At 36.1% G+C, this 57671-nt stretch carries 48 protein-coding genes (2 of these 48 cut by a window edge); 27 read left to right on the top strand and 21 right to left on the bottom strand.

Features of this window, described 5'->3' with window-relative positions; translation table 11 throughout:
• The 4 genes from CQ022_RS07580 to CQ022_RS07565 all read right to left on the bottom strand — a co-directional run.
• Positions 1-927, bottom strand: the 5' portion of a protein-coding gene (locus CQ022_RS07580; protein WP_105680835.1) for a Gfo/Idh/MocA family protein. It extends 471 nt beyond the left edge of the window; only the first 927 of its 1398 coding nucleotides appear in the window; its start codon is at positions 925-927; its stop codon lies beyond the left edge, outside the window.
• Positions 928-1267: 340 nt separating this feature from the next.
• Positions 1268-2803, bottom strand: a complete 1536-nt coding sequence (locus CQ022_RS07575) for a peptidase M61 (RefSeq protein ID WP_105680834.1) — start codon at positions 2801-2803, stop codon at positions 1268-1270.
• Positions 2804-2859: 56 nt separating this feature from the next.
• The gene (locus CQ022_RS07570; protein WP_105680833.1) at positions 2860-3552 is read right to left on the bottom strand and encodes an AIM24 family protein; all 693 of its coding nucleotides are present in this window, start codon (positions 3550-3552) and stop codon (positions 2860-2862) included.
• A gap of 35 nt (positions 3553-3587) precedes the next feature.
• Positions 3588-4301, bottom strand: coding sequence for a hypothetical protein (locus CQ022_RS07565; RefSeq protein WP_123864400.1), 714 nt, complete (start codon positions 4299-4301; stop codon positions 3588-3590).
• Between the two features lie 154 nt (positions 4302-4455).
• On the opposite strand from CQ022_RS07565, the gene queA reads away from it, so the two are divergent.
• From queA to CQ022_RS07540, 5 genes are all read left to right on the top strand, one after another.
• A complete protein-coding gene (gene queA, locus CQ022_RS07560; RefSeq protein WP_079242405.1) occupies positions 4456-5505 on the top strand; it encodes a tRNA preQ1(34) S-adenosylmethionine ribosyltransferase-isomerase QueA in 1050 nt (349 codons plus the stop codon).
• A gap of 70 nt (positions 5506-5575) precedes the next feature.
• Positions 5576-6610 carry a 23S rRNA (adenine(2503)-C(2))-methyltransferase RlmN gene (rlmN, locus tag CQ022_RS07555; RefSeq protein WP_105680831.1) on the top strand — a complete coding sequence of 345 codons (1035 nt, stop codon included), beginning with the start codon at positions 5576-5578 and terminating at the stop codon, positions 6608-6610.
• A gap of 74 nt (positions 6611-6684) precedes the next feature.
• Positions 6685-7635, top strand: coding sequence for a sterol desaturase family protein (locus CQ022_RS07550; RefSeq protein WP_105680830.1), 951 nt, complete (start codon positions 6685-6687; stop codon positions 7633-7635).
• A gap of 346 nt (positions 7636-7981) precedes the next feature.
• Positions 7982-8890 (top strand): hypothetical protein, encoded by a 909-nt coding sequence (locus CQ022_RS07545; protein WP_105680829.1) that lies wholly within the window; start codon positions 7982-7984, stop codon positions 8888-8890.
• A 73-nt stretch (positions 8891-8963) separates the two neighbouring features.
• Positions 8964-9941 (top strand): polyprenyl synthetase family protein, encoded by a 978-nt coding sequence (locus CQ022_RS07540; RefSeq protein WP_105680828.1) that lies wholly within the window; start codon positions 8964-8966, stop codon positions 9939-9941.
• A gap of 1 nt (position 9942) precedes the next feature.
• Here CQ022_RS07540 and CQ022_RS07535 read toward each other — a convergent pair whose 3' ends face one another.
• Positions 9943-10236, bottom strand: a complete 294-nt coding sequence (locus CQ022_RS07535) for a hypothetical protein (RefSeq protein ID WP_105681786.1) — start codon at positions 10234-10236, stop codon at positions 9943-9945.
• Between the two features lie 138 nt (positions 10237-10374).
• On the opposite strand from CQ022_RS07535, the gene CQ022_RS07530 reads away from it, so the two are divergent.
• On the top strand, positions 10375-12807 hold the full coding sequence (locus CQ022_RS07530; protein ID WP_105680827.1) for a thiamine pyrophosphate-dependent enzyme: 2433 nt from the start codon (positions 10375-10377) through the stop codon (positions 12805-12807).
• A 112-nt stretch (positions 12808-12919) separates the two neighbouring features.
• On the top strand, positions 12920-13663 hold the full coding sequence (locus CQ022_RS07525) for a methyltransferase domain-containing protein (RefSeq protein WP_105680826.1): 744 nt from the start codon (positions 12920-12922) through the stop codon (positions 13661-13663).
• A gap of 35 nt (positions 13664-13698) precedes the next feature.
• Here CQ022_RS07525 and CQ022_RS07520 read toward each other — a convergent pair whose 3' ends face one another.
• Positions 13699-14115 carry a carboxymuconolactone decarboxylase family protein gene (locus CQ022_RS07520; RefSeq protein ID WP_105680825.1) on the bottom strand — a complete coding sequence of 139 codons (417 nt, stop codon included), beginning with the start codon at positions 14113-14115 and terminating at the stop codon, positions 13699-13701.
• A gap of 115 nt (positions 14116-14230) precedes the next feature.
• On the bottom strand, positions 14231-14623 hold the full coding sequence (locus CQ022_RS07515) for a winged helix-turn-helix transcriptional regulator (RefSeq protein ID WP_079242396.1): 393 nt from the start codon (positions 14621-14623) through the stop codon (positions 14231-14233).
• Between the two features lie 166 nt (positions 14624-14789).
• Here CQ022_RS07515 and CQ022_RS07510 point away from each other — a divergent pair, with 166 nt between their 5' ends.
• The gene (locus CQ022_RS07510; protein WP_105680824.1) at positions 14790-15851 is read left to right on the top strand and encodes an NADH:flavin oxidoreductase; all 1062 of its coding nucleotides are present in this window, start codon (positions 14790-14792) and stop codon (positions 15849-15851) included.
• Between the two features lie 227 nt (positions 15852-16078).
• Here the strand turns inward: CQ022_RS07510 and CQ022_RS22940 are convergent, their stop codons facing one another.
• Both CQ022_RS22940 and CQ022_RS07505 read right to left on the bottom strand, forming a co-directional pair.
• Positions 16079-16243 (bottom strand): bacteriocin-like protein, encoded by a 165-nt coding sequence (locus CQ022_RS22940; protein ID WP_165791596.1) that lies wholly within the window; start codon positions 16241-16243, stop codon positions 16079-16081.
• A 196-nt stretch (positions 16244-16439) separates the two neighbouring features.
• A complete protein-coding gene (locus CQ022_RS07505) occupies positions 16440-17642 on the bottom strand; it encodes an aminopeptidase C (RefSeq protein ID WP_105680823.1) in 1203 nt (400 codons plus the stop codon).
• Between the two features lie 196 nt (positions 17643-17838).
• Between CQ022_RS07505 and CQ022_RS07500 the strand changes: the two genes are divergently transcribed.
• From CQ022_RS07500 to CQ022_RS07445, 12 genes are all read left to right on the top strand, one after another.
• The gene (locus CQ022_RS07500; RefSeq protein WP_105680822.1) at positions 17839-18357 is read left to right on the top strand and encodes an RNA polymerase sigma factor; all 519 of its coding nucleotides are present in this window, start codon (positions 17839-17841) and stop codon (positions 18355-18357) included.
• A gap of 12 nt (positions 18358-18369) precedes the next feature.
• Positions 18370-20679, top strand: coding sequence for a T9SS type A sorting domain-containing protein (locus CQ022_RS07495; RefSeq protein ID WP_105680821.1), 2310 nt, complete (start codon positions 18370-18372; stop codon positions 20677-20679).
• Positions 20680-20745: 66 nt separating this feature from the next.
• Positions 20746-23514, top strand: a complete 2769-nt coding sequence (locus CQ022_RS07490) for a hypothetical protein (RefSeq protein WP_105680820.1) — start codon at positions 20746-20748, stop codon at positions 23512-23514.
• Positions 23515-23517: 3 nt separating this feature from the next.
• A complete protein-coding gene (locus tag CQ022_RS07485) occupies positions 23518-28035 on the top strand; it encodes a TonB-dependent receptor plug domain-containing protein (protein ID WP_105680819.1) in 4518 nt (1505 codons plus the stop codon).
• Between the two features lie 123 nt (positions 28036-28158).
• Positions 28159-28662, top strand: coding sequence for a GbsR/MarR family transcriptional regulator (locus tag CQ022_RS07480; protein ID WP_105680818.1), 504 nt, complete (start codon positions 28159-28161; stop codon positions 28660-28662).
• A 155-nt stretch (positions 28663-28817) separates the two neighbouring features.
• Complete coding sequence (locus CQ022_RS07475) at positions 28818-29192, top strand: hypothetical protein (protein WP_105680817.1); 375 nt, start codon at positions 28818-28820, stop codon at positions 29190-29192.
• Positions 29189-30013, top strand: a complete 825-nt coding sequence (locus tag CQ022_RS07470; protein ID WP_105680816.1) for a DCC1-like thiol-disulfide oxidoreductase family protein — start codon at positions 29189-29191, stop codon at positions 30011-30013. Before CQ022_RS07475 ends, CQ022_RS07470 begins: the two co-directional genes overlap by 4 nt.
• Positions 30014-30033: 20 nt before the next feature.
• Positions 30034-30510, top strand: a complete 477-nt coding sequence (locus tag CQ022_RS07465) for an SRPBCC family protein (protein ID WP_105680815.1) — start codon at positions 30034-30036, stop codon at positions 30508-30510.
• Positions 30511-30527: 17 nt separating this feature from the next.
• The gene (locus tag CQ022_RS07460; protein ID WP_105680814.1) at positions 30528-31232 is read left to right on the top strand and encodes a YqjF family protein; all 705 of its coding nucleotides are present in this window, start codon (positions 30528-30530) and stop codon (positions 31230-31232) included.
• A gap of 262 nt (positions 31233-31494) precedes the next feature.
• The gene (locus CQ022_RS07455) at positions 31495-32394 is read left to right on the top strand and encodes a TIGR01777 family oxidoreductase (protein ID WP_105680813.1); all 900 of its coding nucleotides are present in this window, start codon (positions 31495-31497) and stop codon (positions 32392-32394) included.
• Positions 32395-32444: 50 nt separating this feature from the next.
• Positions 32445-33890, top strand: a complete 1446-nt coding sequence (locus CQ022_RS07450; RefSeq protein WP_105680812.1) for an alpha-L-fucosidase — start codon at positions 32445-32447, stop codon at positions 33888-33890.
• Between the two features lie 258 nt (positions 33891-34148).
• Positions 34149-36812, top strand: coding sequence for a beta-glucosidase (locus CQ022_RS07445; protein WP_105680811.1), 2664 nt, complete (start codon positions 34149-34151; stop codon positions 36810-36812).
• Positions 36813-36866: 54 nt separating this feature from the next.
• On the opposite strand, the gene CQ022_RS07440 is transcribed toward CQ022_RS07445, so the two are convergent.
• Both CQ022_RS07440 and CQ022_RS07435 read right to left on the bottom strand, forming a co-directional pair.
• Positions 36867-37748 (bottom strand): hypothetical protein, encoded by an 882-nt coding sequence (locus tag CQ022_RS07440; RefSeq protein ID WP_105680810.1) that lies wholly within the window; start codon positions 37746-37748, stop codon positions 36867-36869.
• Positions 37749-37874: 126 nt separating this feature from the next.
• The gene (locus tag CQ022_RS07435) at positions 37875-38249 is read right to left on the bottom strand and encodes a hypothetical protein (protein ID WP_105681785.1); all 375 of its coding nucleotides are present in this window, start codon (positions 38247-38249) and stop codon (positions 37875-37877) included.
• 199 nt (positions 38250-38448) lie between these two features.
• Here CQ022_RS07435 and CQ022_RS07430 point away from each other — a divergent pair, with 199 nt between their 5' ends.
• The 3 genes from CQ022_RS07430 to CQ022_RS07420 all read left to right on the top strand — a co-directional run bounded on the left by CQ022_RS07430 (position 38449) and on the right by CQ022_RS07420 (position 41296).
• Positions 38449-38712 carry a hypothetical protein gene (locus CQ022_RS07430; protein WP_105680809.1) on the top strand — a complete coding sequence of 88 codons (264 nt, stop codon included), beginning with the start codon at positions 38449-38451 and terminating at the stop codon, positions 38710-38712.
• Positions 38713-38940: 228 nt separating this feature from the next.
• A complete protein-coding gene (lpdA, locus tag CQ022_RS07425; RefSeq protein ID WP_105680808.1) occupies positions 38941-40329 on the top strand; it encodes a dihydrolipoyl dehydrogenase in 1389 nt (462 codons plus the stop codon).
• A 166-nt stretch (positions 40330-40495) separates the two neighbouring features.
• Complete coding sequence (locus tag CQ022_RS07420) at positions 40496-41296, top strand: patatin-like phospholipase family protein (RefSeq protein WP_105680807.1); 801 nt, start codon at positions 40496-40498, stop codon at positions 41294-41296.
• 135 nt (positions 41297-41431) lie between these two features.
• Here the strand turns inward: CQ022_RS07420 and CQ022_RS07410 are convergent, their stop codons facing one another.
• Positions 41432-41869 carry a hypothetical protein gene (locus CQ022_RS07410; protein ID WP_105680805.1) on the bottom strand — a complete coding sequence of 146 codons (438 nt, stop codon included), beginning with the start codon at positions 41867-41869 and terminating at the stop codon, positions 41432-41434.
• A gap of 445 nt (positions 41870-42314) precedes the next feature.
• Between CQ022_RS07410 and CQ022_RS07400 the strand changes: the two genes are divergently transcribed.
• Positions 42315-44252 carry an SPFH domain-containing protein gene (locus CQ022_RS07400; RefSeq protein WP_105680803.1) on the top strand — a complete coding sequence of 646 codons (1938 nt, stop codon included), beginning with the start codon at positions 42315-42317 and terminating at the stop codon, positions 44250-44252.
• Between the two features lie 37 nt (positions 44253-44289).
• The gene (locus CQ022_RS07395; RefSeq protein WP_105680802.1) at positions 44290-44724 is read left to right on the top strand and encodes a hypothetical protein; all 435 of its coding nucleotides are present in this window, start codon (positions 44290-44292) and stop codon (positions 44722-44724) included.
• 37 nt (positions 44725-44761) lie between these two features.
• Here CQ022_RS07395 and CQ022_RS07390 read toward each other — a convergent pair whose 3' ends face one another.
• From CQ022_RS07390 to CQ022_RS07375, 4 genes are all read right to left on the bottom strand, one after another.
• Positions 44762-45457 carry an ABC transporter ATP-binding protein gene (locus CQ022_RS07390; RefSeq protein WP_105680801.1) on the bottom strand — a complete coding sequence of 232 codons (696 nt, stop codon included), beginning with the start codon at positions 45455-45457 and terminating at the stop codon, positions 44762-44764.
• An 80-nt stretch (positions 45458-45537) separates the two neighbouring features.
• Entirely contained in the window at positions 45538-46098 is a 561-nt protein-coding gene (locus CQ022_RS07385; protein ID WP_105680800.1) for a hypothetical protein, read from the bottom strand.
• 343 nt (positions 46099-46441) lie between these two features.
• Positions 46442-47137: a LytR/AlgR family response regulator transcription factor gene (locus CQ022_RS07380; RefSeq protein ID WP_105680799.1), complete on the bottom strand. Its 696-nt coding sequence runs from the start codon at positions 47135-47137 to the stop codon at positions 46442-46444.
• Entirely contained in the window at positions 47130-48194 is a 1065-nt protein-coding gene (locus tag CQ022_RS07375; protein ID WP_105680798.1) for a sensor histidine kinase, read from the bottom strand. Before CQ022_RS07375 ends, CQ022_RS07380 begins: the two co-directional genes overlap by 8 nt.
• 183 nt (positions 48195-48377) lie before the next feature.
• On the opposite strand from CQ022_RS07375, the gene CQ022_RS07370 reads away from it, so the two are divergent.
• Entirely contained in the window at positions 48378-49493 is a 1116-nt protein-coding gene (locus CQ022_RS07370; RefSeq protein ID WP_105680797.1) for an acyltransferase family protein, read from the top strand.
• A 281-nt stretch (positions 49494-49774) separates the two neighbouring features.
• Here CQ022_RS07370 and CQ022_RS07365 read toward each other — a convergent pair whose 3' ends face one another.
• Positions 49775-50812, bottom strand: coding sequence for a serine hydrolase domain-containing protein (locus tag CQ022_RS07365; protein ID WP_105680796.1), 1038 nt, complete (start codon positions 50810-50812; stop codon positions 49775-49777).
• Between the two features lie 111 nt (positions 50813-50923).
• On the opposite strand from CQ022_RS07365, the gene CQ022_RS07360 reads away from it, so the two are divergent.
• Entirely contained in the window at positions 50924-51436 is a 513-nt protein-coding gene (locus CQ022_RS07360) for a hypothetical protein (RefSeq protein ID WP_105680795.1), read from the top strand.
• A gap of 328 nt (positions 51437-51764) precedes the next feature.
• On the opposite strand, the gene CQ022_RS07355 is transcribed toward CQ022_RS07360, so the two are convergent.
• The 4 genes from CQ022_RS07355 to CQ022_RS07345 form a co-directional block, all read right to left on the bottom strand.
• The gene (locus tag CQ022_RS07355) at positions 51765-53228 is read right to left on the bottom strand and encodes a RagB/SusD family nutrient uptake outer membrane protein (protein WP_105680794.1); all 1464 of its coding nucleotides are present in this window, start codon (positions 53226-53228) and stop codon (positions 51765-51767) included.
• A 9-nt stretch (positions 53229-53237) separates the two neighbouring features.
• Complete coding sequence (locus tag CQ022_RS07350) at positions 53238-56192, bottom strand: SusC/RagA family TonB-linked outer membrane protein (protein ID WP_105680793.1); 2955 nt, start codon at positions 56190-56192, stop codon at positions 53238-53240.
• Between the two features lie 195 nt (positions 56193-56387).
• Complete coding sequence (locus CQ022_RS22935) at positions 56388-56537, bottom strand: hypothetical protein (protein ID WP_165791595.1); 150 nt, start codon at positions 56535-56537, stop codon at positions 56388-56390.
• A gap of 581 nt (positions 56538-57118) precedes the next feature.
• Positions 57119-57671: the 3' portion of a TolC family protein gene (locus CQ022_RS07345; RefSeq protein WP_105680792.1), read on the bottom strand. 917 nt of this gene lie beyond the right edge of the window; only the last 553 of its 1470 coding nucleotides appear in the window; its start codon lies off the right edge, out of view; its stop codon occupies positions 57119-57121.

The raw sequence follows: 57671 nt of genomic DNA, 5'->3' as shown, positions 1-57671 counted from the left end.
GGCAATCTGTGTGGTTACCACATCTCCCTGATTGAATTTTACTTTCGCGCTAGGATGGTTTTCTCCACCTTTTGGATGTTCAACAACATATTTATGAAGTCCTATTGCTTTTGATGAGAATGATGACAGTCTTGTTAAACGGTTTCCTCTGTTGATATCCATCATCATGGCAACCGGACCTAATCCATGGGTAGGGTAAAGCTCTCCGTTACGTTTTACATAATGTTCTGTTCTCCATTTGGCCTCACTGAATCCTTTTTCTCCAAATTCAGCACCGGAATTGTATGGATTAACTCCATCATTGAAAAGAACACCTCTCAGATCATGCTGATAGCCACCTCTTCCATGTACCAGTTCCCCAAACATTCCTTTACGGACCATATTCAGAATGGCCATGATATCCCTGCGGTAACATACATTCTCCATCATGAAGATAGGAACTTTTGTTTCCTCATATACCTTTACAAATTCCCAGCAGTCCTGAAGCTTTATGGCTCCGGAAACTTCCATGCCCACAATTTTTTTAGCGCGCATAGCTTCCACACCTTGTGTAAGATGCCATTCCCAAGGCGTCGCAATAACCACAGCGTCTATTGATTTTAATTTTAAAAGATTTCGATAGTCATATTCCCCGTTGGAAAACTCCTGAGCAGCCGGTTTATTATTGTCTTTTAAGATTTTCTGAGAAGCAGCGAGCATCCTTTTTTCAGGATCTGCAAAGGCTACAATCTCTACATCGTTACGTTTTGCCAGTAATTTTACATGTTCCTGACCACGAAGACCGACACCGATAAAACCGACGCGGACTTTTTTATCTGTTTTAAAATCATTTGAATAGGCAAATAAAGAATTGGGTAAAACCAGTGCCCCAAAGCTTGCTAAAGCTGCTGTCTTAAGAAAGTTCCTGCGGGAATTGCTATTGTCCATCTATTTTTTTCTTAAATATATTAAAACTTTTGTAAATCCCGATGGCGTGAGAGATATTAAGTGGGAGGGTTTATGAGTTACGGGGTGCGGGATGCGAGTTAGAAGGTTTTAGAATAAGAGTGTTTTAGAGTAAGAGCGTTGAAATTGTAAGAGTATAGATTCCTACGGAATGGACAACCTAAGCACTTTATGTATCCGCTCACTTTGTCATTCCGTAGGAATCTATATATTATATATTTATTGTTTGGAAAAGAATTTTAGAGTTTTTGGGATGAAAAGGTTTGAGAGTAGGAGAGTATCTTCATTTATCTTTTGCCTTTTTGCCATTTTATCTAAAAATCTATTGATTGATCCAGGCTTTTCTTAGTGCAATTTGCTTTGAATCCGGATTGGGGAAAGAGGTTACTTTTCCGGTAGCTTCATCATAATTAAAACCTGCTTTTTCCAGATATTCTTTCAATGGAATAGGTTGGGTACCTTCTACAAAATCTCTGAAGAAAGTGCGTATTTCAGGATAAGTCATTTTGGTAATCTCATCAAAAAGATGATCATCATTGAAATATTTACCTTCACCATATTTTTTCATAAGCATCTGCATCAGATCCTGGGTTCCCATTTTTCCATGAGAAAGTTCTCTTAGTCTTATATCCAGACATGCTCCGAGCAATGCTCCTTTCTGATAGAAATTCATATACTGGTCCTGTCTTTCCATTGAGTTTTTACTCATTTCCGTAAAGGACAGTTTATTGTCAAACTCCTTCATGCCCTGTATTTTTTCTTCCAAACTTTTTTCAAAATCTTCCAGGCTGATCATTTTTTGTTTGATGGGCATGTGTATGGTCGCATATTCTGTCATCCCTTCATATAGCCACAAATGTTTAGACATGACAGGGTTCAGGAAGTCATAATGCTGAATTTCCCCAGAATGAATATTGAGAGGAGTAACAATATGAAAAAATTCATGAGAGGCCACTCTGTTTAAAGCATGGGGAAGAAATTTCATACTTCCGGCACGGTACAGACACAAGGTAGAATGAGAATGTTCCAGTCCGTCTCCCAAATATCCATTTTCATTTGAAGATTCATAATAGATCAGAAAAGCGTATTTATTGACCGGTAATGTTCCACCCAGATAGGCTTGCTGATTTTTCAAAATATTCTCTATTTCACGGGCTATTATTTTTGAATAATGGCGCTCTTTATTGTTATAAAATGATACGAGTACTTCGGTATGGCCTATTTTGATCCATGTAGTATCGGGAACGCAGTATAAAACAGGAGAATCTACCAATTGGCGGTAATCTTTAGCCCAAACTATATCGGTGTTTTTATTTTTCTGTTGATAATTTAAAGCAGAAGAAGCATAAAAACCCTTGTTTTTTGTAACCTTAATCTGGTAGGGATTACCTTTCATTTCTTCAAAATATCCCACCAAAGAATTATAATTGATGACAAAGACACTGTCTTTTTTAAACATCGTGCCCGGAGACTTCGCTTCCTGATTATTCTTTTCCAAAGAATCCCATCCATCAGCTACCTGATATGATATTTTCTTTACATTCTTAAGATCATGAACCATCCAGCTGTTTTTATCCAAACGCTCGGTTAAGATTTTTTTTCCGTTTTTATCGGTGGCCGTGAAATCAGAAACATACTGTCCGAAATTCATAGCCTGATAAAACCCGGGAACCAATTTGGGAATAATAAACTTACCTTGTTTAAGATTATTCTTTGGAGGTGAAAATGAAACCCGGACTTCATCATTAGACAGGTGAAGCAGATCTATATGGTATTCGTAATTTTTCTTTGTCTTTTGGGCAATCATTATATTAGGGAATATAATCATCACGAAAAATAGCTTTATAAGAGTATTCATGAGCTGTAATTTTAATGACTACGAAAATTCTAAATCACTTCTAAGGTTTGTCTGTTTTATTTTTCCATATAATACACCTCTTCATAAGGCTGAATCAGTACCCATCCGTGTCCTGAAAATTTCATCTGGAATTCTTCTCCGCTTCCTCTGCCAATAAGACTTTTGAGAGAAACGTTGGTTTTCAGTTCCGGGCTTAGATTTCCGGACCATGCAACAGTGGCATTAGGATCAGTGAAGACTGGGGTATCAGGAGTTACCAATAAAGTCAGCGGATCTCCATGAGTGGTAATGGCAATATGACCTGTTCCTGAAAGCTTTACCTGGAAAAGTCCTCCGGACATCATTCCTGCAATACTTTTCAGCATGGTGATATCACTTTTTACGCTTTGTTCGTGGGCAAGAACGTCATTTCCATTTACACAAACTGATTCATTATTCAGATAAAGAATACGGACTTTCTTTCCGGAATCGGCTACATATAATTTTCCGGTTCCTTCTGCTTTCATGAGCTTGCTTCCTTCACCACTGATTGCTTTTTTCAAAAGATTTCCAATTCCTCCAGCTAGCATTCCTTGTCTTTCAAAATTGATATTACCCACATAACTTACCATACTTCCCTTTTTTGTCCATACCGCCTGGTTATTAAGGTTGATTTCAAGAAGATGTTTTGTTTCCAGTTCAAAATAATCTCTTTGCTGCGGATTCTCTTTTGTCTCGTTGATAAATGCTTCTATTGAATATTTACTCATTATAATATTTTTAATGTGTTGTTTTTACTGTGTTATTATTTTAGTTTGTCGAGTTTATACTCCCGTTTGTTACTTTTAGGATTCAGATCTATAAATTCATAGTCTTCAAAATTGGAGAGTCTGGCTTTGAATATCTCAGTTGCTTTTTCTAATGACCAGGTTTTAGGATAATGAAAACCTTCGAACTCAACATTGAAGATTTGTACTTTGAAATCATGGGAAAACTCCTCATCACCCGCGTAGGTCAATGCTATTTTACCTGTCCATGTGATATCATACTGATGGTCACCTGTTTTTAAGAACCGGATGTGATGACCTGCACAGCTGTCATGTCCCAGCAGATACATATTGAAGGCAAGATTGTCGTCATCAAAATGTTTTTCAGACGGCAAATCATTACTGAAAAGATCATTTTTAATAACAGTATCGAAGTCCAGTTTTTCACCGGGTTTATCAATTCTGATTCCTTTCTCTTCACCCCAATAATTTGACGATAATATGCAGGCGTGATAATTTCCCCACACTATTTTGGAGTCCCAGTCAGACAAATCTTCATTTTCTTCCTCACTGTTTTCCTCATCATCGGCATAATAATTTTCAGTTTTTAGATGAAAATCAAACCAGATAGATCCATACTCATCAATCCTTCCGCTCCAGCTGAATGTTTCAATTTTATGACCATTAGGATACGGATTATCAATGAAGTATATTTTACTTACAGATTCCATATTGAATTTAAATTTTCTCAAAAATACTATTTTTAAGCCTTAAAAACCCCCGTAAAATCACGGTTTTATATTTGATTGTAAATAATACTTGACAAAGGGGTATTCAATGTCGTATATTTGCACTCCGAAAATTACACCTTGTAATTTCAATAATTTTTAAACCGTAATTTAAAAAATGAAAACATCAGATTTTAATTTTGATCTTCCTGCGGAATTATTAGCAGAACACCCATCAGAGCACAGAGACGAAGCTAGATTAATGGTACTTGATAGAAAAACACAAACTATCGAGCACAAATTATTCAAAGATGTAGTGGATTATTTTGATGAAGAAGATTTGTTCATCTTCAACAATACTAAAGTTTTCCCTGCACGTCTTTACGGAAATAAAGAAAAAACAGGTGCTAAGATTGAAGTTTTCTTATTAAGAGAACTTGATAAAGAAACCAGAGTTTGGGACGTTTTGGTAGATCCTGCAAGAAAAATCAGAATTGGTAACAAATTATTCTTCACAGAAGATGAGTCTTTGGTAGCTGAAGTTATTGATAACACGACTTCAAGAGGAAGAACGTTAAGATTCTTATTCGACGGTTCTTACGACGAATTCAGAACGAAACTGAAAGAATTGGGAGAAACTCCGCTTCCAAAATATATCAAAAGAGCAGTAGAGCCGGAAGATGCAGAAAGATATCAGACGATCTATGCAAAAGTAGAAGGAGCGGTGGCTGCACCTACAGCGGGTCTTCACTTCTCTAAACATTTGATGAAGAGATTAGAGATTAAAGGAATTAATTTTGCTGAAGTTACCCTTCACGTAGGATTAGGAACATTCAACCCAATTGAGGTAGAAGATCTTTCTAAGCACAAAATGGAGTCTGAAGAAATCATCATTGATGAGAAAAATGCTGCGATTATCAACAAAGCAGTAGAAACTCACAGAAGAGTTTGTGCAGTAGGAACTACTACCATGAGAGCATTGGAAACTTCTGTTTCTTCAAACAAAAAAATCTCTGCTTTCAATGGATGGACTAATAAATTCATTTATCCACCTCATGATTTCGGAGTTGCTAACTCAATGATCACCAACTTCCACACACCGAAGTCTACTTTGATTATGATGATTGCTGCATTTGCAGGAAGAGATTTCATCATGCATGCTTATGAAGAAGCCGTAAAAGAAAAGTATAAATTCTATTCTTACGGTGATGCAATGTTAATTCTATAAAAAAGATAATAGGGAAAAGGTTGCAGGTAATAGTATCTGCAACCTGCCACCTAAAATCTACAACCTTACAATGAAAGATATCCGTACATTATCATTAGACCAGCTTAAAGACTACTTCGTATCTTTAGGAGAGAAACCGTTTCGTGCGAAACAGGTCTATGACTGGCTATGGAGTAAAAACCTCCATTCGATTGACGAAATGACGAATCTTTCCAAATCACTGCGTGAGAGAATTTCGGAAGAATATACCATTAACCCTGTTTCCGTAGACCTTCTTCAAAAAAGCTCTGACGGAACCATCAAAAACGGAGTGAAACTTCATGACGGGCTGATGGTGGAATCTGTTCTTATTCCTACAGAAACAAGAACAACAGCCTGTGTATCTTCTCAGGTAGGATGCTCATTAAACTGCGAATTCTGCGCTACAGCAAGACTGAAAAGGATGAGAAACCTTGAAGTAGCTGAGATTGTAGATCAGGTAGCCCTGATTGACAGCCAGAGCAGAATGTATTTCGACAGACCACTTTCCAATATCGTATTTATGGGTATGGGAGAGCCTATGATGAATTACAAAAACGTAGTGGAAGCCATCAAAAAAATTACCCAGCCGGAAGGTTTGGGAATGTCTCCAAGAAGAATTACCGTTTCTACATCCGGTATTCCTAAAATGATCAAAATGCTTGCAGATGATGAATTGCGTGTGAAGCTTGCTTTATCTCTTCACTCTGCTATTGAAGCCAAGCGTAATGAGATCATGCCTTTCTCTGATAAATTCCCGTTAACGGATATTATGGAGGCGCTTCAGTACTGGTATCAAAAGACAGGTTCTGTCATTACTTTTGAATATTGTGTCTGGAAAGGAATCAATGATGGGGATGAAGATATCAAAGCTTTAATCAAATACTGCAAACAGGTGCCTTCAAAAGTAAACCTTATTCAATACAACCCGATCGGGGACGGAAAATATGATCAGTGCAACAAACAGGCAGAGGAAAATTATATCCGACAGCTTGAAAATGCAGGGGTTACTGTGATGGTCAGAAGAAGCCGTGGAGGTGATATTGATGCGGCTTGCGGACAGTTGGCCAACAAAACAACAGATTAAAATTTCCTTAAAAAAAGCCTAAGGTTTTCTTAAAACATGGGCTAAAGCCCTACCTTTGCACAAATTATTTTGTGATGATGGATTTTCTAATGAGCGAGGATGGGCTGGAAAATGTGTATGCATGGGCTATCCCGCTGCACGCTACTGTTATTTTAGCTGAAATGATTTACAGTCATGTTTCAGAAGCTAAGCTCTATAGTGGAAAAGATCTGGCTACCAATGTTTATCTGGCATTGATGAATTTTGGTCTTGACCTTATCATGAAAGCATTTGCCATGGGCGTAATGTTTTTCTTTTACAATCACAGACTTTTTTCATGGGATCTTAGTGTATGGTATCTGCTGGCATGCTTTATCATTACAGATTTTGCCTATTATGTGCTGCATTATGTGGATCACCGTTCCAGAGCATTCTGGGCAGTGCATATCACGCACCACAGTTCAGAATATTTCAATCTTACCACAGGATTCAGAAGCCCTGTACTACAGCCGCTTTACAGATATTTGTATTTTTCACCACTCGCTTTTTTAGGATTTAATCCATGGCATATTATGGTGGCATACGCTATCGGGCAGGTGTATGGGACATGGGTGCATACGCAGACCGTGAAGAAAATGGGATTTTTAGAATATATCCTGGTGACTCCTTCTCACCATCGTGTACATCATGCATGCAATGTAAAATACCTGGATAAAAATATGGGGATGTGTCTGATTATTTGGGATAAAATTTTCGGAACCTTTCAGAAAGAAGATCCCAATATTCCTGTAAAATACGGAATCTATCCTAAAATGCCTGATAACAGACCGGATACAGTTCTTTTTTATGAATGGAGAAAAATCTGGAAAGATCTGAAACAGCCGGGATTAAAATTCACAGACAGAATTAATTATATTTTCAATTCACCGGGATGGAGACATGACGGGACCGGAAAAACAGTAAAGCAATACCAGAAAGAGTATTTTGCAAAACAGGCTAAAAAGAAAGAACAACAGCTAAATCAGAAAGAGCAGAAATCTGCTTAACTTTTGATTTAAAATCAATAGAAATCTAAGGGAAAAGCGGGCTATTTTAGTCCGCTTTTCTATTTTAAGAAGTTAGAAAAAGTAAAACGGACAATAAGCAAAACAATAAATCTCTTCAAAAATCCAGAATTTTTCCATTCACTACATACAATATTTAGATTCCTACGGAATGACAAACATGACGCTTAATTTATCCATACACTATGTCATTCCATAGGAATCTACTCGCTCCCCTCAAACCCGAATCCCGAAACTTGAATCTCATCTCTCACTCAAGCTCTCCAACTCTCCAACTCAATACCCGCACCCCGCATCTCACCCAGAATAAAAATCCTATTTTTGTCCTATGAAAAAACTTCTTCTGATTGTTGCTCTTTTTGTCTTCCAGTCTGCATTTTCTCAGCAGACCGATTTTCTGAAAATTAAAAAATACAGAGTAGGTTATCTTGATGATAAAATTGAGGAAACCTCAGGACTGAATATTTTAAATGGAAAGCTGTACACATTCAATGACAGTGGAAATGCTGCTGAACTTTTTGAAATTGATAAAAAGAGTGGCGAAATTATCAGAACGCTGAAAACCAATGTAATCAATACGGACTGGGAGGCTTTGGCCAATGATGGGGAAAATTTTTATATCGGAGATTTCGGAAATAATGCAGGAACAAGGAAAGATCTGATGATCTATAAAGTTCCTTACGGACGTATTGATACAGCTAATACCATGAAAATTCCCGGTTCAGAAAGAGCTTTGGATGGAACAAGAATTCTTTTTTATTATCCGGAACAGACTGATTTTACCTCTAAAAACACAAAAAATGACTTCGATGCAGAAGCCATGATCTACTTGAATGGAAAGCTGCATATATTTACCAAAGAATGGGCTTCAAAAGCAACCTCACACTATATCGTAGATCCTGAAATTTCAGAACTGCAAAAGGCAGAAAAAATAGAAGCCTATACAACAGGTTTTGTAGTTACAGATGCCTCTTATTTTGATAAAAAGCTTTATTTAATAGGATATACCAAGAAAACAGAAGTCTTTTTAGACATCTTTACAGAGACAGAGCCCGGAATATTTTTTAAAGAAAAACCCAAACATTATTACCTTGGAACGGCACTTTCCCTTGCACAGATTGAAGGAATAAGTGTAGATGAAACGGGCATGTATATCTCCGGAGAAAAGTTCAGATCTCCGTTAGGAACTACAAAACCCTCTTTTTATTTTATTCCGAAAGATCAACTCAAAGATTAATTTTATCTTAAAATTGAGCGAAAAAAATTATCTTTGTGAGAATTAATAATTATTCACCCAGCATTCGCAGATTGTGGCAAATACCGTAGAAGAGATTAAACGACCGATCAATGATGAAATGAAACTTTTTGAACAGAAGTTTTATGAATCAATGCAGAGTAAAGTAGCTTTATTAGATAAAGTAACCCGTTTTATTGTTACCACCAAAGGAAAGCAGATGCGTCCTATGTTTGTGTTTCTTTGTGCCAAACTGGTGGGTGAAGTGACGGAAAAAACCTATCGTGGTGCTTCTATGATTGAGCTGATCCACACCGCTACTTTGGTACATGATGATGTGGTGGATGAAAGTTTTAAACGTCGTAATTTCTTTTCAATCAATGCACTTTGGAAGAATAAAATTGCGGTTTTGGTAGGGGATTATCTTTTGTCAAAATCAGTTTTACTCTCCACAGATCACAAAGATTATGACCTGCTTGGGGTAATTTCCAGAACGATCCGTGAAATGTCCGAAGGGGAACTTCTTCAGCTGGAAAAAGCCAGAAAACTGGATATCACTGAAGAGGTGTATTATGAAATTATCCGTCAGAAAACAGCGACTCTGATTGCAGCATGCTGTGAAATAGGTGTTCTTTCCAACAATGCAGATGAGGCTCTTGCCAAAAAAATGATGGATTTTGGAACCTTTACCGGGATGGCATTTCAGATCAAAGATGATCTTTTTGATTATTTAAGTTCAAACGTGATTGGTAAGCCGGTAGGAATTGATATTAAAGAACAGAAAATGACTCTTCCTTTAATTCATACTCTGAAGGCAGCCAGCGAAAAGGATAGAAAGTACTATTTCGATACCATAAAACGTTATAATAACAATCCCAAACGTGTAAAAGAGCTTATAGAATTTGTGAAAAGCTCCGGTGGATTGGAATATGCCATTACGGTCATGAAAGATTTCCAGCAGAAAGCGAAAAACATTCTGAATGAATTTCCGGATTCTGAAGCAAGAAAGTCGTTACATATTATGCTGGATTATGTAATTGAGCGAAAATTTTAAATTAAATAATTTTTAGGGTTACAATAATAACAGCTAGAACTATACAAAATAAAGCGATTAAAAATAAATAATCCGCAATATTCTCAAACGTGTATTCCCGCTTTGTATTTCTTGTTCTGATCGCCAGAAAAGAAAAGAAGCAGCTGCAGGCAAAAAGAATACAGGCAAATCCTGCAAATTCATCCAAATACGTACTCTGACTGATCTTAGAGATTTTCAATGAGGTAATAATAATCAATGAAAACCCTAAAAGATTGCTGGAAGCATTCAAAATGTGAGGTGACTTTTTTTCCATCATTTACAATTTTTTTCAAAATAAAGCACAATTTTTTTTATTATCAAATTTTTAAAAAAGATTATTAAAAATTAAAATTAATTTAAAAAGTGTATATTAGCAAAATACTTGAAGATTAAAAAACTTTTTTACTTAGCTATGCAAACAACCTATATTGAAACACAGCAAATATCCTTTCAAGATTTTAAAAATCAAATACTTGAAGACTACAGGTTAGGAAGGATCTCTCGTGAAATGTCTTATCTCGGAAGGAGAGAAGTTCTTACGGGAAAAGCTAAATTTGGAATTTTTGGGGATGGAAAAGAACTTCCTCAGCTTGCAATGGCGAAAGTTTTCAGAAATGGAGACTTCCGTTCAGGATATTACAGGGATCAGACTTTTGCATTGGCAATAGATGCCTTAACAGTAGAAAGTTTCTTTGCACAGATGTATGCAGATACAAGCGTGGAAAGAGAACCTGCTTCAGCTGGAAGACAGATGAACGGGCATTTTGCAACAAGAAGTTTAAATGAAGATGGTAGCTGGAAAGATTTAACAGCTCAGAAAAATATTTCTTCCGATATTTCTCCTACAGCCGGACAAATGCCAAGATTATTGGGATTGGCTCAGGCTTCTACAATTTATAAGAGCGTAAAATTTGAAGGTTCTGAAAAATTCTCAAGAGAAGGTAACGAAATTGCTTTCGGAACTATTGGGGATGCCTCTACAGCAGAAGGACACTTCTGGGAAACGCTGAACGCGGCATGTGCTCTTCAGGTTCCTATGATTGTTTCAATCTGGGATGACGGATACGGAATTTCGGTGCCTACTAAAAACCAGAGAGCAAAAGCTGATATCAGTGAAATGCTAAGTGGTTTCCAAAGAAAAGAAGGCGAAAATCAGGGATGTGAGATTATCCAGGTGAAAGCATGGGATTATCCTGCATTATTAGATGCTTATGCTAAGGCAGAACATTTCGCAAGAACAGAAAGTGTACCGGTAGTAGTGCATGTGATTGATGTTACGCAGCCTCAGGGACACTCTACATCCGGATCTCACGAAAGATATAAAAACGAAGAGCGTCTGGCTTGGGAAGCTGAATATGACGGTCTGGCAAAATTCAAAGAATGGATTCTGAACTATTCTATCGATATTGATGGAAAAGAAGAGGTGATTGCTACAGCTGAAGAATTAGAGGCTATTGATGATGAAGCGAAGAAAGCAGCAAAAACAGGACAGAAGGCAGCTTGGGAAAACTATCAGAAGGCGATTTCTGAACTTATCCAGTCTATCTTACCTTTAGTAGAAAACCTTAAAGGTCAGAATGCTGAAGTGGAAACATATATTGCTAACTTCAATAAGTTGGTTTCAAAAGCTAAGAAAGATATCTTCCATTTGGTAAGAAAAGCATTACTGGCAACAAGAGGGACAGACTCTGCAGAAAGAAATCAACTGATGCAGAAATACAATGAAGTAGCTGCTGTTGAAAAGGACAACTATTCTTCTCACTTATACTCTCAGTCTGAGTGGAAAGCAGAAAATATTCAGGAAATTAAGCCTGTATATTCTGACAGTTCTGAAGATGTAGACGGTAGAGTCGTAATCAGAAACAACTTTGATAAAATATTTGAAAAATATCCTGAAACTTTAATTTTTGGAGAAGATACCGGAAATATCGGTGACGTAAACCAGGGATTGGAAGGAATGCAGGAGAAATACGGTGCTTTACGTATCGCTGATACAGGAATCCGTGAAGCAACGATTCTTGGACAGGGGATTGGTATGGCGATGAGAGGATTGAGACCTATCGCAGAAATCCAGTACTTAGACTATGTTCTTTACTGTCTGCAGGGAATGAGTGATGATCTTGCTACCGTACATTACAGAACAAAAGGAGGTCAGAAAGCTCCATTGATCATCAGAACAAGAGGTCACAGACTGGAAGGAATCTGGCATTCAGGTTCTCCAATGGCGGGTATTCTTAACCTTTCAAAAGGTATTTTAGTTCTTGTACCTAGAAACCTTACTAAAGCTGCCGGATTCTACAATACAATGCTTCAGACGGACGAACCTGCAATTATAGTAGAATGTCTGAACGGATACAGGTTAAAAGAAAAACAGCCTGATAACTTAGGTGATTTCACTGTGCCTGTAGGGAAAATTGAAGTAACTAAAGAAGGAAAAGACGTTACGTTGGTAACGTACGGTTCTACATGGAGAATTGTAACTGAAGCAGCTAACGAATTGGAAAAATTAGGAATTTCTGCAGAAGTAATTGATATCCAGTCATTAATTCCTTTCGATTTATCTCACGAAATTGCTGAAAGTGTTAAGAAAACCAACAGATTAGTAGTGATTGACGAAGATGTGGAAGGAGGAACTACAGGATTTATCTTACAGCAGATCCTTGAAAAACAAAAAGCATTCAGATACCTGGATTCAGATCCGTTGACGATCTCTGCCAATGATCACAGACCTGCCTATGCAAGTGATGGTGATTATTTCAGCAAGCCGTCTACAGACGATATGGTAGAGAAAATCTACGCTATGTTTAATGAAACAAATCCTCAGAAATATCCTGCGATATTCTAATCGGGATTTTAGATACATTTAAAAACCGCTTCCTTTTGGAAGCGGTTTTAGTTTATGATGTAAGCACAAAAATTTGTAGATTTGATAGGAGAATGTCTTTTTAAACTTTTACATGAAAATAACTCAACTCGTTATCCTGTTCAATTATAAGAAAATAGTACTTGGAATTTTAATCTCATTATTTCTTTTTATATTGTCTTTTCAGATTAATTCATCCTTATGGATCATATTATTAAGAAGTTTTGGAATTCTTATTGTTTTAAACATATTAGCTTCAATTGCTGCATCTTATATTCTTTATGATAATTCTGATCTATATGAATTGAAGGGATTAAATGAGTTTCTGGATTGGGGAAAAATTGAAAATGCAGTTGTAATTCATGCAAGCTTTGATCCTTTATCAAGAAAACTGGAAGAGAAATATGATCATATAAAATTCACTGTTTGTGATATTTATGGAAACAGACATGAACATGAAAATGGAATTGAAGTTTCAAAGAAAATGTTTCCTCCTAATCCTAAAGAAATAAGAATTTCCCCTGATATTTTACCTTTTGAAAACGAATCACAAGACATTATTCTGGCAGTCACAGCACTTCATGAGATTCTCGATCATCAGAAAAGAGTTTTGTTTTTCAAAGAAGCGAAAAGAATACTGAAAAAAGGAGGCTTGATTATCATATCTGAACAGTTTAGAGACATGACGAACTTTATTTGCTTTAATATCGGAGCATTCCATTTTTTAAGTCAAAAGCAATGGGAGGAAGCAATCTCTGCAGCAAAATTGAAAATAACAGAGAATAAAAAAATCACTCCATTTGCCAATATGTTAATGGTAAAAAAGAGTGAGAATTAGTATTTTGTATAGTTATCTGATTTCAGATTTTATATTTATTCCTTCTCAGCCAAAGTAATCCTTAGTGTATTCAAAGTATTCATCAGCGTTATACTTGCTGTCAATTCTACAATTTCTCTTTCCGTGAATTGCTCAGTCAGTTTTGCTTTGATATCTTGCCAGCCATCTTTACTGTCAATGACAGCTTCTGCCCATTCTAAAACAAGCTTTTGCTGATCATTAAAGGCATTCGTGTGTTTCCAGCCCGGGAGCCTGTTAATGGTATCTTGCTCAAAGCCAAAATCAGATAATTCTTTAGCATGATAACTGCAGCAATAGGCACAGCCATTGATTTGTGAGACACGAAGTTCTACCAAAGCGATCAGTTTTTTATCAATACCGGATTTTCGGATGCTGCTGTGGGCTTTGTATAGATTTCCAATGGTTTCTTTTGCAATTTCTTTGTAATTCATAGTGAAATATTTTCTGCAAATTTGCATCAGAAATGGCTTTGAACCTATATGCTTACCTTTTCGTTATATACTTACCTTTTTGAAAGTGAGTATAAGGATAAATGCAAAAAAGCTATCAAACATTGACAGCCTTTTTATTTTTTATATCTTCATTCAAAAAAGAACAATCTTTATCTTCATGCTGTCCTTTCACCTGATATTTAGCTTCCCACTCTTCCAGTAAATATAGGATAGGTAATAAAGCCAATCCCTTTTCTGTAAGAGAATATTCCACTCTTGGAGGAAGTTCTTTAAACTCTTCACGGATAACCAGTCCATCCGTTTCCATCTCCCTCAATTGATCAGTCAATACCTTTCTGGAAATGACATTAATTCGTACTGCCAGTTCTCCAAAACGTAACTTCCTGTCTTTAATAACAAGAACAATAATCGGCTTCCATTTGCTTCCCAAAGCGGCCATTGCCTTGCCCAGAGGGCAGCTGTATTGCATTAATTCATTCTTTTTCATAAGGAGATTTTTATTTTAAACAGCATATAAAACCAAAGTTTCATACGTTACTTTAATGTTACTAATGTAAGTTACTGCGAAGTTACCACTATTTTTTTAATGAAAGATACAAAAGTGAACTATTATTAGTTACTTTGTGTAACAATTATAAAATATAAATTTAAATATGAGCACATCATCATTATTTAAACCGTTTCAATACAAGAATCTACAGCTTAAAAATAGAATAGTAATGGCTCCTATGACCAGAGCACAATCTGATAATGGAGTTCCCACTCAGAATATTGCAGACTATTACGGAAGGAGAGCTGCTTCAGAAGTAGGATTAATTCTTTCTGAAGGAACTGTAATCAACAGACCTGGATCAAAAAACCTACAGAATATCCCGGATTTCTATGGAACAGAAGCTTTAAACGGCTGGAAAAATGTAATCGATACTGTACATCAGAATGGAGGTAAAATGGGGCCTCAGATCTGGCATGTAGGAGATACAAGAATGTCGGAAGACTATCCGTTAGTTCAAATGGAAAAGGCTTCAACAATGACGATTGAAGATATTCAGGATACCATTGCACAGTTTGCAGCTTCTGCAAAATCAGCAAAAGATCTTGGTTTCGATTGTATTGAAATTCATGGAGCACATGGTTATCTTATCGATCAGTTTTTCTGGGAAGTAAGCAATACCAGAACAGATGAGTATGGTGGTAAAACACTAAAAGAGAGAAGCCGATTTGCTGTAGAAGTTGTAAAAGCTATCAGAGCAGCAGTAGGAGAGGATTTTACCATTATTATCCGTCTTTCACAATGGAAACAGCAGGATTATAAAACCAGACTGGCATTTACTCCTAATGAAATGGAAGACTGGTTATTACCATTAAAAGAAGCTGGTGTAGATATTTTCCACTGTTCACAGCGTCGTTTTTGGGAACCGGAATTTGAAGGTTCTGATTTAAACTTTGCAGGATGGGCTAAAAAAATTACCGGACAGCCAACTATTACAGTAGGTTCTGTAGGCTTGAACGGAGATTTCCTTAATGCATTTGCTGGCGAGGGAACAGAAAAAACAGATCTTACAGAACTGATCAGAAGACTTGATAATGAAGAATTTGATCTTGTTGCAGTAGGAAGAGCCATTTTACAGGATCACCAATGGGTACAGAAGATCAAAGAAGGGAACACTGAAGCTCTTCTGGATTTCTCAGCAGAAAGTATGGGCGTTTTATTTTAATATCAATAAGGAATGGTGAATTCGCTTCGCGGTCAATTTTTTAACAGCATAATTTATTTACTTGTGAAGCTGAATTGACAATTCTGTCTGGTATTAAATCAGCATAATTCACTTTATTTTATATTTAATTTTCACCTATTTATTAAAGAACCCGATTTCAGAATTTCTGAAATCGGGTTTTTATTTGTTTTTTTATAAAACAGCTTCTAAAAGCTTTGATGGGTGTTTTATAAGAGTCTACATCCTGTTGATGCAGCTTCACACGTCCAATAAGCAGGATAGCCATCTTCAGCTTTGTGACGGCATGCAATAAGTCCGGCTTCACACTGTGGAGCATTCCCACCATTGATGTTCTTTAATGTCGATTTTGTTAATCTCTTTAGATTTTTCATATTGATTAGTTTGTTGATTTATACAAATATAATATTTTTTGAAAATTAAATAATACTTTGCACTAAAATGTGAAATAAATTATTTATAAGAAAGTATTTGGAAAAACAAACCCGCTCCGGAATTTCCGGAAGCGGGTTTTAACAGATTTAAATATCTAAAACTGCCGTTTAAAAATGGCAGAAATGATTTCTTTTCTTACAAACCAATATTCTTCGTTGGTTTCAGTTGCTTTAAAATGTTTTTTGGGATGGCATTTTTGTGAACAAGAATTGCTGTTGATTTATATTCAACATAAGGTCTTGTTACATAAAGATATCCGGCAAAATCATTGGTTACACCCCATGAGTTTTTCACCATATAATATTCTTTCCCCGTCTGGTCTTTTGCCAAACCTACAATGTGCATACCATGGTCATCCGTTGTAGAAAGATTGTTAAGGGCTTTCTGACGCATGTCTTCAGTGATGGTTTTATCTTTTTTAGGCTCTGTGAACAAAGTCTGCTTATTCTCTGCAGTGATCTGATCAAGATCCATGTCCGGAACGTAAGCTACCCCGTTTTTGTAAGAGAAATAAGGCTCGGAAACGTCAGTTGCCCAACCTACAGAATATCCTTTAGTTACTGCATTGTCAATGATCGCTGTAAGATCTTTCATCGGAATATTCCAGTCAGAATCATGGCTCCAGTTATCAGGAATTGGAACTACAAATTTCTCATAATATGCATAATCTTTGTAAGAAGATAATTCTACATAATCTTCAGGGTTGATTCCTACGACTTCCTTAGCAAATGTTTTAGGAGTATAGTTTTTCCCTTCATACGTAAAGTTAGCAGGTACTTTTCCTAAATATTCATCAAGAATTGCATCTACAGAATCCATCCAGTTATCGGTCAGTTTCCCTTTTGAAGAAGCTTGAACAAGGCTGTCAAGAACCGGCTTCAGTTTCCCTTGCATTTCCTTGAAGTTGTTGGTAGTCTGTCCCGATTTTAATCCTGTATATGCATCCTGAGGAACTGCTCCGTACTTCTTGTACATGTTAATGACATCGTGAAGCTCTCCTCCGTCACCCCAGCTGATGGCTCCATTATTTAAAACATATAATTTTGCTTTATCATGGTAAGAATTTCTTGCGGTAAAGATTTCGGCAAGATCTACAGGTTTTTTGCCCATTCTCTGCATTTCAGATTCAAGGAAAGAATTTCCGGAGTAGCTCCAGCAAGTTCCTGATGAACCCTGGTTTTTTACAGAAGTCGCGCCAACGTCTTTTAACGTTGTGAACTGAAAATTAGCATTTTGCGATTGGTTGTTTTTTAACTTGTTGATCAAGTCATCTTGGGCAAACATCATACTTCCTGCAGACAAAACAAAAAGTAATGATGCAATTTTGGCATTTTTCATTACTATAAAAAGATTATTTGTATTAATAGTCGTTGATAATAGAGATTTGTTACAGATGGAAAAGTTAAATTTGAAATGAAAAAAATATCAAATGGCTGATCGGAAAATTTGCTTTTTCGATATTTTAATAAAAAAATTGACCATGTTTCCAACCCCTACAAAAGTTTATGCATCTATAATAGTATAACTCCTGACTATGGAACAAGAATTATTATTGGAATGCCAGCGTAGCGACCGCAATGCCCAGCGGAAGGTCTACGAGAAAATGGCGGGCAGGCTTTACGCAGTCTGCAGACGCTATTTGAAAAACGATGAAGATATAGAAGAAGTATTGGCTGATACGTTCTATAAAATTTTCACGAAAATTACTCAGCTTCAGAACCCCGAAACCTTTGAAGCATGGGCAAGAAAAATAACAGTAAACGAATGCCTGCAGAAATTAAGAACCAATAAAGGACTCTTTATTTCCCTGGAAGAAAACTTTATTGATCATTCCGAAGGAACTACAGAAAACCTTTCTCTGGAAAAAGATATTCTCAGTTTACTGAATTTTCTCCCGGAAGGCTGCAGAGCCATCTTTAATCTTTTCGCTATTGAAGGATATCCTCATAAGGAAATTGCAACGATGCTTTCCATCAGCGAGGGTACATCAAAATCCCAGCTCAATTTTGCACGAAAAAAGCTGCAGGAACTTTTAGTGAATCAAAACATTTAAGCTTTTACAACAATGGAAAATAATCATATAGATCAACAATTCAATGAAGCTTCTAAGCTTTCTGAAGAACCAACCGTTTTTCCTGGTTTTGAAAAAGTCTGGGATAAGATTGAAGAAAAATTAGATAAAAAAGAAGAGAAAAAGAGAATGATTCCTCTTTGGCTGCCGTATGGTATTGCTGCCAGTCTGGTGATTGGTTTAGGTGCCCTTTATTTTATGAATAAAAAAGAAACTGCAGAACCTTTAAAACCTGTAATTGTAGAAAATACAACTTCAAGAGGTCCAATTACCCAAACGGATATTGCAAAAATAGATCGGACAATAAAGGATAACATCAGAAAAGAAGAGTTGTCTTTACCAAGTCCTATTGCTCACCAGTCTACACCTGTTAAACCTGTAGATCCCTATATATTACGAGCTACTCATGGTATATCACAAGTAGAAGTTCCTGGTAAAATAGAAACATCCTTACCCAAAATATACAAGGACACCTTGAAAACAAAACAGATTGAAGAAATTGTTGTAACCGCATATGGGATTAAAAAGAGTTATAAATCTGTTACCGCTTCCTCAACAGTTATGATTGCTTCTACAGACAAAACTCCTGTGCATGCTCCGGCTACCGTTTCTTCACTAGCTGGAAGAGTTGCCGGGTTAGAAGTGTCAACCGGAATTAAAAAGCGTGATGAAATATTAATCAGGGGAGCAAAAAGTATAGATGAAAAATCTGTAACCCCGTTGTATATTATTGACGGAATTGTAATGGATAGAGCGTCTGAATTTTTAAATACTCTGGATCCTAAAAAAATAAAAGAATTAAAAGTACTGAAAGGGCTGGAAGCTACGGCTCTGTATGGAAGTAAAGCTAGTAACGGAGTTGTTGTGATCACAACAAAAGGACTATCTAAAGCAGAAATAGAAAAACTCAAAAAAGTTTCTTCAGACAGTGCGGAGAAAAAAGTAAAAGAACCTGAAGAGCCCGAAAAAATACTCCCAAAAGCTGGTCAGCTGACAGCAGGAGAAGTTAATGATTTTTCTAAATGGGATTATTGGAAAGATATTGCAATGCCTACTCTTGATCAGTATAAAAATACATGGAAGTTCTTTCCCGATAAAAGAGTTTCAGTCCAGTTGGTCAATAAAGACAGGAAACCGGTAATAGGAGAAAAAGTAAAACTATTGGATGATAAGAAAAACATTATCTGGGAAGCCGTTTCAGATAATCTGGGCAATGTGGAATTATGGATATCACCAATGACAAATGAAAACTCGGATTCAGAGAAATATTATTTGTCGGATCATACCGGGCAGGTAATCAGTAGTAATCTCAGAACTTTTAAAAATGGACAAAACCTCATCATTCTGGATCAGCCTTGCCAGCAGAAACGTATTTTGGATCTTGCTTTCGTAGTGGATGCTACAGGTTCTATGGGGGATGAAATTTCTTATCTTCAGTCTGAACTTTTGGATGTGCTGAAAAAGATTGAAGGAAAGCTTAAAAATACAACTGTAAGGTATGGATCCGTTTTCTACAGAGATAATGGAGATGAATATGTAACCCGGAAATTTGATTTTTCAGATAAGGCAGAAGATTTGGTAAGTTTTATCAAAAAACAGAACGCTGGTGGAGGAGGAGATACGCCGGAAGCAGTTGTGGAAGCTTTGAATGTCTCTGTTGACGAGTTGAAATGGAGTAATGAAAATTCAACCAAAATTATGTTTTTAATTCTGGATGCGCCACCACATCATTCAGAACAGAATATAAAGGAACTTTATAGTAAAATAAAGGTTGCAGCAAAAAAAGGTATTACAATTATTCCACTGGCTGCTAGTGATACAGATAAACAAACGGAATACCTGATGCGGACATTTGCTTTACTTACAAATGGTACCTATACATTCCTTACAGATGACAGTGGAATAGGAAACAGCCATATAAAACCTACTATTGATTCTTATGAAGTTGAAAAACTGAATGATTTATTATTAAGATTAATCCTTCAAAGAGCCGTTTTGCCAGAATGCAGCAAAGGAATTTCAAATGATAATATCAATAAAAAAATGCAGACAGAAATTGACAGTCAGACGGATAGTAAAACTGTTATATTTCCAAATCCTACAAAAGGTTTATTACAGATAAAGACGAGAAAAGAAATTAATGAATTATTTCTTTATGATCTTGCGGGGAAAATTATTATGAGAAAAGAAAAATTGCTGGAAGGGAAAAATACAATTGATTTAACTTCTTATCCTCAAGGAATTTATCTTGTACGTATTCATACCAATGACCAATGGGAAACGTTTAAGGTCATTAAAAATTAACTGTCAGGAAAAAAGAAATTTCCCCGGAAATTTCTTTTTTTATACTTTTATACATACTAATTACCGATGAAAAAGAATTATTTGCTGTTATTGCCGTTTACCATTAGCTTATTACAGGCACAAAACTCACAATTGTATTATTCCGGAAAATTTTTAACATCTAAAGATAAAGTACAGAACTTTTTAAAGATTCATAATAAAAACAGTGGCATTTATGAACTGACTGATGAGGAAGGATTTGCAATCATTGCTGCTAAACCTTATGATACTTTAGTGTGGAATCAGGGTAAAAACATTCACGTTATTTCTACCTATGAACTCAGAGAATTAAGAGCTATTCTGGAAAGTCAGACAGAAAAGAAAAATGTAGAAAATATTTACAGCAAAGCCTATGATACTTTGGTTTCAAAGGAAATTAAAGATGATTTTAGTATTGAAAAAACAAAGGCTCGATTAAGTAAAAAATCACACTCTTATTTTAATCTGATAAGAAAATTGAAGCAAAAGAATGACAGTGTTTATATTGTTAAAAGGCTAGATAATAGAATGTTAATGTTTAATGGGAGCTTTACGACCTCTTTTGATATTAAAAACAGAAATGCGGTTCCGCTAACACAGAGCAGATATGTTCAGGGAAGATCAGAAAATGGAAACCTTGTCTGGAAGGGACCTGAAACCCATGAGATGTTCAGTTTCGGACCCGATATTTCTACATTGGGATTTAATGGATTGCCTTATGAATATGATCAGAACGGAAAATTAATCCCCTGGGTTGATGGTCTTCAGCATGCACGGAAATATAATAACGACATTTTTAAAACTACAGTAGGATACAACAATCAGTTGAACGTAAATGCTTTTATACAAGAAGGGAACAACGAAAAAATCCGGCTTTCCCTGAATCTGGGGCAGCAGAAAAATCAAATGTATTTTATTGATCAGTTTGATATCGCGAATAGCTTTAAAGCAAAACTGAATACAGAATTAGGAGGATATACGATCAATCTTGCTTTTAATTATGAAGAAGATAAAGCAACCAATACCAATAGAATTGGGCTGTTCAATAAGGCTTATCAGAATTCACTGCTAACACCGGTTTCCTTTTCCAATGAACAGAATACTTTTCTGAACAATGGCTCTCAGAGAAGCTACAGCCAATATGCAGACAACCCTTCATTTCTTTTTGAGCAGGACAGCAAATACCGTTATCAGAACCGTGAAAGATGGTTTAGTCTTAATGTAATAAAAAACTGGGATCATTTCAAAGTGAATATCAGCCAGTCCTACGAAAAAAATACCATCTGGAATCTTGATCAGTACAAACCTTCTGCGTATGGTTTTAGCAATGGAGTATTGAATGAAAGAACTCAGAACAGCAGTGCGTACCATTCCAATATATTAGGTTCCTATACATTGGGAGATTATGATTTTAAAAATATTTTCAGCCTGAATTTTATTTTAAATGATAGAAAATCTGATATTTATAACAGTTTTATCAATCAGCGATCTCTCTATCAGAGAACTTCACAGGATCATATTTTTAATTATAATATGGAGATTCGCGATTATGATTTTGAAGCAGGTTTTAATCTTGGGAATGCATTTTATATTTCCAATACCTCCCTTAAAAATAATTATTGGCTGCCAAAAGCGAATTTCTATTTAAAATTTAATGATATTTTCGATTGGTATAATTATAATTTTAAGTTACTTGGAAGTTATACTCAATTAAGCTCAGAACCGGAAATAACAAGATCTTACGCATCTTATGCCACAACTTTGCTGAATGCAGAAAACTATAATCAATACTTCCCGGTACAGGAAGTGGAAAGTTTCAAAGGATTATCCAACATCAATTCCAAAGAATGGAAAGTAGGAGCCAACCTGAACATTGGTTATCATATAAGTTTGGATGGAGAATATTTCAACAGAAAAAATACAGACGATCTGTTTCCTGTTTTTGAAAATAATCAGTTGAAGCTAAAAAATATTGCAGACCATACGTACAGCGGATATGAATTCAATTTTGCCTACAACCGATTGCGTCTTGGCTATCATATTTATACCAACCATAAAGTTTCATTTTTCAAATATAAAGACATTGTAGACCGCATTGCTCCCGGATATCAGAATCTGGCTGTTTCAGGATTTAAAGACATTTATAAGACATTGTCAGAAGGCCAGACTTTGGGTGCAGTGATGGGAAGTTATTTTGAGAGAAATGCAGCTGGACAACTGATTATTGATGAGTTTGGATTCCCCAAAAAAGCCAATGGAATGAAAATTATTGCAGATCCTACACCGGATTTTGTAATGAAATTCAATCATAGTTTTACCTATAAAAATCTATCCTTAGATATCAATTGGGAGTGGAAAAAAGGCGGTCAGCTCTGGAACGGAACACAGGCTGTTCTTGATTATTATGGACGTTCTTCCGATTCCGGAGACCAAAGAAATGTTAAAAATTATGTTTTCCAGGGTGTAGATGCCAATGGAAGTATCAACCAGATTCCTGTTGATTTCTATGATCCCAGCCGGAATGTTCATGAAAACAGATGGTCGAGATATGGCTATCTGGGAGTAGCGGAAAACTATATTCAAAAGGCAGACTACATAAGAATCAACAATATTTCCCTGTCTTCCAATTTTCCGATTAACTATGGAAATCAGAATCTTAAGCTGACTTTTTACGTGAATAATCTAATGCTTTGGCAAGCCAATAAAGGCGCAGATCCTAATCAGAATTTTTATGATATGGATAATGGGAGAGGATTGGATTTTTTCAACCTTCCGTCATTTAAAACATTTGGATGTATTGTTTCACTCAAATTTTAACCCATGAATTTCAAATTTATATCAAACTATATCATCTTGCTGAGCTTATTATTCTCAACTTTTTCTGTGAAAGCCCAGCAGTCATTTCAGGACTTTGAAAAAGAAAAAACTTACATTCAGACCAATCATGTTTTTTATAAACCTGGTGAGGAAATGTATTTTAAAATATATGTGGTAAAAGGAGCTCATAATCTTCCGGTAGAACAAAGCAGAGTTGTTAATTTTGAAATGGTTGATCCGGCAGGAAGCATTTTGAAAAAAATGAAATATGAAATTACCAATGGCTATGCTCAGGGCTATTTCTATTTTGATGAAGATATGAAAGGCGGCATTTATAAGATCAGAGCTTTTACCAATTGGATGCAGAATGAAGAAGTGAAAAATACCTTTGAAAAAGAAATTACCCTCCAGAAAATAGTTTCTCCAAGGATTTTAATGAAACTCGATTTTCCTAAAAAAGGATATGGGCCGGGTGATGAGGTGACAGCCGATTTTTCAATGAGAAGTCTGAGTAACCTTCCCATTCCTTTTTATGAAGCAGATTATACCGTAATGCACAATGGGGAAACCGTTTCAGAAGGGAAACTGATCACCGATAAAGAAGGCAAGAAAATAGTAACCTTTACGCTTCCTGAAGTGTTGAAATCCTCTGATGCACTGTTGAATATTAAAGTGAATTTTGATGGATTTACAGAATCTATTTCCAGGAATATCCCAATTGTTCTGAATAATCTTGATGTGAAATTTTTACCTGAAGGAGGAACTTTTATCAATGGAATAGAACAAAATATAGCCTTTAAAATTCTCGATGAATTTGAAAAACCTGTAGATGCTGTCCTGGCTGTTTACAATCAGAATCATGAAAAGATAAAAGAAATTTCAGCCTACAATTTCGGGATGGGAAGCTTCCATTTTACTCCTAAAAAGGGAGAATCTTACTATGCAAAAGTGAGTAAACCGGAAAATATAAACCAGACTTTTAATTTTCCTGAAGCAAAGAATGACGGATTGGTTTTAAATATTCAAAATGAAAATAAAAAACTGAATTTTACCATCACTTCAACTCAGGAAAAAACGATTACTCTTCAGGGAAGTTTCCGCGGAAAAGAAATATATTCTAAAACTCTTACCCTAAAAAATGGAAGCAATTCATTTGAAATTGATGAGAAAAAATTTCCTGTGGGAATCTGCAGATTTACGGTTCTTGACCATACTCTTCCTATTGCCGAGCGTATTGTTTTTACCAATAAAGTGAACCAGCTGAATATAAAGGTTAACCCTGTAAAACAACATTATCTGCCCAGGGAAAAAGTGATCCTGAATATTGAAACAACCGATGAAAACAATAGCCCGATTCCGGCTAACCTTGGATTGAGTGTGGTGGATGATAAGTTATGGACCTATTCCGATGACAAACAGAATCACATCGTTTCCTGGCTTCTGATGGACTCTGAGTTGAGAGGGAAAATTGAAAAACCCCAGTTTTATTTCGATAAAAAAGAAGAAAAAGCCGATAAAAGCTTAGATCTTGTCATGCTTACAAATGGCTACAGATACTTCGAACTCATCCCTGAGGTTTTAAAAACCAATAAATACAAATACCTTCCTGAAAAGAAAAACTCAATCTATGGAATTGTAGAAGATGAGAATAAAAAACCAGTAAAAGCAGAGGTTTTTCTGTTGGATACAAGTGGGAGAAAAATCCTTAAACAGACGGTCTCTGAAAATGGGAAGTTCTATTTTTCAGATCTGAATGCAGGCAATGAACATAAAATTATTGCCAAATCTTTTCAGCCTAAGCATCTGGTGAAAATCAGGATTTTGTCTTATAACCTGGATATTAATCCTTTAACAAAGCAAAATATTTCCCATATAGATGTAGAAGAAATTGTAAAAGAAGCTGAAAAAAAAGAAAAAGCATTAAAAGAAAACAAGAACAATACCAGCCCGCTGAGTAATTCTGGTCATTTCAGAAAAGATACTGTTATGAGTAAAAGCCTTGAAGAAGTTATTGTATTAGGGTATAATTCAATGGCGAAGAAGAGTAATACCATGTCGTCGACTACAATAACATCTACTACGGAGATTCAAAACCCTAATGTAGCTTCTTTGTTGAACGGGAAAGTCGCAGGACTCGTCATAAGTACCGGACAGCCGGGAACGGGAGGACAGATCCATATCAGAGGATCCGTCTCTATGACCAATAAGAGTCCATTATTCATTATTGATGGTGCTCCTGTAGAAAATTTCAATACTACCATCAACCCGAATGATATCAATAGCATCACTGTTCTCAAAGATGCTGCAGCGACTGCTATTTATGGAAGCAGGGCTGCAAATGGAGTGGTGATTGTAAACTCCTATAAAAACAGCAGCTCAAAAATCAGATTTGATATTACCCCAAAATCCTATCTTGCCATAGAAGCGCTGCCTTATGGACGACTTATTTCATATGCAGGATCAAGAGAATTTGTGTATCCTGAATATAAGACCACCAATACCTCTTACCGTTTTGATTATAGAGAAGCTCTTTACTGGAATCCTGTAGTAGAAACCGATAAAAACGGAAAGGCAAAAGTGGAATTTTATAATTCAGATGCCAATTCTACCTTTAGAATTATGACAGAAGGAATTGCTGCGTCAGGACTTGTTGGGAGAGATGAAACAACTTATGCTGCTCAGAGTCTCATTTCAATAGACAGTAAAATCCCACAATACCTGACGAGAACCGATCAGATGACCATTCCTGTTGTTATTAAAAATAATTCCTCTGAAATCAGGAAAATGACCATGGATGTGATTGTTCCCAATTATGTAAGACTGCTGCAGTCTGACAGTTTGATTACCCTGAAACCACTGGAATCAGGAAGGTTATTTGTAAAAATACAGACCGATGAAATCATAGATTCCCATATTCAGTTTACCATAAGATCCGGAGATTTCAGAGAAACAATGATCCTTCCGTTTAAAGTTGAAGAAAAAGGATTTCCCCATCAGTTTTCTATTATCAATAACAAAACAGAAGAGATAAAAATCAATATTCCGGAGTATATCAATGGAAGTTTATTTTCCTCATATTACGTATTTGAAAGCACTGCTTTGCAATTGTTTGACAATCTGGAACAATTGAAAAAAGAGCCTTATGGATGCTTTGAACAGCTTTCCTCAACGGTGTATCCTAATATTTTTATTCTGGATTATTTGAAATCAAGTAAAAAAATAAATACAGCAACAGAGAATGAAGTCATTAAAAATATGAAAAAAGGCTTCCAGAAAATGTTGAGCTATAAAAATAAAGATGGAGGATTCGGGTATTTCAACAGCGAAGAATCGGATGTGTCACTTTCAGCATTTGCATTATTAGAATTTACGGATTTAAAAAAGTATGTAAATCCAGACGCTAAGCTCATTCAAGGTCTTTCCTCATTTATTTTATCCAGAAAAAATGGAAATGGGCTGTTTGAGGTGAGAAGAGGTTATGAATCCAAAAAAGAATTTTCCGAATATTCCTGGTCGAGAAATATGTACGTTGTCTATGCTTTATCCAAACTGGGCCTCAAAAATGAAATTGAAGATTCCTTTGAAGTGATGATGAAAAGAGCTTTAGTCACAAAAGACTCCTATCAGCTGGCGTTGCTTGCCAATGCAGCAGCTCATTTAGGTAAGCAGGCAGAATATGATGATTTGATGAAGATTCTTGATCAGCAATATGAATCAAAGAAAATAAAATCCCAAATCACTTTTACGGGCTCATGGGGAATATCAGCCGATGCCGAAACCCTTTCATTATATATCATGGCACTTCAGAAAGATGAAAAACTCAACCAGTTGAAAATAGCAGAAGCTACAGATCAATTAATCAGTTTCAATGGATATTATGGATTTGGTTCTACTCATGCAACAACATTAGCAGTACAGGCACTGTCCGAATTTTTCTCTAGAAATGAAAAGTTATTTGGTGTTGAAAAACCGGTTATCACAATCAATAAGGCCAATACTTCACCTCTAATAAGCCTTTCATCAGCATACAAAGCGGGTGAAAACACAATCAATATTCACTATCCCACTAAAAATGGACTACCTTATAAACTGGAATATCAATATTATACATTACAGGCACCTGAAAGTAAGGATATTCCTCTTATCATGGATACAAAGCTAAAACCCGGAGCGTCCAAAGTAGGAGAGACCAGGAGAATGACTGTTACCATTAAAAATAAAATAAATGGCCAGTTACCCATGACCATCGCAAAAATTGGTATTCCTGCGGGGTTGACTCTTCAAAATGCTTTATTGAAAGATCTGATAGATAAAAAGCAGGTTTCTTACTATGAAATCTTTGATAATTATCTGGTGCTGTATTGGGAACATTTCAATGCAGAAGAAACGAAAACTATTAATCTTGATCTTAAAGTAGAGTTTGCAGGAACTTACATAGGAAAATCAAGCAATGTTTATCTCTACTACATGCCGGAAGCAAAATATTGGAATCAGGGAATCACAACAACGATTGAGCCTTGATTTTTATCAACCAGAACAGACATTCTCAAGGGTGTCTGTTTTATTTCAAAATTAATTTTCAAAAATTATTGAAAATTCAAAAAATATAATTACATTTGTTACAGAAATTAAAAGCGGAACATCATGCAACTTTCAGAAGCAAAAGAAAAATATATTCAGACCTGGGGAACCTTTGCTACCAATTGGGGAATCAACCGTACGATGGCGCAGGTGCATGCACTGCTTTTGGCTAGCAGCAAACCCCTTTCTACCGATGAAGTAATGGAGCAGCTGGAGATTTCAAGAGGAAATGCCAATATGAATCTTCGTGCCCTGATAGACTGGGGAATTGTGAAAAAGGAATTTGTAAAAGGAGACCGTAAAGAATATTTCGTTGCAGAAAAAGATGTCTGGTATTTGTTCAAACAGATTACCAAAGAACGCAGAAAGAGAGAAATTGAACCTGTAATTTCTTTTTTAGAAGAATTAAAAAATATTGAGGATAAAGACTCGGAAGAAGCTCAGGAATTTATCAAGCTGATGAATGATTTCAGTTCTGTAACCGGAAAAATCAACAATATCATGGATCTGGCAATAAAAAGTGATGATCACTGGCTGGTAGGGAAGATTACCAATCTGTTGAAATAGAAAACAAAAAAGGATGAAGATCCTTTTTTATTTCAAATTAACTTTCAAAAATTACTGAAAATATAAAATTAACAATAAGTATGAGAAATTTAATCATTCACCTATTTCTGATTATTTATTTCAGAAGAAAAGGATCACTTTAAATAATAACCACCATGAAAACATTTGTGAAATATGATTACTTCATTCAGTTGGTTACGCTCATCGTATGTATTGTGGGCGCAGTGATGGAGTACAAGGATTGGAAATTTATTGAGTTTTACTTTGCTGTCGGAGGAGTACAATTAGTAAGCTATCTGATAAGGCTGTTTTTACAACTAAAACAGTCATCTGATTTCCGGGTGTATGGATTAACAATAATGCCGGTCTGGATATGTTTACTCCTCGTTGATCAAAAAATTTATAATGAATTTACAATGGCGCTCATGGGAATTTTTCTGCTCATCTCTTTGTTTTATACTCCAATGATGGCCATTCTCTATGTGTATGATTGCTATAATACGTATGAACCTTATAAATCACAATTATGAAAACGCTCAAAAATCACACATTAATCTACGACAATGAATGCCCAATGTGTAATCTCTATTCCAAAGGTTTTACAAAATGTGGAATGCTGGATGAAGATGGAAGAGAAGCATTTACAGAACTTTCAGGCAGAAATAAAAGCCTCATCGATTTCAATCGGGCGAAAAATGAAATTGCATTGGTAGACCACACCAAAAATGAAGTCGTGTATGGTTTAGACAGCCTGCTTCTCATCATTGGAAACTCTTTTCCATGGCTGGTAAAAATTGCTCGTATAAAACCTCTGTATTGGTTTTTTCAAAAACTGTACTCCTTTGTTTCTTATAATCGCAAACAGATTATTCCTTCTCCAAAAGATGATACAGAACAATCTTGCATTCCGGATTTTAACCTGAAATACAGAATGGCATACATCAGTTTTGTTGTTATTTTTTCAGCCTATATCTTAAGTCTGTTTTCTGGTAAACTAAACTTGAATTTAGAAAGAGATTTCCTGAGAGAATTTGCAGTTTGCCTTGGCCAGATCGCTTGGCAGGTCTTCTTTTTAAAAACCTATCTCAAAGATAAAATCTGGGGTTATATCGGAAATATGATGACTGTTTCCTTAATCGGGACTTTACTTTTAATTCCTGCTCTGATGACCAGTTTTACTCCTGTTTTTTACATAATATACTTTGGAATTGTAGTATTGATCATGTTTCTGGAACATATAAGAAGATGCAGAATACTTAAACTGAACTTTCTGCCTACGATCTCCTGGATATTGTTTAGAATAACGGCACTGGCTATCATTATTCTGACAACCATTGAATTTAAAATTTAAAAAACTTAACACCTCTGAAGATGTCAACAATCTATTTAAATACAGTAATCAACGCAGATATTCACTATGTTTTTGATCTGGCAAGGAATATTGATCTGCACCAGCAATCTACCTCAAAAACCAATGAAAAAGCAATTGCAGGGTGTACTTCAGGACTGATTGAAGAAAATGAAACTGTAACCTGGCGGGCAAAACATCTGGGAGTATATCAAAACCTCACCACAAAAATTATCAGCATGGAAAAACCCATTCAGTTTACAGACGTTATGCAGAAAGGAGCTTTCAAATCCATATGCCATCGGCATATTTTTAAATCCGTAAACGGGAAAACATTGATGACTGATATTTTTGAATTCGAATCTCCGCTAGGCATCATAGGAAAATTATTCAATGCCATTTTTCTCAGAGGATACCTTAAAAATTTCCTGCTCAAAAGAAATGAACTGATCAAAACCATCGCAGAATCTTCTACCTATGACGGAATAGCCATTTTTTAACCCTAAAACACAGAATTATGAACTTTTTAAAAGCAGAATGGCGAAAACTGGTCATCATCAATTACGAAATTGATCCTGACATCTTATTGCCCTACCTTCCAAAAGGAACAGAACTCGATTTTTATAAAGGCAAATGCTATGTAAGTCTTGTGGGGTTCATGTTTTTAAATACCAGACTGTTGGGATTTCCCATTCCTTTTCACCGGAATTTTGAAGAAGTGAACCTAAGATTTTATGTCAGAAAAAAAGAAAATGGAATCTGGAAAAGAGGAGTAGTGTTTATCAAAGAAATTGTTCCCAAACCTGCATTGAGCCTGGTTGCAAATTCTATTTACAAAGAGAATTATCACACTATGCCCATGAAAAACCAGATCCATGAAAATAAAGATGAACTGCTGATCCGATACTCATGGAAAGATAAAAACTGGCATTCTATTCAGATAATGGCTGAGAACATGGCAAAACCTATGGAAGAAAATTCTGAATTTGAATTTATCACAGAACATTATTTTGGATTTACCAAAAAAGAAAATACAACCTCCGAATACGAAGTATGTCATCCAAAATGGAAATGCTACCCCATAAAAGAATACCAGTTGGAAGTTGATTTTCAAAAGATCTACGGAACTGATTTTGAATGCCTGAACCATCAACAACCTGTTTCAGTAATGCTAGCCGAAGGTTCAGAAATCCAAGTCAAAACCAAAAAATATATCAGCTGAAAAAGCAAAGAATACAAAACCTTCCTATCCACAAATATCCGTGACAACATATAATATGGAACCACAAAAGTCACAAAAGATAAGCATTTAAGTGATATTAAGAACATATCTTACGCAGAAGAAGTACACATCAGTTTGTAAAAATCTTTGATTTTTTCTTAAAAGTTTACAGCGTTTAAAATAAGACATATCTCATCACAAACATCTGCGAAATCTGTGGGAAAACCTTAAACATTGAACTCCAAACTTTAAACCTTAAACAATGAAAATAATCATAGCCGGAGGCACCGGATTTCTTGGCGAAAACTTAGAAAAATATTTTACAGAAAAGGGTGATCAGGTATATATTCTGACCCGTAATCCTAAACGTAAAAATGAAATCTATTGGGATGCACAAACAATAGGTGAATGGAAAAATAGCCTGGAAAAAGCTGATATTCTGATCAACCTTACAGGAAAATCTGTGGATTGCCGGTATCATGAGAAAAATAAACAGGAAATCTATTCCTCAAGAATTGACAGTACAAGGATATTACAGAAAGCTGTAGATCAATGTTCTGATCAACCGAAAATTTGGCTGAATGCCAGTTCTGCAACCATTTACGTTCATTCTGAAAAACATCTCAATACAGAAGAAAACGGAATTATTGGGGATGACTTTTCCATGAATATCTGCAAAAGCTGGGAAAAAGAATTTTTTACCGTCAAAAATGAAGGAATACGAAAAATAGCCCTTCGAACTTCTATTGTTCTTGGGAATGGCGGTGGTGCTTTTCCAAAACTGAAAATGATTACCAGGATGGGTTTAGGGGGAAAACAGGGAAGAGGACATCAAATGGTAAGCTGGATTCATATTGAGGATTTTTGCAAAGCCGTGGACTGGATTATTCAGCATGAGAATATTTCAGGAACTGTGAATATAACTGCTCCGGCTCCGGTTTCTAATGAAAATATGATGAGAAAACTGAGGGAAAAAATGAATGTTCCTTTTGGGCTTAATGCTCCCGTCTGGCAATTGGAAATCGCGTCTATATTCCTGAATACAGAAACCGAATTATTGTTGAAAAGCCGAAACGTTTACCCTGAGAGACTCCAAAAAAGTGGATTTCAGTTTTTATATCCGGAAATTGATGACGCTCTTCTTAATCTATTGGAATCCTAATGTTTGTAGGTTTCCCAAAGGATAATTAAATTAGCGGAAAACTATTCCATATGTTGGTTATATCCAAAATAAAACCTTTTTTCCTTTCATCCTTTTTTATAAGTTCAATCGTATTTTCACAGGCCCACAATGTATCCGAAGGCTATCAGAAACCTACAGACCCTTTGGTTGTTCAGAATCTGGACCAATGGCAGGATCTGAAATTTGGATTGTTTATGCACTGGGGAACCTACGGCCAGTGGGGAATTGTTGAAAGCTGGAGCTTATGTCCCGAAGATGAATCATGGACGCAGAGAAAACCTGAGCACGGAAAATCTTACTATGAATATGTAAAAAATTATGAAAATCTTCAAACGACTTTCAATCCCGCTCAGTTCAATCCTCAAAAATGGGCTGATGCAGTAAAAAAGGCAGGAATGAAATACGTGGTTTTTACCACCAAACATCACGATGGTTTTGCCATGTTTGATACCCAACAGTCGGATTATAAGATCACTTCTTCCAAAACACCATTTTCAAAAAATCCAAAATCCGATGTAACGAAAGAGATCTTCAACACCTTCAGAAAAGAAGGATTTAAAATAGGGGCTTACTTTTCAAAACCGGACTGGCATTCCGATGAGTACTGGTGGTCTTATTTTCCACCCAAAGACAGGAATGTGAACTATGATCCTAAGAAATATCCAGAAAGATGGGAGAATTTTAAAAAGTTTACTTTCAATCAGCTCAATGAAATCACGTCCAATTATGGTAAAATTGATATTCTTTGGCTGGATGGCGGCTGGGTACGTCCTTTTCATACTATAGATCCAAAAGTAGAATGGCAGCGTACCATCAAAGTAGAGCAGGATATTGATATGGATAAGATAGGAACAATGGCAAGAAAAAATCAACCTGGGATTATCATTGTAGACCGTACAGTTCCTGGAAAATGGGAAAACTATGTTACCCCTGAGCAGGCTGTTCCGGAACACGCTCTTTCCATTCCCTGGGAAAGCTGCATCACAATGGGAGATTCCTTTTCCTATGTTCCCAATGATAACTATAAAACCTCTCAAAAGATCATTGAAACTCTGGTGAAAATCATTTCAAGAGGGGGAAATTACCTCATGAATATTGCTCCGGGACCTAATGGTGATTACGATTCCATCGTTTATGAAAGATTACAGCAGATTTCCCGCTGGATGGAGAAAAACCAGACTGCTGTTTTTGCCACAAGAGCTATTGCTCCTTACCACGAAGGAAATTACTATTATACTCAAAGTAAAGATCATAAGACGGTAAATGTTTTCCATCTGGATGAACAATCAGAATATAAAGCTCCTTCAAAACTTACTTTTTCCCTTCCGGAAAATTTTAAACCCAAATCTTTGAAAATATTAGGTATTTCCTCAAAAATTCAATGGAAAAAAACATCTGAAAATACTATTGAAATTACATTGCCGGAAGAAAGAAAAAATCTGAAATATGCAACTGTATTTCAAATAATGCAATAGTTGAATTGGTGACTCATATTTATATTAAAGTGACATAGGAAATCGAAGCGTTAAGAAAATAAAGTCTGTGAACGTTAAGAAAATTCTACTGTTTGAGTGCGAAACAACTGTTGAACCGGTAGGCTCACATCAAATTCGCGCGAATTTTAGAATTTTTAGAGAACAGATTTTATTTTTAGTGTAGAGTTCCAAGTCTTGAACTTTTGGTTCTTTTGCTTCAAGGTAAAAGAACAAATTTTAAACTAAATTATTCTTGAGATGTATTTTAAACTTCGATTTAAAATTATAGGAATTTTCTTGTTGAGCTCAGTATTTATCTCTGCTCAAAAACCTTTATATAAAGATCCAAAACAACCCATTGAAACCAGAGTTCAGGATCTGCTGAAGAGAATGACTCCTGAGGAAAAATTCTGGCAGTGCTTTATGATTCCCGGAGATCTGGATCATGTTCCGAAAGGACAATATTCCCATGGGATTTTCGGATTACAGGTAAGTGCAGGAAATCAGGGCGGCGGTGCGGCGGGACAGCTATTGAAATATAATGCCAGTGAAGATGCAGAGAGATTGGTTAAAAAAATCAATGCCATTCAGAAATATTTCGTGGAAGAATCAAGATTGGGAATTCCCATTATTCCTTTTGATGAAGCTTTACACGGATTGGTTCGGGAAGGAGCTACAGCGTTTCCGCAGGCCATTGGATTAGCGGCCACTTTCAATCCGGAATTGATGACTCAGGTTTCATCAGCCATTGCAAAAGAATCAAAACTGAGAGGAATTCGTCAAATTCTGACACCGGTAGTCAACCTGGCCAATGATGTAAGATGGGGAAGGACAGAGGAAACTTATGGTGAAGATGCCTTTTTGACTTCTGTAATGGGAGTAAGCTTTGTCAGTTCATTTGAAAATCAGGGAATCATTACCACACCCAAGCACTTTTTAGCCAATGTAGGAGAAGGAGGAAGAGACTCATATCCGATCCATTGGAGCAAAAGATATTTGGAAGAAACTCATTTGATCCCTTTTCACAATGCCTTTACACAAGGAAAAAGCCGTTCGGTGATGACTTCCTATAATCTGCTTGATGGAAGACCTTCAACGGCCAATCATTGGCTGCTAACAGAGAAATTGAAAAAGGACTGGAATTTCAAAGGTTTTGTTATCAGTGATGCCAGTGCGGTAGGAGGAGCGAATGTCTTACATTTTACAGCAAAAGATTATGATGATGCTTCTGCACAGGCAATAAATGCAGGGCTTGACGTGATTTTTCAGACAGAATATAAACACTACGAACTTTTTATACCTCCTTTTCTGGATGGAAGAATCTCAAAAGAAAGAATTGATGATGCTGTTTCAAGAGTATTGAAAGCTAAATTTGAACTTGGATTATTTGAAAATCCCTATGTTTCATCCAGGGATATTGAAGAATTAAAGAAACTTAATCACAAACCTTTGGCAGAAAAAACCGCTGCGGAATCCTTTGTACTGCTTCAGAATAATAACCATACACTTCCCATTCCAGCAAATGTAAAAAGACTTTTGATTGTGGGTACAGATGCTGTGGATGCAAGGTTAGGCGGTTACTCAGGGCCAGGGAACAAGAAAATCAATATTTTGGATGGTCTTAAAAATTATGCTAAAGCTAAGGATATCGAAATCATGTATTCAAAAGGGATTGACTGGAATGCAAAAGATTTTGCAACGGTTTCCCATGAATATCTATCTTTTGAAAATAAGAAAGGATTAAAAGGAATGTATTTCTCCAATACGGATGTAAAAGGAAATCCGGCATTCGAAAAACAGGATGCACAGGTTAATTTCAAATGGACTTTATACTCACCTGATCCTGAAAAACTCCAGCCTGATGAATACAGTGTTCGATGGACTGGAAAACTGGAAGCTCCGGATTCAGGGAAATACCAATTGGGATTGCGCGGGAATGATGGTTTCAGGCTATATCTGGATGGGAAATTAGTTATTGATCAATGGGAAAAATTGAGCTATTCTACAAAAACGGTTGATGTAGATTTTGTAAAAGGAAAAAAATATGACATTAAGATTGAATTTCATGAAAATCGTGGTGAAGCCAATGTGGAACTGATCTGGAATTACGGTCTGCATGATTATCAGAAAGATTGTAAAGAAGCTTTGAGCCTTGCTCAGAATGCAGATTACATTATTGTTACTGCCGGAATTCACGAAGGAGAATTTCAGGATCGTTCATCACTAAGTCTTCCCGGAAATCAGGAAACATTCATTCATGAAGTTTCAAAACTAAATAAACCCACTACAGTTGTTTTGCTAGGTGGATCAGCCATCAAAACAACAGCCTGGAAGGATAAAGTAGGAGCTATCTTAGACATCTGGTATCCGGGGGAAGAGGGTGGAAATGCCGTTGCAAAAACACTTTTCGGAGCAGAGAATCCATCCGGGAAATTACCAATAACATTTCCTACTGAAGAAGGCCAGCTTCCTTTAACTTATAATCACCATCCCACAGGAAGAGGAAATGACTATTATGATTTGAGTGGTGAGCCATTATATCCGTTTGGCTTTGGTTTAAGTTATACCTCCTTTGAAATTTCTGAGTTGCAATTGAGCAAAACTCAGTATTCAGAAAATGAAACCATTGTGGCTAAAGTCAATGTGAAAAATACTGGGTCAAAAGCGGGTAGCGAAGTCGTTCAGCTGTATGTGAAAGACGTATTGGCTTCTGTTTCCAGACCGGTTATTGAGCTCAAGGGATTTCAGAAAGTAGCATTGCAGCCCGGAGAATCAAAATCTGTTACCATTGAAGTTCCCATAAAACACCTACAGTTTTTGAATGAAAAAATGGAATGGACTGTAGAAAAAGGAACCTACAGGATCATGGTGGGAAACTCATCCAAAAATCTTCCTTTAAAACAGAATATTGAAGTTTTATAAAGTAAAAAAGAGCAGAAATTTCTGCTCTTTTTATATATCTGTTATAGAATTTGCCTAGTATTTTCTAGCCAATAGAACGTTCAGTAAGAATGTTCCTGTCCAGTTACTGTTATTTGCTCCGTTATTTCCGATAAAATCTATACGGGCCACAGATACAGTAAGTCTTGTTCTTCCTGCAGTACCATTATTGGCAAGGCTTACAAAAGACGCTGTAAATACATCCGGGAAACTTGAATTATTTCCTGCAGTAAGGATGGGGTACATATTGTTAACGTTGAACGGAGTACCCTGATATTCATAAACCAAGGTCATTCTGCTGGCATTGGCATAGGTGGCAGTGTGGGCATTATCTACAGATGTTTTACTAATGATCCACCATCTGTCATTTGCTGCTCCTGTATCATAACCTGCATTACCATGAGCGGTCCAGTCAGCAACAGGTGCGGTTCCCAGTCTATGAGGAGGAATGAGAACCTGTGTACCATAAATTTCTACGTTGCTCGGTTTTGGAAGAACGGTAAAAGATAAATCCCATGTTCCGCCAGTTGTATTGCTGTTGTTTACCACCTCAGCATATGCCCCTGTAGGAATCATAAAAGAAGCAACAGGAGTGTTGTCAATTCTTAAGGTGTTTCCACTGGAAGCCTGTAGCGTAATCGCATTTGGCGAAATGTTTTTGATCTTATAAATTCTCCCTGTAAAACTTGTGGTTCCGGTTCCGATGACGGGAAGCGTAAATGTAGCATCCGCTGTTCCATTATAAGTAATATAATGATCGGTCGTCAGAATACTATAAGTAGTGGTTGTGACTTCGCTATATCCAGCCCTTAAGGAACCATTTACGGCAAGCGTACTGTTAGGGGTTGTTGTATTAATACCTACTTGTGCAGTTAAGGGAACAGCAGCGAATAAAAGAATCGAGATGTATTTTTTCATATTGTATAAAATTGGGTTCAAACAAAAATATAAAAAAAAATAGCTAAAAATCACCTGAAACTGAATATTTTAAATATTTTTATTTTAATTCACTTTTTAGTGATAGGAATTGTTTTACAAAAAAATCTAAATCAATCTGCAGGGAACCTCCAAATCTTCGGTGAGGTAATAACTGGAGCAAAGGCGGTGATATCCATCCGCAATAATGAGTTCATTTTGCCCTCTTACCAATAATATCGGTGAAAGTTTTTTATTTTTTTCTACTTTTTTTAGGTTTTCTTTCACATGAATATTTGTTTCAGGAAGCAGAGAAAGCTTACTGGCCCTTAAAATGTCTTTCGATTTTTTGATGAGGGTAGGAGCAGCCTTTAATTTTTCAACCATTTTTTGCGCTTCACCGGGTGGGAAAAGAAGTTCAAGATAGTCCTGTGCTGCAGGAAAATCATGATCTTCCGGTTCTTTCAGCCAGATATTGTCTTTGGTCAGATCATTTTTTTTCATAGTTTTTATAAGTACTTGTTTAAAATATAAATAAATATATGAAAAATAGACCGTTACCAGAATCATTTATATCAAATCAATCCTCAATTTGATATGCATTTTCTTTTCTTTGAAAAAAATATTGGTATGATATATGTAAGATTTATCATGAACCGGAATGAATTTAATTAATTGAAAATCATTCGAAAATAAGAATATTATGAAAAAGTTATTAATTTCAACAGTATTGTTACTAGGCTTATCAATGAATGTTTCAGCTCAAAAACATCCGCCAGTTCCTCCACATCCTTCAAAAAGTGAATTGGTGAATATTAAAATGCAGGAACTTACCAAAAAATATAATACAGAGAAAAAACTCATCCTTAATCACCCTCTTGCTACCAAGCAGATGAAGAGAGATCAGATGAAAGCCTTAAACCAAAGATATGCCACTGAAAAACGATTACTTAGACAGGCAAAATAATACAGAATTTTTGCGGTTATTAAAATAAGAAAATCCTTTTTTTACATTTTGAATTTTGAGAAGTTTTCAATGTAAAAGAAAATTTATTGAAAGAGAATGCGTTTTGTATTCTCTTTCTTTGTGTAAAATTGAATGAAAATAGCTTTATTGATGCATTTTAAGATCAGTTTAGAGAAACATGAAACATCCAATATTTTTCCTTAAATTCGCATAAAAATTTTTAAAGTAATGAATTACGATATTATTGTCATTGGAAGTGGTCCTGGTGGATATGTTACTGCGATCAGAGCAGCGCAATTAGGTTTCAAAACCGCAATTATCGAGAAAGAAAATTTAGGAGGAATCTGCCTTAACTGGGGATGTATTCCAACTAAAGCTTTATTGAAATCTGCTCAGGTTTTTCATTATATCAACCATGCTGAAGATTATGGTTTAAATAAAGTGGAGGCAAGCTTTGAATTCCCGAATGTAATTCAGAGAAGCCGTGGTGTTGCCAGCAAAATGAGCAAAGGAATCGAATTCTTGATGAAAAAGAATAAGATTGACGTAATTCTTGGTACTGCAAAAGTACAGAAAGGTAAAAAAGTTTCTGTTACAGATAAAGAAGGAAAAGTAACTGAATATACAGGTACTCATATCATTATCGCTACAGGTGCTCGTTCAAGAGAATTACCAAACTTACCACAGGATGGTAAAAAAGTAATCGGATACAGACAGGCATTATCTCTTCCTGAGCAGCCGAAATCTATGATCGTTGTAGGTTCTGGAGCTATCGGGGTAGAATTTGCTGACTTCTATAACACAATGGGAACTAAAGTTACTGTTGTTGAATTTATGCCAAACATCGTACCTGTAGAAGACGAGGAAATCTCTAAGCACTTAGAGAAATCTCTGAAAAAGACAGGAATCGAGATCATGACAAACGCTTCTGTAGAAAGTGTTGATACAACAGGTGAAGGGGTGAAAGCTACTGTGAAAACAGCTAATGGAACCATCACTCTTGAAGCTGATATCTTATTATCTGCTGTAGGTATTGCTGCTAATATCGAGAACATCGGATTAGAAGAAGTAGGAATCCAGACAGATAAAGGAAGAGTATTGGTAAACGAATGGTATGAAACTTCAGTACCTGGTTACTATGCAATCGGAGATATCATCCCAACTCAGGCATTGGCTCACGTTGCTTCTGCAGAAGGAATCACTTGTGTGGAGAAAATTAAAGGAATGCACGTTGAGAAAATCGACTATGGCAATATCCCTGGATGTACGTACTGCCACCCTGAAGTAGCTTCTGTAGGTCTTACTGAAAAGCAGGCTAAAGAAAAAGGATATGAAATCAAAGTAGGTAAATTCCCTCTTTCTGCAAGTGGTAAAGCTACTGCAAACGGAAACACAGATGGATTTATCAAAGTGATTTTCGATGCTAAATATGGTGAGTGGTTAGGATGCCACATGATTGGTGAAGGAGTAACTGATATGGTTGCTGAAGCTGTTGTTGCTAGAAAATTAGAAACTACAGGTCACGAGATCATCAAATCTATTCACCCGCACCCAACAGTTTCTGAAGCAATTATGGAAGCTGCTGCTGCTGCGTATGGTGAAGTGATTCACATTTAATTCTGAAATTAACAGAAATCTATAACACAAAAGCCTGGAGAAATCCGGGCTTTTTTTGTTTAAATAAAAATCTATAAAACCATTGATTTTATTAAAATAATTTTAAAATTAGCATATTTATAAAAATTAACTTATTTATCTCAGGCTGTTTTCATACATTTATTCTATGAATTTTGAGAGAGTAGGACTTGTTTTATCAGGCGGCGGTACCAAAGGAATCGCTCATGCAGGAGTATTAAAATTCTTACAGGAAAAAGAAATTGAAGTTGACATCCTTTCCTGCTGTAGCGCAGGGTCTATTGTAGGCTGCCTTCATGCCATCGGAAAAACGCCGGAAGAAATTCTGGAATTCTTCAATTCCATATATTTTTTCAATTGGAAGCATTTTACATTCAATCAGCCGGGGCTGGTTTCTTCGGTGATCTTCAGAAACTATCTGAAACCCATTTTCCATGAAATGAAATTGGGAGATCTTGATATCGAAGTGAAAATTGTAGCAACCGAATTAGTAGCAGGAACCCAGAAAATTTTTGATAAAGATTTTGAGATTGTTGATGCAATCATTGCTTCATGCTCTATTCCGGGAATTACGACCCCTTACATCATTGGTGAGGAAATGTACTGTGACGGAGGAGTTCTGAATAATTTTCCTGCAGATATCATCAGAGAAGATTGTGATAAACTGATTGGTGTATTCGTTTCTCCACCCAACGAAGCGAAGATCAAAGACCTGAATTCTATTAAAGCAATCGTTTCGCGTTCTTACGATCTTCTTTCCTACAGAATTGAAAAAGTAAAATTCGATTACTGTGACTGGTTCATTTCTTCTCAAAAATTATCTTCTTACGGAACTTTTGAACGCAGAAAAGACAGATTGGAGCAGATCTTCAATATCGGTTACCAGGCAGCAAAAGAAAGCTATGAAGAAAGCACCTTTTTTACAGAATTGAGACAATCCGGAACATAAAAAAATCCTGTATCAATCAATACAGGATTTTTATTATATGAAGAGTCAGAAATACTTTTTGTTCTTAAAACGAAGCTGTCCGCTGTGCAAATAACTTCCAGCCTCTGTCTTCCCGCTTCCAGCCCTTCTATCATTCTAATTTTTTACCACGTATCCGTCCTGACGTACAATCTCACGGTCGTTAGCATCATTTACAACCAAAGTATAAGGTGCTTTTTTCGCAGAATCTGTAAGATAATTTCTCCAAACCTGATAGCTGTGTCCCTCATTATTGAAATTGATGTAATAGTTGCCTCCTGAACCGTCAGGAACCAGTTCGCCATCACTGATGATCATGCTTGGTTTAGCCGTAATCTTTGCATTGGCATTCCATGACTGATAAAGGTACTTGCCATTCGGCTGCTTGTCTATTCTGATTTTGAATTTTTTGGTTTTGATAATAACAGTCTTCGGTACCTGCTGAACAACGGAAGAAGTTATAAAACGGTCTGTTTTCGGATTTGGAACCTCTTTGGCATACACAAATGAAAACTGAGCCAGGCAAAAAGTCCCTAATAAAATGTGCTTTATCATATTGAGTGGTTATTGGTTAACATTTCAGGGTCTATCAAATATGAAGCCATTTTTCATTAATCAGATGACTTATCGTTCTGAAAAATAAGTCCTTAAGGCTTTTGTATATCGGTTGTGAAAAATAATAATATTGATTTTCAGTTGATTATCATTTTGTTTGTGAAATATTACCAATTTTTAAAACAACTGAATACTTTTCTTCTGTACATTTGTACCATCAAAGGATCTCGTTCCTTTCTTATCAAAATGAAACTAATTAACTTTAAGTTTTTTCTATTAAAAGTATCAGAAATCATCTTCACGATTTTTAATACTTCCCCTCCAGTAATTTCTTAATTTTTTCGAAAGAATTATCACATAATTCATACTCTGCTCATTCGTATTCTGAAGAGCCAGAGCACAATCCCTGTTTTAAAATTTAATCAAAAAACAAAAACAACAAACTATGGAATTAACTTTTCATGGCTGGATGATTCCGGCTGTAATTGCGCTTTTGTGCGTAATCTTTTACAAATTTATTTTAAGAATTTTCTTTGGATTAATCATTGTTCCTCAAGACAGAATTGGTTTGGTTACCAAAAAATTTGTGCTGATGGGCAAGCAGGAACTTCCTGAAGGAAGGATTATAGCAACCAACGGAGAAGCGGGTTTTCAGGCTCAGACATTAGCTCCCGGGGTGTATTTTAGAAAATGGATATGGCAATATTCTATCGATTTTCAACCTTTTACAGTGATTCCGACGGGTAAAATAGGATTATTATTGGCAAAAGATGGTGTAGAATTGGAAACCGGAAGGATTCTGGCCAGAAAAGTCGACTGTGATTCTTTTCAGGATGCTGAAGCCTTTTTAAAAAATGGCGGAAGAAAAGGCCGTCAGACCGCTATTGTTGCACCAGGATCTTATAGAATCAATACATTATTATTTGAAATAGAATTAACGGATATGACTCAGATTCCCGACAATGCAGTGGGAATTATCACAACAATGGAAGGAAGTCCTTTAGAAGAAGGTCAGATTGCGGGTAAAATTATCAATGATCATAATAAGTTTCAGGATGTTGATACTTTTTTAAATAGCGGAGGATATAAAGGTCTTCAGGAGCAGGTAATTCTGGCTGGTTCCTACTTCCTGAATCCCTGGTTTACAAAAGTGGAAATGGTGAAAATGACGGAAATTCCGATTGGCCATGTTGGGGTTATTATCAGTTATGTAGGAGAAGAAGGAAAAGATTTAAGCGGCGTTGATTTTAAGCATGGAAATATTGTTGAAAAAGGTCATAAAGGAGTTTGGGCAGAACCTATTGGTCCCGGAAAATATCCAATCAATCCTTATATCATGAAGGTTGAGCTTGTTCCTACCACCAATTTGGTATTGAACTGGGCTTATGAAAGAAGCGAATCTCACCAGCTGGATAAAAACCTTTCCACCATTACGGTGCGAAGTAAAGACGGTTTCCCTTTCAATCTGGATGTTTCACAAATTATTCATATTCCTACCTATGAAGCCCCAAAAGTCATTGCCCGTTTTGGAAATATGATCAATCTTGTAAGTCAGGTGTTAGAGCCAACCATTGGAAATTATTTCAGAAATTCAGCGCAAGATAGCGATGTGATCGCATTTCTGGGAACGCGAAAAGAAAGACAGCAATCGGCCAAAGACCATATCAGCAGTGTTTTGGAACAATATAATGTAAACGCTGTTGATACTTTAATTGGTGCCATTGTTCCTCCGGAAAGTTTAATGAAAACATTAACAGACCGAAAACTGGCGGAAGAGCAGAAAATTACTTACGAAACCGAAATGTTGGCGCAGGAAACACGTCAGGCTCTGGAAAAAGAAACGGCCGTTGCCGATATGCAGAAAGAAATTGTAAAAGCAGATCAGGGGGTGGTAATTGCGGAAAGAATTGCTGATGCATCGGTGAAAAAGGCTACCGGAGATGCTAATTCTGTAAGACTGCAGGCAAATGCCGAAGGTGATCGATTGAAGCTTCTGGCAACCGGGGAAGCAGAAAAAACAAGACTTCTTGCAAAAGCCGAAGCGGAAAAGATAGAACTCCTGGCCAGAGCAAGTGCTGAGCAGATTTCATTAACGGGTAATGCTGAAGCAGAAAAGATTCTGGCCATTGGTAAATCGAATGCGGAATCCTACAAATTATCTGTAGAAGCAATGGGTGGAAATAACTTTACCCAATTGAAAATCATGGAAAATATTGCCAGTCAGAATGTAAGAATTATGCCTGAAGTATTAATCGGAGGAAACGGAGATTCAGCGAATGGAGGAATCAGCGGACTTTTAGGACTTCAGCTCTTGGAACAGGTACAAAAGAAAAATGCTGAAACAGTTTCTATTACGGAAGAAAGAAGGGATAACAATTCTTAAATTATAAATAACTTAATTTCAACTTTGGATTTTTAAAATGATTTATATTGTTCAACTCATTATAGCACTACTGATTATTAGTTTTTTTGTTTTCTCCATTATTGAAATCTATTGTGAAATTGTAAAAAAAAGGTGTAAGGCTTTTTTTGGTATGCTTATTAGCTTGATTTTATTTTTTTTAATGATTACAGTCCGTAATCATTTGGTTAAAAATGAACTTGTAGAAAGTATTAATACTTCAAAAATAGAACAGGACAATTCTTCTTTTTCAAAAAGAGAATTGTCAGATATTCATATTGTAAGTGAGAAAATAAGAGTGGCTGACAAGAATATTTTTGTTGTACTTATGCCTCAGAAAGATACGCTTTACATGAACCAGGATTTTCATGATAAAAATAAATTTTGGGTTCACTATAAAAAGTACGAGATTTTAAAAATTACAGCACCTTTAGGATATATAATAAAACAATAAAAAAAACGCCCGAAAAACTTTCGGGCGTTTTTTATTTTTATGCGGTATAACTTGCAAAAGCCTCTTCCAGACTTTCAAATTTACCTTTAAATTCATCAATAGGGCAGTCCTGAAGAATATTTCCTTTATGAATCAGAATCACTCTGGAACAAAGCGCTTCTACTTCCTGCATGATGTGCGTAGAAAGTAAAACTGTTTTTGCCTGACCAATTTCTTTTACCACATTACGGATTTCAATAATCTGGTTGGGATCCAGACCATTGGTAGGTTCATCAAGAATCAGTAAATCGGGCTGATGAATAATAGCCTGAGCAAGCCCTACACGTTGTTTGTATCCTTTAGACAGCTGGCCAATCTTTTTAGATTTTTCAGGGGTAATTCCTACCAGTTCAATCACCTCATCTACTCGGGATTCCTGGATTTTGTGAATATTGGCAACAAACTGAAGGTATTCTTTTACGTACATCTCCAGATAAAGCGGATTGTTTTCAGGAAGGAAACCTATTTTCTTTTTGCTTTCGATCTCACGTTCAGCAATATTCAAGCCGTTGAAAATGATTTCACCCTGATCAATTTTCAGTGCACCGACAATAGATTTCATCAGGGTAGATTTTCCGGCACCGTTCGGGCCAAGAAGACCGATGATCTCATTTTTATCAATAGAAATGTTGATGTTGTCAAGGGCAGTCTGTTCACCAAATTTTTTGGTTAAATTGATTATCTGAAGCGGCATAAGTTTTATGATCTTTCTGCAAAAATAAAATAAAAAAACTCATCCGATAGAATGAGTTTCGCAATATTTATAAAATATAATTATTTTCTTGATTTTTTCTTAGCACCACCTGAGGCAGGAGTTGCTGTAGAGGCTGTATTGGCAGCTCCTTTGGTTGCAGCAGGATTTATACTGGCAGGTTTGTCATACATGGTATATTTCCCATTGGTTCGTCCAAAGATTTTTTCCACCTGTTTTTGGTTTAAAAACTGAGATTTTCCAATGTATTTTCTGTTTTTGTTGATCACCTGGATAAACTGCATGGTTTGCTGGCCATAGTTTTTTTCATAATGAAGTTCAATGATATCATTAGGAAGTTCCAATACAACATTCTCATCAGGAGTGGAGATAAATCCATCCATAATAAGTTTATATAATCCGGCAACATCTCCATTAAGGTTTTGGAATGAAAAAGATCGGATGGTATTCAGGTTAGCAGTGTTCAGATCCTGGTAGTTGACTGTAAATTTATCTTCCTTTTTATATAGACCAACGGAATTATCTTTACCAATTTCCACCAAACTTTCATTTTTCAACACTTTGATCTGTGAGAAAACTGAAATACCGAACATACATGTAATAAGTAGAATTATTTTTCTCATGGAATGAATTTTAATGTTTTATAAACTTGGTGCACATAAATTTAATCATAAAAAAGCTAAAAAGCAATTTTATTTATAAAGCAAAAGTAACATTTTTTTTTAATATTTATAAGGGATTATCTGCTGATGCTATGGATTTCATTGTTTACACAAAGAATTGTTAATCATGGTTTTGATCCTGTTTTCTGAAAATGGGCTGATTTCTATTTGTGACAGATTTATGCTCCTTGATAGAGTGTAATGCGTTGAAAAACAGATTGAAGATTACCCAAGTGTGTTTGGATGAAAAATTAATTTTAAATAATTATTAAAAAAGAGGTTTTGTGAATTAAAATTAAAGAAACTACAACAGTTTGTTTTTAGAAACTGCCGCTGTAAAGGCATCGAATTCTTGTTTGTAGCTTCTGCCGACAGGGATTTGATATTTGTTGACAATCAATTCATTATTAGTAAAAGCCGTAACAAAAGCAATATTGACGATAAAAGATCTGTGAACCCTTACAAAACCTTTACCCGATAAAGTTTTCTCCAGATCCGTAATTTTACTTTTTGAAATACAGCTTTCCTGGTTCGTTAGGACAATTTTAATATCGTTTCCCTGGCTTTCAAAATATACAATCTCAGAAAGAAAAAGTTTGCGGTGCATTCCCTCTGTTTTAATGAGGATGAAATCTTCTCTATGGTCAACGGTATTTCTCAACAGGCGCTCTACAGCTTTGAAAAAACGTTCGAAGGTAATGGGCTTCAGGAGATAATCTACAGCTTCGAGTTCGAATCCTTCAATAGCAAAATCACGATAGGCTGTGGTGAAAATGGTTTTAGGCTTTTGAGGCAGTGATTTCAAAAAATCGATTCCATTAAGGTGAGGCATTTGTATGTCCAGAAACATAAGGTCGACAGATTGGTTTTGCAGTATTTTATAAGCCTGCATAGCATTTTCTGCTTTTCCCGTAAGTTTCAGATCGTCAATCTTGGAGATATGGTTTTCCAGTAATGATGCGGCTAAAGGCTCGTCATCTACAATAATGCAGTTAATCATAATGGGAAGGCGTTGTTATTTCAACTTTAAAAATATTATTTTCCTGTGAGATCTGAAAAGTAAAATGTTCCTGATAATGATACTGAAGCTGTCTTTTTATATTTTGCAGTCCGATTCCTTTCTCATTAGATGTGGGTGAATCTGAGAAGGTATTTTCAATTTTAAAAACAGAATGCTGATAATTCGTTTCTATTTCAATCGTTATTTCCGTTGTTTCTGAACTTTTTCCTGCTCCATGTTTAAAAGCATTTTCTACCAGAGTGAGATAGAGCAGTGGCGGAATGGTATTCGCCGATTGTAAGACCGTGTTTAGGGTAATTTTTAATCTTTCATCATGATATCGAAGTTTTTCCAATGCAATGTAATGATTAATAATATCCAGTTCATCAGAAACCTGCACCCACTTTTTTTGTCCTTTGTATAAAATATAATCCAGAATATCCGAAAGCTGGCTGATGGATTGGGATGTTTGATCAGAATGGCTGATGGACAGAGAGTAGATATTATTCAAAGTATTAAAGAGAAAATGAGGGTTGAGCTGAGATTTGAGAGATTGCAGTTCCAGCTCTGTTTTTTCCTTCTGAAGTTTGATGGTACGTTCCTTTTCATCTTTATACCGGATGATAAACATGATTGAGATAAAGATAAATGTACCACTGATAATGGGAAAAGTGTAATGAAGTAAAAGATAAGGAATATCTGTGGCAATATTGAAAATACTGTCTTTAACTTCATTGGTGAAAAGAGGTTCTGCGAGATAAACAATAAAAAATCGGTTGATAACGGAAATAATATAAAGACTAAGAAGAAGGGACAGTACAAATTCCAGGTACTTTTTCCGGTCAAAGAAATGACGGATCAGGATAAAATAAATAAAATTGGCTCCGGCAATCTGGAAAATCCAATGACAAAAATTGTAGATGATCACTTCTTTAAAAGCTCCTTCGTTATATTCTCCATACATTCTTGCGGTTCCAAACAAAAATAAGGCAGTCCAGAAGAACAGCTGGAAGTATAGGTTTTGTCTGATCAGATTTTCTGATGGGGTTTTCATCATCCTCAAAAATATAAAATCTTAAGTAACCTCATAGAAATACGATGTTAATGGCTTTAAAATAATGACGGATAACATCATTTACGGTGTAAAAGGAATATTTTACTGTTGATCCTGAATGTTGTGCTGTCTGGATTCTATATAAAAAAGCAGTTTGAAATTTGTCAACATTTGTACAAAAAAATAATGACGGAACGTTCTGAAAGGCTTTATGGATTGGATCATCTGAGAGCTGCTGCTATTTTACTTGTATTCATATATCATTACCGGGCATTTAAACATCCGGACTGGATCGACATTATCGGAAGGTTTGGGTGGACAGGAGTGGATCTCTTTTTTGTCTTAAGCGGTTTCCTGATCTCCGGCCAGCTGTTTAAAGAAATAAAAAATACGGGAGAAATCGGTTTGAAAACATTTTATATAAAACGGTTTTTCAGGATTTTCCCAGCCTATTTTTTTACCCTTTTTCTCTACTTTACTTTTCCTTTTTTCAGGGAACGGGAGGCTTTATCTCCTTTGTGGAAGTTTGTGAGTTTTACCCAAAATTACGGGCTGGATGTTATCAATCGCGGAACATTTTCCCATGCGTGGTCCTTATGCATTGAAGAGCAGTTTTACCTCATTCTGCCTTTATTACTTTTAATCTTACTCCTAATAAAACGGTTCAAATACCTGCCTTATCTGATGATAGTCGTGATTGGATTATCTTTTATGACAAGATGGATGGTGTGGAATCAATGGATTGTAGCAATGGATCCAAATTCTACAGACTTCTGGAAATTATGGTATATGAAAATATATTATCCTACTCATACAAGGCTGGATGGACTTGGGGTAGGAGTCCTGATCGGGTATCTCATGCAGCATTCATCCCTGTTTAAAAGAATCTTGGAACGCAATGGAAATAGACTTTTCCTTCTTGGAATAATATTGTTGGGAATTTCATTCTGGATGTGTAATGAACAGGCTTCTCAAACAGCTTCTGTTTTTGGATTTACACTGGTGGCTGTAAGTTATGGATTGATCCTTATGGCAGCGGTTTCCCCATCCTCTTTTCTGTATCGTTCAAAATCTTATCTTACTGCTCAGCTGGCAGCTTTATCCTATGCTGTTTATCTTTCACATAAAGGAATTATTCATATGGTACAGGAATGTTTTGATTATTTTAAACTTGAAACTTCAGATAATATAAGTCTTCTTGTGTGTCTTTTCGCTTGTCTTTTGGGTGGTTTGGTCTACAGGTTTATGATAGAAAAACCTTTCTCTGTTCTTAAAATAAAGGCTTTAAAAAGAATTGTATAATATCTACGATCTTCGGGATAGATTTCAAAAATTGTAAAAAGTATTATCCTTGCTAAAAATCTTTGATTTTTTTGCGCCTTAAAAAATATAATATTAAAAAAACTTTGCGCCTTTGCGATTTTTCAAAAAAACATAAATAGGAAAGGTTTAGTTGGAAAATCGCAAAGGCGCAAAATGGTATTAATAAAATTGTTATAAGGCGCAAGGATTTTATCTGCGATAAATTGAATGCTGTGTATTTTGAAATCTTTGACAGATCCTTTATAAAACAATTTTTTGACTTAGTTAGAAGTTATTGCTTTCAGCACTGTATTTTTTATCGCAGCTTCTTTAAAACTCCAGTATTGACTGTCCTTAGGCATCTGGTTTTCCAGGATGACCAATGTAGTATCTGTGGAAGGAAAATAGACATTAAGACAGGTAAACCCATCACCAAGACCTGTTACTGCAAAATAATCCAGACCGGCTTCTTTGATCAATCTCACATTGTACCCAAATCCCATGCTTTCCTTTCCAAACACATTGTGCTGAGAAGTAGTGGAAGGGGTCATCATCTGCTTCTGGAATTCCGGAGAGAGTAATTTTCCTTTAAATAGTGCCTGATCCCATTTTGCCAGATCCTGTACAGTGGAAATAATGCCTGCAGCAGAAGCATTATCATTGTTCAGAAATGACTGTTTTACTTTTTCAAACTGATTGTTTTCGTTTATATAACCGGGAACATGAGATTGAGTATTCTGGGCATTATACACAAACGTTTGATCCATTTTAAGCTTTTTAAAGAGTGGATTTGCTAATTCGGCAAAGCTTTTTCCGGTTGTATTTTTAAGAATTTCTCCCAGCATTATATAGGAAAGGTTGCCATATTTGAATTGGGAACCTGCTTTAAAAGCTGTGGGTTTCTCTGTATTTGTAATTCCATGAGTATGATTCAGGAGATGATGTATCGTAACTGTATCTGCCCAGGTCTGTGTAAGGGAAGGTAAGTATTTTTTAACAGGAGTATGAAGATCCAGTTTTCCCTGTTCAGCGGCTTGTAAAATTAATACAGCGGTGATTTGCTTTGAATTGGACATGATTTCAAACTGGTCATCCGTTTTCAAAGAAGTTTTTTTCTCAAAATCTTTATAACCATTGGATTTCAGATACTGTATTTTTCCTTTTTGGGCTACCAGAACAACTCCGTTGAATTGTATCGGACTGGAAGCTGTGATAATACTGTCGATTTTATGAGTATAGGTATCTTTTTTCTGAGCTGTTGCGGTAATAGATAACAGGGTGGAAAACAAGCCTGTGAAGAATAGTTTTGCTGTGGTCATTATTGTTTTTTTGTTATTGGAAAAAAGTAAAAGATAAAAAATAAATAGGATTCCAAATATATGTATTTCCTGTTTTTCTTTTATTCTAAATATTTTAATAATTTAGTTTTCATGAAAATTAAATCAATAAGCCTTTTTGTACTCTTTTTATCTTTTCTTTCCTGTAAAAAAGATAAGGAATATCCGAAATATGTTGAGCTTAAATCGGGTAACGGAACCTATTCACTTTTTATTAAAGACGGAACCTTCGAATTTTTAAAAACAGAATTTAGAAGCTATGATCAGATCATAACAGCATCTTTCACAGAAGGGAAGTATGAGGTATCTGGAGATGAACTGATTTTAAAGAGCAACAATGGCAAAAAGTATATTTTCAATATTGGTAATGAGTCTGAACTGATTCCTGTAAAAATGGATTCATTACAAGATTTGAAAGGCTTGTTTCCCATCCAGATTCTTCACCATAACAAAATGCCGAAAGAAATGGGACGCCTGGATTCTTTAGGAAGAAAAAATGCTTTATGGCTTTATTTCAACGAAAAAGGAAAGATTATCAACCAGCGCTTGTATAAAAGTGGTGAGCTGATAAAAGATAACTATAAGTCTGATATTATTATAAAATAAATAATTTGCAAGAGACTTGGAAATAAACAGTATTCAATTTTATCGCAGATAAAATCCTTGCGCCTTATAGTAACCTTCTTGATAGAATTTTGCGTCTTTGCGTTTTCCAATTATACCTTTCTTATTTATATTTTTTTGAAAACGCAAAGACGCAAAGCTTTTTTAATTCAATATAAAATTTTAAGGTGCGAAAAAATCAAAGATTTTTAGCAAGTGAAAGTCAAAAAAATATCAGAACCTTACCTTAGTCAATAATAAAGGCGCCATTTACTTGTAAATGGCGCCTCGTCACTGAATATATTTGAATGTAAAATTGTTTCTTGTTTATCTACTCATTCTGCTTGATTTGTGGGTTATTATTAATCTCTTTATTAGGAATCTGGAATCTGAATTTACCCGGTGTCAGGCTAAATCTTCCAAAAGTGTGATTCGTTCCTGTGTAAACTCTCTCTAAAGGAGTATTTAATCTTTTCATATCAAACCAGGCATAACCTTCCCCCCAAAGTTCTATTCTCTTTTGCAGTACAATTTCATTGATCAGCTCACTACCTGATTTTACCGACAGTGTATAGGCTTTATCTCTTTTTGAGGTTATTTCGAATAATACCTGTCTGGCCTCCGTTTCTCTTCCTTGTCTCGCAAGGGCTTCAGCCTGAATGTAATACAGTGAGGAAGCTCTGATATAAATATAATCTCCTTCAAAAAGGGTAGGATCTTTAAACTTCCAGCTTACATAAGGCGGATAATTTTTTGTTTTTCCATTAAAAGTATACGCTGCACTCTGGCTTCCATTAAATACTTTCTTTCGATAATCCGTTGTGGGAATAGCTTCGTAAAGACGCTTGTCGATCAGCTTACGGATCTGTGCTGCTCCGGCATATCCTTCATTGGTATTATCAAACATTGAGAAGAAAGAGGCATAATAATTCCCGATACTCATCGTGGAAATCGTATTATGGAAACCCCATATTACCTCAGGATTATTGATGTTTGAAAATCCCGTCGTGGTATAATCGTCTTCCGTCATAAGAGCAACGCCCTGTTTACTTTCTTCAGCATATTGAGCGGCTTTTATGTAATCTCCTGTTTGTAAAAATACCTCAGCTGCAATTGCTTTCGCTGCTCTTTGATCTATCTGAGCTCTGGATGGGCGGGCATACGTATCCAAAAGGCTAACAGATTCTTCTATATCTTTTTTGATTTGTACATACACCTCAGCAACTGTTGACCTCGGAAGTCCCTGGCTTGGATTATTGGCGGTAAGAACCAATGGAAGCCCTGCTTCAGCCTGATGACCATTATAATCATTAGCATAAAAACGAACCAGATAAAAGTAAGAATAAGCTCGTAAAGCCAGTAACTGTCCTGCAATTGCCCTGTTTTTTGCATTTGCATTTTTATCCAGGCTGTCAAGAAGTTTGTTGATCACAAATATTCTTGCATAAAAAGTGGTCCATACAATTTCTGAAGCGATGTTGCTGGCATTGGTAGCTTCATAATTATAAAACATCCCCAAATGCTGGTTGGTAGACTGGATGACATCATTAGACATCAGATCTGCACCTGCTTTGATCCCCATGATTCCGAAATCTGAGTGAACAGTAGTACCGCCGGCACCGTTGCTGCGAAGATCAAGATATACTCCGCCCAGGATTTTTTCCGGACTGCTAGAGTCATTATTCAGCTGTTCACCGGAAATATCTCCTTCCGGTAAAGTATTGAGATCATTGGCACAGCTGGTCGCTATAAAACCTATGGTTACCGCTGATATAAAGTATTTTATTATTTTCATTCTGTTCTTTTAAAAATTAAGTTTAAAGCCTAAAGAAACACTTGACAGCAGAGAATATCTGTAGGTATCTGAAACTCCTGTGAGTGAAGCTCTTGGGTCATATCCTTTTCTCTTTGACCACAGATACAAATTGTTTCCTGCCAGATAGATTTTCAGGCCTGATAGCCCTGCCTGCTTTGCAAAATCCTCAGGAAGCTGATAAGAAAGTGTTACATCCTGAAGGCTGATATAATCTGATTTGATCAGATAAAGTGTTGAATTTCCATTCTGGTTTGTAGCCGTAAGATCTACTCTTGGTAATGAAGCCGTCGGATTTTCCGGTGTCCAGGTTTTATCAAGATCCGTTGAATAGTTAGACCCATAGCTGTCAGAATGGAATAAGCTTCTGTAAATATCATCATAGCCATATCCTCCGAACTGATACGCAAAATTCACTGCCAGATTGAATCTCTTAAAAGTAAAATCTGTCCCGAATCCACCATATACCTTTGGAATAGCAGATTTCCCTGTATTATAATCAGTAGCTTCTTTGTAATTATTGGTAACCGTTCTTTCTTCCTTTTGAGTGGTTGGGTTTATGGCTGTACGATACCATAAAGCGTCTCCATTTTCAGGATTCACTCCGGCAAATTCTTTAAGGAAATACGTATAACGGTCTCCACCTTCTGTAAGAATAAATAAACCGGTTACTAAACCTGTATTTCTCTGTTCGGCAGGCAATCGGGTAATCTTATTTTTATAATGGGTGGCATTGGCATAAAAGCTCCATTGGAATTCCTCACCACGAAGAATATCCACACTTAGATTAGCCTGAACCCCTCTGTTGGTCATATCTCCGATATTTCCATACTTCACATAAGAACCTGCATTGGAAGGTGGGAGAGGAAGCGTGTAGATCATATCCGAAACTTTCCTTTCAAAATAATTAGCATTTAAATTTATTCTGTTTTTTAACAGGGAGATTTCAAAACCGGCATTCAGGTTTTTGGAAGTTTCCCATTTCAGATCTTTATTTCCTTGTTTTTTAAGAGAAAGAACAGGCTTGTCATCCCCGAAGTTATTAATTCCATAGATATCCTGGTAGGCATAATAATCTCTGTTGGAACCACTCAATAGAATGTTGTCATTTCCCTGCTGGCCGTAAGAAGCTTTTAATTTCAGGGAATTAATCAGCCTGTTATCTTTAAGAAAATCTTCTTTTGCAATATTCCATGCCAGTCCTAGTCCATAGAAGTTTCCCCATCTGCTTTCAGGAGAAAAGACTGAAGAACCGTCTCTGCGTATATTGGCATTAAAGAAATATTTGCCGTCATAATTATACAATAACCTTGTAAAATAGCCTTCTACAGCATATTCATAACCGCTTCCTGATAAATCGGTAATTTTTACGGCATTGTCAAATGATTGAGAGTCAGGCAGCAGAAGCTGCTGTTTTGAACCGGAAAAACCATCATCTTTGATCTTGTTTAGCTCATGTCCTACAAGGAGATTGAAGCTGTGATTTCCCAGTTTTTTCTGATAAGTAAGCAATTGCTGATGGTTCAGTGTATATTTAAAATTAGAACCTTGTGAAATCGTTCCTCCTACAGAAGAAGAAGTTCCTCCTTCCGTATTTCCGAACTGCAGGTTTCTTGTATTTTCAAGATAGGCCCCAAAGTTATAAGTAAAATCCAGTCCTTTGATGATTTCATAATTTAAACCAAGATTAAGGTTGGTTATATTGCTGACGATCTGTGATTTATCTTTCTGCAGGTTTCCAACCGGGTTTTCAAAAACAGCATAAGATCTTGTTGCACCGTTGGGGCCCTGTCCGTCTCCATAGTCGTATAAAGCATTTCCATAGCTGTCATAAAGTCTCTGGTAGTTGTTATCCCTAAGGAAAACCGGATAGAAAGGGGCAATATTTCTGGCAAACTGGAAAGGGTTGGAGAAACCGCCAGTCTCCCCGAAATCCTGTTTGCTGTAAGTGTAAGACAAAGCACTGGTCAATTTCAGTTTTGAGGTGATAGCGTAGTCTACATTAGACCTGATCCCGAATCTTTCAAAACCTGAAGAAATCAAATATCCTTTATCATCCAGATAATTAAGAGATGTATATGATTTTACCTGGTCACTATTGGCATTGATGCCTACCGTAGCTTCTCTTCTTAACGAGGGTCTGAAGAGCAGTTTCTTCCAGTTATCCTGATACAATAATTTTGCCTCGGGATTGAAAGAGCCATCCTTGGAAATCAGTTGACTGAAAGGGACACTGTAAGCATTATATCCCAGTTTGCTCAGTGCAGCAAGTCCCACATCATGAGGAGAAGGACCTGAAGGAACAGCTCCCGGTTGTTTCAATCTTGCAATTTCACCAATTCTGGCTCTGTTATAATATGCGGTATAATAATCCTGTGGAGAAGTATACACGGAATAATCTTCAATAGATCTGAAATTGCCCCCTGTTTTTACATCAGCTTCAATACTCAATCCTTTGCTTTTCCCTCTTTTGGTATTCACAATAATCACTCCGTTGGCTCCTCTGGAACCATATAAGGCATTGGATGAAGCATCTTCAAGAAAAGAAATACTTTCAATATCCGATGCTGCAATACTGTTCAGGTTTCCGCTGTAAGGAATTCCGTCCAGTACAATTAACGGATCACTGGAAGCATTGATAGAGCCTATTCCTCTCATTCTGATGGTAGGCTGGGAACCCGGCTGTCCTGAGGAAATTACCTGTACTCCCGCTACTTTTCCTCCAATTCCCTGAAGAATATTTCCATTTTGAAGATTAGAGAGATCTTTAGCCTTCAATGACTGTACAGATCCTGTAATTTCTTCTTTTTTCTGCTTTCCAAAAGCTACTACCACCACTTCTTTGATGGAGGTTTCCTTGGAAAGACTGTCTTTACTTTGTGCAAAACCATATTCCGCGAATAGGAGTAAGGCCAATACACCAAGTTTGCATTGTTTCTTTTTCATTATATTAATCTAGGTTTAAAACTGAATTGTGTATTACTGCTGATCTCTCTGTAAGAAATAATAATTCCCTGCCTCCTTTTTCAGGGAGGATATAAGAAGTAAAATGATAAAATTTACAGGAGATGTACCCGGATGAAAGAAGCCTTAAACTCTTAGGCTTTAATTCCTACAGTAATGAATGTATCTCTTAGAAAGTTATGACATCATCATCTTGCACATCATCTCAAAGCACATGTCGTTAGAAATACAGTGGTGCTGTGAATAGGCAGGCTCTGCAGAACACTTTTGTGCAGAATCCGTTACCATAAGGGTGCATACGTAAGAATTAAAGGTATTCTTATTCATGAGAATAAAGTTTATTTTTTTTTAACTGGGTCAAAATTATTTAATAATTCATGAACCTCGATAAAAAGGGGGTATGAGATAAATCATACTAGTCTACTAATTTAGTAGGTTAATAAAATAAAATCAACATTATTTGATTTATTAATTTGATATTCAGTTGTTTGTATTATTATTTGAAATGTTAAAAAATGATAAAAAGTTAATTTCCAGAGAGTGAATTAAAATTAACATTATAAGTCTATCTATTTTATAGACTTATTGCTTATTTTATAGCATTGCTAATCATAAGATCAGGCATCAGGAGCTTGATCCTGCTATCCGCTCATACTCCTCGCTCCTGGCTGAAACCACTTCCTGCTGTGGGGTAACCGCTGCTATCAGGGCTAGAATAGAATTATGAATTATGAATTATGGATTATGGATTATGGATTATGAATTGTGAATTGTGAATTGTGAATGGAAGAAATATACTCAAACATCTGTGTTGATCCGTGAAATCTGTGGGAAAAATTTAGTCATAATCTACAAAAAAAGAAGCCTGCCTTTTAGCAGACTCCTATAAAAACAAGATTGAAAAGAATTTATTGTTTACGAATGTCCGGGACTTCCAGAGAATTCTGATCCCAGCCACCACCGAGTGCTCTGTATACTGCAACACTTGCTTTAAGCTGATTGACTTTCTTCTCTACCAGCTCAAACTTGGATTCCAGCGCATCCCGCTGAGTCAGCAAGACTTCCATATAATCGGCTCGGGCATATTTGAACAGATCGTTAGAAATATCAATAGACTTTGTTAAAGCATTCACTTCCTTTGTTTTGATATTCACACTGCTCTCCAGATTGTGAATTTTAGACAACTGGTTGGCTACTTCTATATAAGCTCCCAAAACAGTTTGCTCATAATGATATACCGCCTGGATTTGCTTTGCGTTGGCATTATAATAAGCCGCCTTAATTGCTCTTCTGTTGATCAGCGGAGCCGTAAGCTCTCCGGCAAGAGAAAACAAAAACGACTGAGGTTTGATGATATACAGCGGATTAAAAGCCTGTAAACCAACTCCTGCAGAAAGATCAAGAGAAGGGTAGAACCTTGCTTTAGCCACTTTGATATCAAGTTTGGCTGCTGCCAGCTCA

The organism is Chryseobacterium culicis, from assembly GCF_002979755.1.
GTDB classification, from domain to species: Bacteria; Bacteroidota; Bacteroidia; order Flavobacteriales; family Weeksellaceae; genus Chryseobacterium; species Chryseobacterium culicis_A.
The sequence above is the reverse complement of the archived record's forward strand: the minus strand, read 5'-3'. Positions and strand labels throughout refer to the sequence as shown.

What these genes read in the sequence shown, in the direction of transcription:
- CQ022_RS07575 (WP_105680834.1), bottom strand. Translation starts at nt 2,803, where the DNA reads ATGAATACTCTTATAAAGCTATTTTTCGTGATGATTATATTCCCTAAT.
- CQ022_RS07570 (WP_105680833.1), bottom strand. Translation starts at nt 3,552, where the DNA reads ATGAGTAAATATTCAATAGAAGCATTTATCAACGAGACAAAAGAGAAT.
- queA (WP_079242405.1), top strand. Translation starts at nt 4,456, where the DNA reads ATGAAAACATCAGATTTTAATTTTGATCTTCCTGCGGAATTATTAGCA.
- rlmN (WP_105680831.1), top strand. Translation starts at nt 5,576, where the DNA reads ATGAAAGATATCCGTACATTATCATTAGACCAGCTTAAAGACTACTTC.
- CQ022_RS07550 (WP_105680830.1), top strand. Translation starts at nt 6,685, where the DNA reads ATGATGGATTTTCTAATGAGCGAGGATGGGCTGGAAAATGTGTATGCA.
- CQ022_RS07545 (WP_105680829.1), top strand. Translation starts at nt 7,982, where the DNA reads ATGAAAAAACTTCTTCTGATTGTTGCTCTTTTTGTCTTCCAGTCTGCA.
- CQ022_RS07535 (WP_105681786.1), bottom strand. Translation starts at nt 10,236, where the DNA reads ATGGAAAAAAAGTCACCTCACATTTTGAATGCTTCCAGCAATCTTTTA.
- CQ022_RS07530 (WP_105680827.1), top strand. Translation starts at nt 10,375, where the DNA reads ATGCAAACAACCTATATTGAAACACAGCAAATATCCTTTCAAGATTTT.
- CQ022_RS07525 (WP_105680826.1), top strand. Translation starts at nt 12,920, where the DNA reads ATGAAAATAACTCAACTCGTTATCCTGTTCAATTATAAGAAAATAGTA.
- CQ022_RS07520 (WP_105680825.1), bottom strand. Translation starts at nt 14,115, where the DNA reads ATGAATTACAAAGAAATTGCAAAAGAAACCATTGGAAATCTATACAAA.
- CQ022_RS07515 (WP_079242396.1), bottom strand. Translation starts at nt 14,623, where the DNA reads ATGAAAAAGAATGAATTAATGCAATACAGCTGCCCTCTGGGCAAGGCA.
- CQ022_RS07510 (WP_105680824.1), top strand. Translation starts at nt 14,790, where the DNA reads ATGAGCACATCATCATTATTTAAACCGTTTCAATACAAGAATCTACAG.
- CQ022_RS22940 (WP_165791596.1), bottom strand. Translation starts at nt 16,243, where the DNA reads ATGAAAAATCTAAAGAGATTAACAAAATCGACATTAAAGAACATCAAT.
- CQ022_RS07505 (WP_105680823.1), bottom strand. Translation starts at nt 17,642, where the DNA reads ATGAAAAATGCCAAAATTGCATCATTACTTTTTGTTTTGTCTGCAGGA.
- CQ022_RS07500 (WP_105680822.1), top strand. Translation starts at nt 17,839, where the DNA reads ATGGAACAAGAATTATTATTGGAATGCCAGCGTAGCGACCGCAATGCC.
- CQ022_RS07495 (WP_105680821.1), top strand. Translation starts at nt 18,370, where the DNA reads ATGGAAAATAATCATATAGATCAACAATTCAATGAAGCTTCTAAGCTT.
- CQ022_RS07490 (WP_105680820.1), top strand. Translation starts at nt 20,746, where the DNA reads ATGAAAAAGAATTATTTGCTGTTATTGCCGTTTACCATTAGCTTATTA.
- CQ022_RS07485 (WP_105680819.1), top strand. Translation starts at nt 23,518, where the DNA reads ATGAATTTCAAATTTATATCAAACTATATCATCTTGCTGAGCTTATTA.
- CQ022_RS07480 (WP_105680818.1), top strand. Translation starts at nt 28,159, where the DNA reads ATGCAACTTTCAGAAGCAAAAGAAAAATATATTCAGACCTGGGGAACC.
- CQ022_RS07475 (WP_105680817.1), top strand. Translation starts at nt 28,818, where the DNA reads ATGAAAACATTTGTGAAATATGATTACTTCATTCAGTTGGTTACGCTC.
- CQ022_RS07470 (WP_105680816.1), top strand. Translation starts at nt 29,189, where the DNA reads ATGAAAACGCTCAAAAATCACACATTAATCTACGACAATGAATGCCCA.
- CQ022_RS07465 (WP_105680815.1), top strand. Translation starts at nt 30,034, where the DNA reads ATGTCAACAATCTATTTAAATACAGTAATCAACGCAGATATTCACTAT.
- CQ022_RS07460 (WP_105680814.1), top strand. Translation starts at nt 30,528, where the DNA reads ATGAACTTTTTAAAAGCAGAATGGCGAAAACTGGTCATCATCAATTAC.
- CQ022_RS07455 (WP_105680813.1), top strand. Translation starts at nt 31,495, where the DNA reads ATGAAAATAATCATAGCCGGAGGCACCGGATTTCTTGGCGAAAACTTA.
- CQ022_RS07450 (WP_105680812.1), top strand. Translation starts at nt 32,445, where the DNA reads ATGTTGGTTATATCCAAAATAAAACCTTTTTTCCTTTCATCCTTTTTT.
- CQ022_RS07445 (WP_105680811.1), top strand. Translation starts at nt 34,149, where the DNA reads ATGTATTTTAAACTTCGATTTAAAATTATAGGAATTTTCTTGTTGAGC.
- CQ022_RS07440 (WP_105680810.1), bottom strand. Translation starts at nt 37,748, where the DNA reads ATGAAAAAATACATCTCGATTCTTTTATTCGCTGCTGTTCCCTTAACT.
- CQ022_RS07435 (WP_105681785.1), bottom strand. Translation starts at nt 38,249, where the DNA reads ATGAAAAAAAATGATCTGACCAAAGACAATATCTGGCTGAAAGAACCG.
- CQ022_RS07430 (WP_105680809.1), top strand. Translation starts at nt 38,449, where the DNA reads ATGAAAAAGTTATTAATTTCAACAGTATTGTTACTAGGCTTATCAATG.
- lpdA (WP_105680808.1), top strand. Translation starts at nt 38,941, where the DNA reads ATGAATTACGATATTATTGTCATTGGAAGTGGTCCTGGTGGATATGTT.
- CQ022_RS07420 (WP_105680807.1), top strand. Translation starts at nt 40,496, where the DNA reads ATGAATTTTGAGAGAGTAGGACTTGTTTTATCAGGCGGCGGTACCAAA.
- CQ022_RS07410 (WP_105680805.1), bottom strand. Translation starts at nt 41,869, where the DNA reads ATGATAAAGCACATTTTATTAGGGACTTTTTGCCTGGCTCAGTTTTCA.
- CQ022_RS07400 (WP_105680803.1), top strand. Translation starts at nt 42,315, where the DNA reads ATGGAATTAACTTTTCATGGCTGGATGATTCCGGCTGTAATTGCGCTT.
- CQ022_RS07395 (WP_105680802.1), top strand. Translation starts at nt 44,290, where the DNA reads ATGATTTATATTGTTCAACTCATTATAGCACTACTGATTATTAGTTTT.
- CQ022_RS07390 (WP_105680801.1), bottom strand. Translation starts at nt 45,457, where the DNA reads ATGCCGCTTCAGATAATCAATTTAACCAAAAAATTTGGTGAACAGACT.
- CQ022_RS07385 (WP_105680800.1), bottom strand. Translation starts at nt 46,098, where the DNA reads ATGAGAAAAATAATTCTACTTATTACATGTATGTTCGGTATTTCAGTT.
- CQ022_RS07380 (WP_105680799.1), bottom strand. Translation starts at nt 47,137, where the DNA reads ATGATTAACTGCATTATTGTAGATGACGAGCCTTTAGCCGCATCATTA.
- CQ022_RS07375 (WP_105680798.1), bottom strand. Translation starts at nt 48,194, where the DNA reads ATGATGAAAACCCCATCAGAAAATCTGATCAGACAAAACCTATACTTC.
- CQ022_RS07370 (WP_105680797.1), top strand. Translation starts at nt 48,378, where the DNA reads ATGACGGAACGTTCTGAAAGGCTTTATGGATTGGATCATCTGAGAGCT.
- CQ022_RS07365 (WP_105680796.1), bottom strand. Translation starts at nt 50,812, where the DNA reads ATGACCACAGCAAAACTATTCTTCACAGGCTTGTTTTCCACCCTGTTA.
- CQ022_RS07360 (WP_105680795.1), top strand. Translation starts at nt 50,924, where the DNA reads ATGAAAATTAAATCAATAAGCCTTTTTGTACTCTTTTTATCTTTTCTT.
- CQ022_RS07355 (WP_105680794.1), bottom strand. Translation starts at nt 53,228, where the DNA reads ATGAAAATAATAAAATACTTTATATCAGCGGTAACCATAGGTTTTATA.
- CQ022_RS07350 (WP_105680793.1), bottom strand. Translation starts at nt 56,192, where the DNA reads ATGAAAAAGAAACAATGCAAACTTGGTGTATTGGCCTTACTCCTATTC.
- CQ022_RS22935 (WP_165791595.1), bottom strand. Translation starts at nt 56,537, where the DNA reads ATGAATAAGAATACCTTTAATTCTTACGTATGCACCCTTATGGTAACG.